The 56606-nt window shown below is 54.9% G+C and carries 56 protein-coding genes and 1 tRNA gene (2 of these 57 cut by a window edge); 33 read left to right on the top strand and 24 right to left on the bottom strand.

Annotated elements, in window-relative coordinates; translation table 11 throughout:
* Positions 1–1682: the 3' portion of an ATP-binding protein gene (locus ACR0NW_RS00570; RefSeq protein WP_480449478.1), read on the top strand. 610 nt of this gene lie to the left of the window's left edge; only the last 1682 of its 2292 coding nucleotides appear in the window; its start codon lies off the left edge, out of view; the stop codon is at positions 1680–1682.
* Between the two features lie 55 nt (positions 1683–1737).
* Here the strand turns inward: ACR0NW_RS00570 and ACR0NW_RS00565 are convergent, their stop codons facing one another.
* Positions 1738–2169: a gamma-glutamyl kinase gene (locus ACR0NW_RS00565; RefSeq protein WP_480449480.1), complete on the bottom strand. Its 432-nt coding sequence runs from the start codon at positions 2167–2169 to the stop codon at positions 1738–1740.
* A 353-nt stretch (positions 2170–2522) separates the two neighbouring features.
* On the opposite strand from ACR0NW_RS00565, the gene recA reads away from it, so the two are divergent.
* From recA to ACR0NW_RS00550, 3 genes are all read left to right on the top strand, one after another.
* Positions 2523–3590 carry a recombinase RecA gene (gene recA, locus ACR0NW_RS00560; RefSeq protein ID WP_480449481.1) on the top strand — a complete coding sequence of 356 codons (1068 nt, stop codon included), beginning with the start codon at positions 2523–2525 and terminating at the stop codon, positions 3588–3590.
* Positions 3591–3767: 177 nt separating this feature from the next.
* Positions 3768–6437, top strand: coding sequence for an alanine--tRNA ligase (alaS, locus tag ACR0NW_RS00555; RefSeq protein ID WP_480449482.1), 2670 nt, complete (start codon positions 3768–3770; stop codon positions 6435–6437).
* 1 nt (position 6438) lies between these two features.
* Positions 6439–6726, top strand: coding sequence for a DUF1330 domain-containing protein (locus ACR0NW_RS00550; RefSeq protein ID WP_170655635.1), 288 nt, complete (start codon positions 6439–6441; stop codon positions 6724–6726).
* 348 nt (positions 6727–7074) lie between these two features.
* On the opposite strand, the gene typA is transcribed toward ACR0NW_RS00550, so the two are convergent.
* From typA to ACR0NW_RS00530, 4 genes are all read right to left on the bottom strand, one after another.
* Complete coding sequence (typA, locus tag ACR0NW_RS00545; RefSeq protein WP_170655633.1) at positions 7075–8892, bottom strand: translational GTPase TypA; 1818 nt, start codon at positions 8890–8892, stop codon at positions 7075–7077.
* Between the two features lie 76 nt (positions 8893–8968).
* Complete coding sequence (locus ACR0NW_RS00540; protein ID WP_170655631.1) at positions 8969–9304, bottom strand: SMR family transporter; 336 nt, start codon at positions 9302–9304, stop codon at positions 8969–8971.
* A gap of 426 nt (positions 9305–9730) precedes the next feature.
* Positions 9731–9976, bottom strand: a complete 246-nt coding sequence (locus tag ACR0NW_RS00535) for a hypothetical protein (protein ID WP_170655629.1) — start codon at positions 9974–9976, stop codon at positions 9731–9733.
* Entirely contained in the window at positions 9976–10629 is a 654-nt protein-coding gene (locus tag ACR0NW_RS00530; RefSeq protein ID WP_170655627.1) for an alpha/beta hydrolase, read from the bottom strand. Before ACR0NW_RS00530 ends, ACR0NW_RS00535 begins: the two co-directional genes overlap by 1 nt.
* Before the next feature lie 178 nt (positions 10630–10807).
* On the opposite strand from ACR0NW_RS00530, the gene iscR reads away from it, so the two are divergent.
* The 10 genes from iscR to ACR0NW_RS00480 all read left to right on the top strand — a co-directional run bounded on the left by iscR (position 10808) and on the right by ACR0NW_RS00480 (position 18797).
* Complete coding sequence (iscR, locus tag ACR0NW_RS00525) at positions 10808–11266, top strand: Fe-S cluster assembly transcriptional regulator IscR (protein WP_170655625.1); 459 nt, start codon at positions 10808–10810, stop codon at positions 11264–11266.
* A 61-nt stretch (positions 11267–11327) separates the two neighbouring features.
* Entirely contained in the window at positions 11328–12407 is a 1080-nt protein-coding gene (locus ACR0NW_RS00520; protein WP_480449483.1) for a cysteine desulfurase family protein, read from the top strand.
* Positions 12408–12425: 18 nt separating this feature from the next.
* Complete coding sequence (sufB, locus tag ACR0NW_RS00515; protein WP_480449484.1) at positions 12426–13946, top strand: Fe-S cluster assembly protein SufB; 1521 nt, start codon at positions 12426–12428, stop codon at positions 13944–13946.
* On the top strand, positions 13946–14152 hold the full coding sequence (locus tag ACR0NW_RS00510) for a hypothetical protein (RefSeq protein ID WP_170655619.1): 207 nt from the start codon (positions 13946–13948) through the stop codon (positions 14150–14152). The genes sufB and ACR0NW_RS00510 overlap by 1 nt, the downstream gene beginning before the upstream one ends.
* Before the next feature lie 156 nt (positions 14153–14308).
* Complete coding sequence (sufC, locus tag ACR0NW_RS00505) at positions 14309–15064, top strand: Fe-S cluster assembly ATPase SufC (RefSeq protein ID WP_480449485.1); 756 nt, start codon at positions 14309–14311, stop codon at positions 15062–15064.
* The gene (gene sufD, locus ACR0NW_RS00500) at positions 15064–16344 is read left to right on the top strand and encodes a Fe-S cluster assembly protein SufD (RefSeq protein ID WP_480449487.1); all 1281 of its coding nucleotides are present in this window, start codon (positions 15064–15066) and stop codon (positions 16342–16344) included. The genes sufC and sufD overlap by 1 nt, the downstream gene beginning before the upstream one ends.
* Entirely contained in the window at positions 16344–16829 is a 486-nt protein-coding gene (locus tag ACR0NW_RS00495) for a YIP1 family protein (protein WP_170655613.1), read from the top strand. Before sufD ends, ACR0NW_RS00495 begins: the two co-directional genes overlap by 1 nt.
* Entirely contained in the window at positions 16826–17419 is a 594-nt protein-coding gene (locus ACR0NW_RS00490) for a Yip1 family protein (RefSeq protein WP_480449489.1), read from the top strand. Before ACR0NW_RS00495 ends, ACR0NW_RS00490 begins: the two co-directional genes overlap by 4 nt.
* Entirely contained in the window at positions 17412–18632 is a 1221-nt protein-coding gene (locus ACR0NW_RS00485) for a cysteine desulfurase (RefSeq protein WP_480449490.1), read from the top strand. Before ACR0NW_RS00490 ends, ACR0NW_RS00485 begins: the two co-directional genes overlap by 8 nt.
* A gap of 88 nt (positions 18633–18720) precedes the next feature.
* Positions 18721–18797 (top strand) — tRNA-Arg (locus ACR0NW_RS00480).
* 264 nt (positions 18798–19061) lie between these two features.
* Here ACR0NW_RS00480 and mepK read toward each other — a convergent pair.
* Positions 19062–19631, bottom strand: coding sequence for a peptidoglycan L,D-endopeptidase MepK (gene mepK, locus ACR0NW_RS00475; RefSeq protein ID WP_170655607.1), 570 nt, complete (start codon positions 19629–19631; stop codon positions 19062–19064).
* Between the two features lie 358 nt (positions 19632–19989).
* Between mepK and ACR0NW_RS00470 the strand changes: the two genes are divergently transcribed.
* From ACR0NW_RS00470 to ACR0NW_RS00455, 4 genes are read left to right on the top strand one after another with little or no spacing between them, the layout of a single operon-like run.
* The gene (locus tag ACR0NW_RS00470; RefSeq protein ID WP_480449491.1) at positions 19990–21600 is read left to right on the top strand and encodes a L,D-transpeptidase family protein; all 1611 of its coding nucleotides are present in this window, start codon (positions 19990–19992) and stop codon (positions 21598–21600) included.
* A 34-nt stretch (positions 21601–21634) separates the two neighbouring features.
* On the top strand, positions 21635–22711 hold the full coding sequence (lpxD, locus tag ACR0NW_RS00465; RefSeq protein WP_480449492.1) for a UDP-3-O-(3-hydroxymyristoyl)glucosamine N-acyltransferase: 1077 nt from the start codon (positions 21635–21637) through the stop codon (positions 22709–22711).
* Positions 22712–22758: 47 nt separating this feature from the next.
* The gene (locus ACR0NW_RS00460; RefSeq protein WP_170655601.1) at positions 22759–23016 is read left to right on the top strand and encodes an acyl carrier protein; all 258 of its coding nucleotides are present in this window, start codon (positions 22759–22761) and stop codon (positions 23014–23016) included.
* Between the two features lie 9 nt (positions 23017–23025).
* On the top strand, positions 23026–24234 hold the full coding sequence (locus ACR0NW_RS00455) for a beta-ketoacyl-[acyl-carrier-protein] synthase family protein (RefSeq protein WP_480449493.1): 1209 nt from the start codon (positions 23026–23028) through the stop codon (positions 24232–24234).
* A gap of 51 nt (positions 24235–24285) precedes the next feature.
* On the opposite strand, the gene ACR0NW_RS00450 is transcribed toward ACR0NW_RS00455, so the two are convergent.
* The gene (locus tag ACR0NW_RS00450; RefSeq protein ID WP_480449494.1) at positions 24286–24894 is read right to left on the bottom strand and encodes an invasion associated locus B family protein; all 609 of its coding nucleotides are present in this window, start codon (positions 24892–24894) and stop codon (positions 24286–24288) included.
* A 446-nt stretch (positions 24895–25340) separates the two neighbouring features.
* Between ACR0NW_RS00450 and ACR0NW_RS00445 the strand changes: the two genes are divergently transcribed.
* On the top strand, positions 25341–26888 hold the full coding sequence (locus ACR0NW_RS00445) for a helicase HerA-like domain-containing protein (protein WP_480449495.1): 1548 nt from the start codon (positions 25341–25343) through the stop codon (positions 26886–26888).
* 47 nt (positions 26889–26935) lie between these two features.
* On the opposite strand, the gene ACR0NW_RS00440 is transcribed toward ACR0NW_RS00445, so the two are convergent.
* From ACR0NW_RS00440 to ACR0NW_RS00405, 8 genes are all read right to left on the bottom strand, one after another.
* The gene (locus ACR0NW_RS00440; RefSeq protein ID WP_480449496.1) at positions 26936–27325 is read right to left on the bottom strand and encodes a hypothetical protein; all 390 of its coding nucleotides are present in this window, start codon (positions 27323–27325) and stop codon (positions 26936–26938) included.
* 54 nt (positions 27326–27379) lie between these two features.
* Complete coding sequence (locus ACR0NW_RS00435; RefSeq protein ID WP_480449497.1) at positions 27380–28684, bottom strand: branched-chain amino acid ABC transporter permease; 1305 nt, start codon at positions 28682–28684, stop codon at positions 27380–27382.
* Positions 28681–29691 (bottom strand): branched-chain amino acid ABC transporter permease, encoded by a 1011-nt coding sequence (locus tag ACR0NW_RS00430; RefSeq protein ID WP_480449499.1) that lies wholly within the window; start codon positions 29689–29691, stop codon positions 28681–28683. Before ACR0NW_RS00430 ends, ACR0NW_RS00435 begins: the two co-directional genes overlap by 4 nt.
* A 118-nt stretch (positions 29692–29809) precedes the next feature.
* Positions 29810–30160, bottom strand: coding sequence for a hypothetical protein (locus tag ACR0NW_RS00425; protein WP_170655589.1), 351 nt, complete (start codon positions 30158–30160; stop codon positions 29810–29812).
* A 265-nt stretch (positions 30161–30425) separates the two neighbouring features.
* Positions 30426–30749, bottom strand: coding sequence for a hypothetical protein (locus tag ACR0NW_RS00420; RefSeq protein ID WP_480449500.1), 324 nt, complete (start codon positions 30747–30749; stop codon positions 30426–30428).
* Between the two features lie 319 nt (positions 30750–31068).
* Positions 31069–31899 (bottom strand): ABC transporter ATP-binding protein, encoded by an 831-nt coding sequence (locus tag ACR0NW_RS00415; protein ID WP_170655585.1) that lies wholly within the window; start codon positions 31897–31899, stop codon positions 31069–31071.
* Positions 31896–32684, bottom strand: a complete 789-nt coding sequence (locus ACR0NW_RS00410; protein WP_170655583.1) for an ABC transporter ATP-binding protein — start codon at positions 32682–32684, stop codon at positions 31896–31898. Before ACR0NW_RS00410 ends, ACR0NW_RS00415 begins: the two co-directional genes overlap by 4 nt.
* Before the next feature lie 135 nt (positions 32685–32819).
* A complete protein-coding gene (locus tag ACR0NW_RS00405) occupies positions 32820–34004 on the bottom strand; it encodes an ABC transporter substrate-binding protein (RefSeq protein ID WP_480449502.1) in 1185 nt (394 codons plus the stop codon).
* 166 nt (positions 34005–34170) lie between these two features.
* On the opposite strand from ACR0NW_RS00405, the gene ACR0NW_RS00400 reads away from it, so the two are divergent.
* The gene (locus ACR0NW_RS00400; protein WP_480449503.1) at positions 34171–35262 is read left to right on the top strand and encodes a PQQ-dependent sugar dehydrogenase; all 1092 of its coding nucleotides are present in this window, start codon (positions 34171–34173) and stop codon (positions 35260–35262) included.
* 32 nt (positions 35263–35294) lie between these two features.
* On the opposite strand, the gene ACR0NW_RS00395 is transcribed toward ACR0NW_RS00400, so the two are convergent.
* Entirely contained in the window at positions 35295–36299 is a 1005-nt protein-coding gene (locus ACR0NW_RS00395) for a GlxA family transcriptional regulator (protein WP_170655577.1), read from the bottom strand.
* A 168-nt stretch (positions 36300–36467) separates the two neighbouring features.
* On the opposite strand from ACR0NW_RS00395, the gene ACR0NW_RS00390 reads away from it, so the two are divergent.
* Positions 36468–37838, top strand: coding sequence for a class II 3-deoxy-7-phosphoheptulonate synthase (locus ACR0NW_RS00390; protein WP_170655575.1), 1371 nt, complete (start codon positions 36468–36470; stop codon positions 37836–37838).
* Between the two features lie 71 nt (positions 37839–37909).
* On the opposite strand, the gene ACR0NW_RS00385 is transcribed toward ACR0NW_RS00390, so the two are convergent.
* Positions 37910–38533: a PAS domain-containing protein gene (locus tag ACR0NW_RS00385; protein WP_480449504.1), complete on the bottom strand. Its 624-nt coding sequence runs from the start codon at positions 38531–38533 to the stop codon at positions 37910–37912.
* A 300-nt stretch (positions 38534–38833) separates the two neighbouring features.
* Between ACR0NW_RS00385 and ACR0NW_RS00380 the strand changes: the two genes are divergently transcribed.
* The 10 genes from ACR0NW_RS00380 to phoB all read left to right on the top strand — a co-directional run bounded on the left by ACR0NW_RS00380 (position 38834) and on the right by phoB (position 48454).
* Positions 38834–39724: a YicC/YloC family endoribonuclease gene (locus tag ACR0NW_RS00380; RefSeq protein WP_480449505.1), complete on the top strand. Its 891-nt coding sequence runs from the start codon at positions 38834–38836 to the stop codon at positions 39722–39724.
* 18 nt (positions 39725–39742) lie between these two features.
* Positions 39743–40384: a guanylate kinase gene (gmk, locus tag ACR0NW_RS00375; RefSeq protein WP_170655569.1), complete on the top strand. Its 642-nt coding sequence runs from the start codon at positions 39743–39745 to the stop codon at positions 40382–40384.
* Positions 40381–40905, top strand: coding sequence for a gamma carbonic anhydrase family protein (locus ACR0NW_RS00370; RefSeq protein ID WP_480449506.1), 525 nt, complete (start codon positions 40381–40383; stop codon positions 40903–40905). The genes gmk and ACR0NW_RS00370 overlap by 4 nt, the downstream gene beginning before the upstream one ends.
* 93 nt (positions 40906–40998) lie before the next feature.
* Entirely contained in the window at positions 40999–42039 is a 1041-nt protein-coding gene (locus tag ACR0NW_RS00365) for a sensor histidine kinase (protein ID WP_480449508.1), read from the top strand.
* Positions 42040–42248: 209 nt separating this feature from the next.
* Positions 42249–43304 (top strand): substrate-binding domain-containing protein, encoded by a 1056-nt coding sequence (locus ACR0NW_RS00360; protein ID WP_170655563.1) that lies wholly within the window; start codon positions 42249–42251, stop codon positions 43302–43304.
* Between the two features lie 80 nt (positions 43305–43384).
* Positions 43385–44857, top strand: a complete 1473-nt coding sequence (gene pstC / locus ACR0NW_RS00355) for a phosphate ABC transporter permease subunit PstC (protein ID WP_480449510.1) — start codon at positions 43385–43387, stop codon at positions 44855–44857.
* The gene (pstA, locus tag ACR0NW_RS00350; RefSeq protein WP_480449512.1) at positions 44854–46221 is read left to right on the top strand and encodes a phosphate ABC transporter permease PstA; all 1368 of its coding nucleotides are present in this window, start codon (positions 44854–44856) and stop codon (positions 46219–46221) included. The genes pstC and pstA overlap by 4 nt, the downstream gene beginning before the upstream one ends.
* Before the next feature lie 14 nt (positions 46222–46235).
* Positions 46236–47033: a phosphate ABC transporter ATP-binding protein PstB gene (gene pstB, locus ACR0NW_RS00345; RefSeq protein ID WP_170655557.1), complete on the top strand. Its 798-nt coding sequence runs from the start codon at positions 46236–46238 to the stop codon at positions 47031–47033.
* 16 nt (positions 47034–47049) lie between these two features.
* Complete coding sequence (phoU, locus tag ACR0NW_RS00340; RefSeq protein ID WP_170655555.1) at positions 47050–47751, top strand: phosphate signaling complex protein PhoU; 702 nt, start codon at positions 47050–47052, stop codon at positions 47749–47751.
* A gap of 13 nt (positions 47752–47764) precedes the next feature.
* Positions 47765–48454: a phosphate regulon transcriptional regulator PhoB gene (phoB, locus tag ACR0NW_RS00335; protein WP_170655553.1), complete on the top strand. Its 690-nt coding sequence runs from the start codon at positions 47765–47767 to the stop codon at positions 48452–48454.
* 2 nt (positions 48455–48456) lie between these two features.
* Here phoB and ACR0NW_RS00330 read toward each other — a convergent pair whose 3' ends face one another.
* The gene (locus tag ACR0NW_RS00330) at positions 48457–49368 is read right to left on the bottom strand and encodes a LysR family transcriptional regulator (protein ID WP_480449515.1); all 912 of its coding nucleotides are present in this window, start codon (positions 49366–49368) and stop codon (positions 48457–48459) included.
* A gap of 96 nt (positions 49369–49464) precedes the next feature.
* Between ACR0NW_RS00330 and ACR0NW_RS00325 the strand changes: the two genes are divergently transcribed.
* Together ACR0NW_RS00325 and ACR0NW_RS00320 are read left to right on the top strand one after the other, a co-directional pair.
* Entirely contained in the window at positions 49465–50694 is a 1230-nt protein-coding gene (locus tag ACR0NW_RS00325) for an acyl-CoA dehydrogenase (RefSeq protein ID WP_480449517.1), read from the top strand.
* Positions 50695–50884: 190 nt separating this feature from the next.
* The gene (locus tag ACR0NW_RS00320; RefSeq protein ID WP_480449519.1) at positions 50885–51655 is read left to right on the top strand and encodes an SDR family oxidoreductase; all 771 of its coding nucleotides are present in this window, start codon (positions 50885–50887) and stop codon (positions 51653–51655) included.
* Here the strand turns inward: ACR0NW_RS00320 and ACR0NW_RS00315 are convergent.
* The 6 genes from ACR0NW_RS00315 to ACR0NW_RS00290 form a co-directional block, all read right to left on the bottom strand.
* A complete protein-coding gene (locus ACR0NW_RS00315) occupies positions 51652–52521 on the bottom strand; it encodes an acyl-CoA thioesterase (RefSeq protein WP_480449521.1) in 870 nt (289 codons plus the stop codon). The two genes, ACR0NW_RS00320 and ACR0NW_RS00315, sit on opposite strands and share 4 nt — an antisense overlap.
* A 49-nt stretch (positions 52522–52570) precedes the next feature.
* Positions 52571–53806, bottom strand: coding sequence for a serine hydrolase domain-containing protein (locus ACR0NW_RS00310; protein ID WP_480449523.1), 1236 nt, complete (start codon positions 53804–53806; stop codon positions 52571–52573).
* Between the two features lie 153 nt (positions 53807–53959).
* Positions 53960–54748 carry an IclR family transcriptional regulator gene (locus tag ACR0NW_RS00305; protein WP_480449524.1) on the bottom strand — a complete coding sequence of 263 codons (789 nt, stop codon included), beginning with the start codon at positions 54746–54748 and terminating at the stop codon, positions 53960–53962.
* 19 nt (positions 54749–54767) lie between these two features.
* On the bottom strand, positions 54768–55796 hold the full coding sequence (locus ACR0NW_RS00300; RefSeq protein WP_480449526.1) for a phosphotransferase: 1029 nt from the start codon (positions 55794–55796) through the stop codon (positions 54768–54770).
* A gap of 9 nt (positions 55797–55805) precedes the next feature.
* A complete protein-coding gene (locus ACR0NW_RS00295) occupies positions 55806–56456 on the bottom strand; it encodes a histidine phosphatase family protein (RefSeq protein WP_480449527.1) in 651 nt (216 codons plus the stop codon).
* Positions 56457–56458: 2 nt separating this feature from the next.
* Positions 56459–56606 carry the final stretch of an NAD(P)H-dependent flavin oxidoreductase gene (locus tag ACR0NW_RS00290; RefSeq protein ID WP_480449528.1) on the bottom strand. It continues 863 nt past the right edge of the window, so the window shows 148 of its 1011 coding nt (coding positions 864–1011); the start codon falls outside the window, past its right edge; the stop codon is at positions 56459–56461.

Genomic DNA, 56606 nt, shown 5'->3' with positions numbered 1-56606 from the left:
CGGCTGCCCGGGATTTGATTGACTGCGGCGTTGGGCCACTGGATCAAGTGTTTACCGAACTTCCGGTCCGACATGGTGAAATCACTCGCATCAGTACCCCGCAAGGGACCGTTCCTGTCGTGGCTTCGGATATTCGCGTATCGGGAGTGTGCCGCGAGATGGTATTGCTTCCGCTGAAACAGTTGAAGGATGATCAGGACAGCGCCACGTTTGCAGAACTCCCGATTCCGGTCATGCGGCTTTCGCCGGATGGTGACATTCTCGAAGCGAACCGGCTTGCCAGGCAGTTGATTGGTGGCACTATTCCAAGCAACGCCAACATCCAACAAATCATGCAGGGTCTTGGACGCCCGCTTCGAAGCTGGCTAAGAGAGACGGCAGAGAAGAATACCGTGCCACATTCCGAATTTCTTCGGCTGACGCGCAAGGATAAAGAACTGTTCCTGCAAGTGACGCTAACGCGGACTATTCGGAACGGGGACGTGAACCTGATTGCGGTTCTCAATGACGCAACCGAGCTCAAATCACTCGAGGCACAGTTTGTTCAAAGCCAGAAGATGCAGGCTGTTGGGCAACTGGCAGGCGGAGTCGCGCATGATTTCAACAATCTTCTGACTGCGATTTCCGGCCATTGCGATCTTCTATTGCTGCGTCACGATCAGAATGATCCGAACTATGCCGATTTGATTCAAATAAACCAGAACGCGAACCGTGCAGCGGCGCTTGTTGGTCAGCTTTTGGCGTTTTCGCGGAAACAGACACTTCAGCCCGAGGTTCTGGATCTGCGAGATACGATTTCTGATCTGGTTCATTTACTCAATCGTCTGGTCGGAGAGAAAATCACCCTGACACTGAGCCACGATCCGGTCCTCAGGCCGGTTCGCGCTGACAAGCGGCAGCTGGAGCAGGTATTGATGAATCTGGTCGTGAATGCGCGTGATGCAATGCCTCAGGGCGGTGAGATACGCATTGAATCCGATGTCGTGCGACTGGAACAGCCGATGCAGCGTGACCGTGCTACGTTGCCGGTGGGTGAGTACGTCACGGTCAAAGTGACGGATGAAGGTATCGGAATCCCGCCGGGGAAGCTGCAGAAGGTTTTTGAGCCATTCTATACCACCAAGCGAACAGGAGAGGGGACCGGCCTGGGATTGTCCACAGCGTACGGGATCGTCAAACAGACCGGTGGCTTTATCTTTGTCGACAGTATCGAGGGCAAGGGGTCAGTATTTACGCTTTTCCTGCCTGCCTGTGTGGAGAAACTGAATTTGCCCGAAGCCCCTCAATCCACTCAACCGAGCCTGGGAATGGTGCAGGGAGAAGGAGTTGTTTTGCTGGTCGAAGATGAAGCTCCGGTAAGAGCCTTTGCATCACGTGCTCTCCGGCTGCGGGGGTACACGGTGCTTGAGGCTGACTCGGGAGAAGAAGCCCTTCGCCTTCTGGAGGACAAGGACCTGTCCGTGGATGTTTTCGTAACTGATGTCGTAATGCCCGGGATGGATGGTCCAAGCTGGGTAAGAAAAGCCATGGATGATCGCCCGAATGTTCGAGTGGTATTTATGTCAGGGTATACCGAAGGAGCTTTTGGCGACACTGGCCCGGATGTTCTGAATTCGGTATTTCTGCCTAAACCGTTTTCCCTCAACCAGTTAACCGAAACTGTTTATCAACAGCTGCAGTAGGGCGGGTGCGCGAAATATCGTAATGCCAAGTTTTTTTGAATTGGACCTGATGCCTTTATTGGGCGGACCGGTGTAACTCGAAATCATCCTGAAACTTTGTACGAAAACGCCCTTCCGTTTCCGAAGACAAAGACAGGGGCATTTTCGGAGAGACGTTTTCCCGCTTCAGGGAGATCTTTGTGTCCAAACGTGATTCCAAAAATGCAAGGATCTTGTCCTGATGCTCGTACTTGAAAACGTGTGTAGCACCTGCACCGTTGCTACGGGTCAGAAAGAACCGGCTTTGGCTCCCCACGTCTGCAAAGGCCGGACGATTGGAGTTCATGTAGGCGCAGACAAATTCCTCAAAGCTTAGATGCTCTGTCGAGGTTGGGCTGCCCGAAAGGGAGGCGCGGCGACGATATCGATACCAGCTTCCCAGCCAATCTATGGGTTCACGGACGACCGCCATGATTTCCATTTCCGCGTCGAACAGTTTTTGAAACATGTTCTGAAAAAACCTGTCGTATCGGCGAACGGGTGCGTGTTTTAGCTCCGGAGGTCCTGATACTACAATATCGGCCCGGTTTCTCAGCGCCATTTGATAGGCAGTACTTCCCGTCTTGGGTACCGACAGAAGGGCTAGTCGTTCCTTATAAAAAACAAGCATTTATGCAAATCTCTCAGGGGAATTCCATAAATCCAGATTGCCGTAAACTTCTCCTTAATACAATTGGCAAACAGTTGAATCTGAAAGTTTGAGTTGAAATGTTCTCTTTTTGATCCCATAAGGAACAAGGGGTGAACAAAGCAGCGATTGCCGCCCGGACGAGGGTGTGACAAAAGGAAAGCAACAGGACAATGGCGGATCTTCTGACGATGAGCGACAAGAAAAACGCAGACAAGCAAAAGGCGCTCGACAGCGCGTTGGCCCAAATTGAGCGGCAGTTTGGCAAGGGCTCAATCATGAAGCTGGGCGGTGATAACGTTCTGGCCGAGATTGAGGCCAGTTCGACGGGTTCGCTTGGACTGGATATTGCACTTGGGATCGGCGGTTTGCCGATGGGGCGCATCGTGGAAATCTATGGTCCGGAAAGCTCGGGCAAAACCACCTTGACCCTGCATTGCATCGCAGAACAGCAAAAGCGTGGGGGCGTTTGCGCATTTGTGGACGCAGAACATGCGCTTGATCCGCAATATGCCCGAAAGCTGGGCGTTGATCTTGATGAGCTTTTGATTTCACAGCCTGACACCGGAGAGCAGGCACTTGAAATCACGGACACGCTGGTGCGTTCCGGTGCCGTGAATATGGTTGTGGTCGACTCGGTTGCGGCCCTGACGCCTAAATCCGAGTTGGAAGGCGACATGGGCGACAGCAATGTCGGTGTGCAAGCCCGCCTGATGAGCCAGGCGATGCGGAAGCTGACCGGTTCGATCAGCCGGTCGAATTGCATGGTAATCTTCATCAACCAGATTCGTATGAAAATCGGCGTGATGTTCGGCAGTCCGGAAACAACGACCGGCGGCAATGCGCTGAAGTTCTACAGCTCGGTTCGCTTGGATATTCGTCGTATCGGTGCGATCAAGGACCGGGACGAGGTTGTGGGCAACCAGACCCGTGTAAAGGTGGTCAAGAACAAGGTGGCCCCGCCGTTCAAGCAGGTCGAATTCGACATCATGTATGGCGAAGGCATCTCGAAGATGGGAGAACTGCTGGATCTGGGCGTCAAGGCCGGTGTGGTCGAGAAATCGGGTTCCTGGTTCAGCTATGGCGACGAGAGGATCGGGCAGGGGCGCGAGAATGCCAAGCAGTACCTGCGTGACAACAACCGTATCGCACTGGATATCGAAGATAAGATACGTGCCGCACACGGGTTGGATTTCGACATGCCACCGGGCGCGGAAGAGGATGATATCCTCGAAGCCTGAAGGATGCTTATGGCAACAGAAGAAATTCACCGGCCCCTTAATGGGGTCGAGAATACTCGGAACAGGGCGGTCCATCGGGCCGCCTTGTTTCGTTCTGCTGCTGCAATCCTGTGGACTATCTGCAGGGACAGGGATAAACCTTCGCGGAACAAATTGATTGCGCGCTGAGAGAACCTTATGCCCACGCTGAACGACATCCGATCAACCTTTCTGAACTATTTTGCGAAACAGGGTCACGAAGTGGTCGCGTCGAGCCCGCTGGTTCCGCGCAACGATCCCACCCTGATGTTTGTCAACTCGGGCATGGTGCAGTTCAAGAACCTGTTTACCGGGGTCGAAACCCGCGACTACAACCGCGCAACGACATCCCAAAAATGCGTGCGTGCGGGTGGCAAGCACAACGACCTAGACAATGTGGGCTACACCGCCCGACACCATACGTTCTTTGAAATGCTGGGGAATTTCTCGTTTGGCGATTACTTCAAACCCGAAGCGATCCCGTTTGCCTGGGAACTGATCACCAAAGAATTCGGGATTGATAAAAACCGGTTGCTGACAACTGTTTATCACACCGATGACGAGGCGTTCGAAATCTGGAAAAAGGTCGGTGTTCCGGAAGACCGGATTATCCGCATCGCTACGAATGACAATTTCTGGCAAATGGGGCCGACGGGCCCCTGCGGACCCTGCACTGAAATTTTCTATGACCACGGTGATCATATCTGGGGCGGCCCTCCGGGATCGGCGGAAGAAGACGGCGATCGTTTCATCGAAATCTGGAACATCGTTTTCATGCAAAACGAGCAGTTCGAAGACGGTTCGATGGTCGAACTCGACATGCAATCCATCGACACGGGAATGGGGCTCGAGCGGATTGGTGCGTTGTTGCAGGGCAGTCACGACAACTACGACACGGACCTGTTCAAGACATTGATTGAGGCATCTGCGGACGCAACGAATGTCGATCCCTACGGAGATCAGAACGTGCATCACCGCGTGATCGCCGACCATCTGCGATCAACATCCTTTTTGATCGCTGACGGTGTCATGCCTTCGAATGACGGTCGTGGATACGTTCTGCGGCGGATCATGCGCCGGGCCATGCGGCATGCGCACCTTTTGGGTGCAAAAGATCCGGTCATGCACCGGCTTGTACCGACCTTGGTTCAGCTCATGGGGGCGCAATACGCAGAACTTGGACAGGCACAGGCGTTGATTGAAGAGACCTTGTTGCTTGAGGAAACGCGGTTCAAACAAACTCTGGACCGCGGTCTTAAGTTGCTGGACGATGAAGTAACGAACCTTACAGAAGGTGAGCCTTTGCCAGGTGAGGCCGCGTTCAAACTATATGACACTTATGGGTTTCCTCTGGACCTGACGCAGGATGCATTGCGTGAAAAAGGGCTCAGCGTAGATACCGACGGCTTTGATGCCGCAATGGCAGAACAGAAAGCCAAGGCGCGGGCCGCTTGGGCCGGTTCAGGAGAGGCCGCTGATCTGGCGGTTTGGTTCGACGTACTGGACACGGTCGGCGCCACCGATTTTCTTGGCTACGACACCGAAACGGCCGAAGGTCAGGTCGGTGCACTGGTCGTCGATGGCGCAATGGTCGATGTAATTGAACAGGGCGGAACGGGTTGGGTCATCGTTAATCAGACTCCGTTTTATGGCGAGGCCGGTGGTCAGGTCGGTGACACTGGTGAAATGCGTCGGTTGGATAACCGTGATGATGTTGCCAAAATCGAGGACACCAGAAAGTTCGCCGACGGAAAGGTCTATGCGCACAGAGTAACGGTTGCGCATGGGACAATTGCAAAAGGCGACGCTGTAGAGCTTGGGGTTGACCACGGACGTCGGACTGCCATTCGCGCAAACCACTCAGCAACTCATCTGCTGCACGAAGCGCTTCGAGAAACGTTGGGAGATCACGTCGCTCAGCGTGGATCATTGAACGACTCCGACCGTCTGCGTTTCGATTTCAGCCACGCTAAGGCGCTGACCGCTGAGGAACTGACGCGCGTCGCCTCGGACGTGAACCAGTTTATCAGGCAAAATTCCACGGTTGAAACTCGGATCATGACACCGGACGACGCGCGCGCCATGGGGGCGCAGGCGCTGTTTGGTGAAAAATATGGGGACGAGGTGCGGGTCGTTTCGATGGGTCATGCGGAAACGGGCAAAGGCCAGGACGGCATGACGTACTCGATCGAACTTTGCGGCGGTACTCATGTGAAACAGACCGGAGATATCGGTACCTTCGTTTTGCTGAGCGATAGCGCATCCTCGGCCGGTGTCAGACGGATCGAGGCTTTGACCGGTGCTGCCGCATTCGAACACCTTTCGCAGGAAGCTTCGCGGATGGCTGAGGTGACCGGGATGTTGAAGGCTCAGCCAACCGACGTTGTGGATCGTATCAAGTCTTTGATGGATGAGCGTCGTGCGCTTCAAAATGAGGTGGCTCAATTGCGGCGTGACCTTGCCATGGGCGGAGGAAATGGATCTTCGGCGGTGGAAGCGCGCGAGGTGAACGGCGTTCCATTCCTGGCACAATCCCTGAGCGGCGTGTCCGGCAAGGATCTGCCTGCATTGATCGATGAACATAAGGAACGTCTTGGTTCCGGTGCGGTTTTGTTGATTGCGGACACCGGGGGCAAAGCTGCAGTCGCGGCCGGTGTTACCAAGGATCTGACTGAAAAAGTGTCAGCGGTGGACCTGGTACGCGCCGCCGTTGCCGAACTGGGCGGGAAGGGCGGTGGAGGTCGCCCGGACATGGCCCAAGGTGGGGGCAAAGATGCTGCAAATGCCGATGCTGCGGTCAAAGCGGCAGAGCAGGTTTTGGGAGGATAAAATGGGTGCACTCTGGATCGCACATGTAACGGTCACTGATGCCGACGCTTACGGAAAATACGCCGAACTGGCTGGTCCGGCGATTGCCAAGCATGGCGGCGAATTCATCGCGCGCGGCGGACGTTTCGTTCAGTTGGAAGGAAAAGAGCGGCCACGAAATGTTGTGGCACGTTTTCCATCGGTAGAAGCGGCGGTCGAATGCTACAATTCCACCGAATATCAAGAGGCGTTGAGCCACGCCCGCAATGCCTCTGAGCGCGAGTTAATGGTTGTAGAAACGACCGAGTGACGACAAGGAATCCGAATGCGGCGCGTAAACCGCGCCGCTGGGGATTCCTTGGTGTCAACAAGCTTGCCCGGTCGCAATACCCAACTCCCTCACAGGCGGCAAAGGTTGCGATCAGGAAATCTGTGCGAATGCCGGGCAGCCATATCTTGGAAATCTGATCGTCGCTGAATGCAGCATGTCATACTGTCTTGGACGACACGGAGCGTACATTGAGCCTCTGCGTCACTGGACAGCGGGTCGTCTTTTAGACGACCCTAATGAGAACATCAGTCCATACTGGATGCAAAACTGACAAAGAGTCATTCCCTGTTATCAGTTTGCACCCAGTTCTTAATGCGGAATAAGTGTCTAGGATACTTTTGACATCCGCTTTCTCTCATGCGGATCAAGGTATCTTTTGCGAAGCCGGATCGAGTTCGGTGTCACCTCAACCAGTTCATCGTCGTCCACATAAGCGATCGCTTCTTCCAGCGAAAACTGAACATGCGGGGTAAGCCGAACCGCGTCATCCGATCCCGAAGCGCGAACGTTAGTCAGTTTCTTGCCCTTCAGCGGGTTTACTTCAAGATCGTTATCCCGGGAATGCTCGCCGATGATCATTCCCTGATAGACGTCTGCCTGCGGACCAAGGAACATGCGACCACGCTCTTCAAGGTTCCACAGGGCGTATGCAACAGCCTGACCATTTTCCATCGAAATCAGCACACCTGCACGACGTCCGGGGATGGCGCCTTTGTGGGGGGCCCAATCATGGAAAACACGGTTCAGAACACCCGTACCGCGCGTATCGGTCAGGAATTCACCGTGGTACCCGATCAACCCGCGCGACGGAACATGCGCGATGATCCGGGTTTTTCCCGCGCCAGCAGGGCGCATCTCGGCCAGTTCCCCCTTGCGGGCACCTGTGATTTTTTCGATCACCGCGCCCGAATATTCATCGTCAACGTCGATGGTCACTTCTTCGACCGGTTCAAGGCGTTGGCCATCTTCCTCGCGGAACAGCACCTGCGGACGCGAAATGCTGAGCTCGAAACCCTCGCGCCGCATATTCTCGATCAGGACGCCCATCTGGAGCTCGCCGCGACCGGCGACTTCGAATGCTTCACCGCTTGGTGTGTCCGTGATCCGGATGGCGACATTCGACTCGGCTTCTTTCATCAGACGGTCGCGGATCACACGGGACTGAACCTTTTTGCCGTCACGGCCCGCCAGAGGTGAATCGTTGATACCGAATGTCACGGTGATGGTCGGCGGGTCAATCGGTTGAGCGTGAAGAGCTTCATCAACCTGCGGATCAACGAGAGAATCGGCGACTGTTGCCTTACTCATACCGGCGATGGTGACGATGTCACCGGCTTCGGCCACGTCGATTGGTTGTTGGCTGAGACCGCGGAACGCCAGAATCTTGGTGGCCCGGAAATTCTCGATGACTGTGCCATCGCGTGACAGGGCCTTGAGATTGGCACCAGCCTTCAGGGTGCCGCTTTCCACTCGGCCAGTCAGAATGCGACCGATGAAAGGATCACTGCCCAGGGTGGTTGCGAGCATCCGGAAGGGTTCATCCTTGCGTTCAATCTGTTTTGGGGCAGGGACGTGATCGACGATCAGATCAAACAAAGCGGTCAAATCCTGACGAGGACCGTCCAGCTCCATGTCAGCCCAGCCGGATCGACCTGACGCATACATTGCCGGGAAATCAAGCTGATCGTCATCGGCACCCAGATTGGCAAACAGATCAAAGCACTCGTCCAGCGCGCGATCCGGTTCGGCATCCGGTTTGTCCACTTTGTTCAGAACCACAATCGGGCGCAGACCCAAAGCAAGCGCCTTGGATGTGACGAACTTGGTCTGCGGCATCGGGCCTTCGGCAGCATCGACCAGAAGAACCACACCGTCGACCATGTTCAGAATGCGCTCAACCTCACCGCCGAAATCAGCGTGGCCGGGTGTGTCGACGATATTGATCCGCGTGCCTTTCCATTCGACCGACGTGGCCTTGGCCAGAATGGTGATGCCGCGTTCGCGCTCCAGATCGTTGCTGTCCATGGCACGCTCGGCCACGGCCTGGTTTTCCCGGAACGCACCGGATTGTTTGAGCAGCTCATCCACCAGGGTCGTTTTGCCGTGGTCCACGTGAGCAATGATTGCGATGTTGCGCAGGTCCATGAGAGGTCAGCCTTTGAACGGGAAGTTGACGCGCGCATAACGCGGCGCGACAAAAGATACCAGCCCTAACGCGAGATCAGTGGGCAGCAGTCTCGGAAAAAAGGTGAATGACCAATATACCGATCAAAATCAAACTAAGGCCAAAAATTGCGGGCCAGTCCAGCCGCTGGCCAAAAACGACAAATCCGATGATTGCGATCAGAAAGATTCCCAGACCCGACCAGATCGCATAGACGATGCCAACAGGCATGACCTTGAGCGTGAGTGCCATCAGGTAAAACGCTAAGCCGTATCCAACCACGACCAGAACCGATGGCCAGAACCGGGTGAACTGCTGACTTGCCTGGAGGGCGCTCGTACCGATTGTTTCGGCGACAACTGCAAATAGGAGGATCAGATAAGCCTTTGGCACAGGTGCAAGTCCTAACGTGGGAGAATTCGCGGAAACCTTGAGCACGAATTCTCGTCTGCGGGCAAGTCAAAACCTACTTGATCAGGTGCGTTCGACGCTACACCGGGCAGGCTCTTTGGCTGGCCGAAGGTCAGGGAAACCCGACTATGATAATAACCCGAAGGCGTGATAATGTACGCATGTACTTGATGTTATTTTTAGTGAGTTCTCTTTCATGACGCGTTTTGCGATAACTATTATTGTAGCTTCGGTACTTATCGTGGCGCTTGGGTGGCTTGCAGACGGGGGGTCCGTCGACATAGATGCAGCACAAGGTGTTGAGCGGTTTGAAGTTAATTTGGTTTGAGCGCCAACCGATAATGAAAAAGGGGTCTTCGGACCCCTTTTTCTTTGCAACTTACAGAACCGGCGCCGAGGCAAACAGGTTTATTGCTTTTCGATGGATTTTGTCTTGGCGCGATGATCGGATAGTTTTTTGATCAGAAATTGACGGGCTGTGCGTTCGGCCAGCCGCACACGTATTTCCGTCAGGAACGCTTCTTCCAGAGATTGAGAGGCCGCCGCAAGAACATCCCCGATCTCTACGAAAAGCCGATCATTCCCTGTCTCGTCCATGACCTTCATCGTGTCCTCGGCCAGTTTCCCGGCCAAGGTGTTGATGGTGTCAGACATCAGCGCGTGTTCTCCGTCAGTCGACGTTTTACGTAGTCGGTAACGTCGGTGACCAAAGTGTCCATGTGTGGCTCCTGAAAGAAGTGATCGGCGCCCTCGACTTCGGTGTGAGTGATCGTGATTCCCTTTTGCTCATGCAATTTGCTGACCAAAGAGGTCGTATCGGCCGGCGGAGCAACCCGATCAGCCGAACCGTTGATGACCAAACCGGACGAAGGGCAGGGGGCGAGGAATGAAAAATCGTACATATTCGCCGGAGGGGACACGCTGATAAAGCCGGTGATTTCCGGGCGACGCATCAACAACTGCATTCCGATCCAGGCACCGAACGAAAATCCGGCAACCCAACAGTGTTTGGAGTTATTGTTCATCGACTGCAGATAATCCAGCGCCGACGCTGCATCGCTCAGTTCGCCAACACCCTGATCGTACTCGCCCTGGCTGCGTCCAACACCGCGGAAATTAAACCGCAAGACCGTGAAGCCCATGTTGTAAAAGGCGTAGTGCAGGTTATAGACGACCTTGTTGTTCATTGTTCCGCCAAATTGCGGATGAGGATGCAGCACGATGGCGATCGGTGCGTCTTTTTCCTTTTGCGGGTGGTAACGGCCTTCCAGGCGGCCTTCGGGTCCGGGAAAAATCACCTCGGGCATGTGTGCTTTTGTCCTGTCTTATTTCGCTGGGTACCGGGATATTCTTGACGCTATCCGTCAGGCACCTTAGAACGGTTCTAATTATGTATGCATTGCGCAAGAGCGCTGTCAGTCGGAGATACGCACTGGTGGCGACGTCGTCAATGTTTTCGCGCAGTCAGGTTTGGGGGAATCGAAAATGAAGCTTTCGACCAAAGGTCGTTACGCGATGGTGGCTTTGGCCGATATTGCACTTCAGCCCAACGACGCGTTGGTTACACTTGGGGAAATTTCCGAAAGGCAGGATGTTTCCCTTCCTTACCTTGAACAGCTTTTCGTCAAGCTGCGGCGGGCTGAATTGGTTACGTCTGTTCGGGGTCCTGGCGGTGGATATCGCCTTGCGCGCCCCGCGTCCGAAATCCGCGTGGTCGAAATTCTGGCCGCTGTCGATGAAACTGTTGACGCAATGCACAAGGGTGCTGGCGCGTCAGGTGCTTCCTCGGGCAGTCGCGCGCAGTCACTGACTAACCGTCTTTGGGAGAGCCTTAGCGCCCATGTCTATGTATTTCTGCACCAGACGCGACTGTCGGATGTAATCAAAAATGACCTGGCGCCATGTCCTGCCGTACCCAGTTTGTTTTCCGTAGTGGATGATTAAATTCCGCTAACGTGACTTTGGTCAATGCAACGAAATCAGACCCGCAAGAAAAGATGCATCCATGAAACGCGTTTATCTTGACTACAACGCCACCGCCCCTTTGCGGCCCGAGGCTCGGGACGCAATGGTCGCGGCGATGGACGTTGTCGGAAACCCTTCTTCAGTTCATGCGGAAGGGCGGGCCGCCAAGTCATTGGTCGAGAAAGCGCGGGCACAAGTGGCCGAGGCTGTCGGGTGCAAACCCCAAGAGGTCATCTTTACATCCGGCGCGACCGAGGCGGCCCGCGTACTGATGAACAGGCCCGATACCAGTGATGTACTTGTAGACAGTACGGCACATGACGCGCTTTGGTCGCATCTCGATCTTTCGAACGTAGCTGAGCGCCCGGTCGGTCCGGGTCACACTCTGGCAATGGGACTGGCGAACTCAGAAACAGGAATTGTGAGTTTGCCGCCTGAAAGGGTGGATGGTCAGTGGCCATACGGTCAAAGATTGGCTGATTGGCTGTTGCTGGACATAACTCAGGCCATTGGTCGAATTCCGTTCTCGTTCGCGTGGAGCGGTGCCGATATGGCAATCCTGTCTGCTCACAAAATTGGCGGCCCCAAGGGCGTGGGGGCATTGATCCTCCGGCAGGGGTTGGATATCGAGCCGCTGGCGACTGGGGGCGGTCAGGAAATGGGGCGCCGCTCGGGAACGGAAAACATCGTTGGAATTGCCGGGTTTGGGGCGGCGATTGAGGCGGCTGTGCGTGAACTGTCGGATGGTTCGTGGAATAGGGTCGAAAAACTTAGAAACATTCTAGAATCATGTCTTGTGGAATCCGCAAAAGAAACTATTTTTGTCGGGAACAAAGAACGTCGGCTTCCAAATACGTCATGCATGATCACGCCTGGTTGGAAGGGTGAAACCCAGGTGATGGCAATGGATTTGGCGGGCTTCGCCATTTCAGCCGGATCTGCCTGTTCCAGCGGCAAGGTGAAATCCAGCAGGGTCCTGGCGGCGATGGGGTTTGACGAATCCGAAGCGGCGAGTGCCATCCGTGTCTCGCTTGGGCCGGAAACGACGGAAGATGAAATCATGCGCTTCGCCGATGCCTGGCTGAAGCAGCGGGAAAAATACCGCGCCCGGACGGCGTGAGATTACGAGGAGAAGGCCATGGCGGCTTTGGACCAGACACAGGTCAAAGAAGGTGTCGATCAGGAAACCGTTGATGCGGTGCGCGAGGTCGGAACCTACAAGTATGGCTGGGAAACCGACATTGAGATGGAATATGCGCCCAAGGGCGTAAATCCGGACATCGTGCGGCTGATCTCGGAAAAGAATGACGAGCCCGAATGGATGACCGAATGGCGTCTGGCGGCGTTCGACCGCTGGTCCCAGATCGAAGAGCCGAACTGGGCTATGGTCAGCTACCCCAAGATCGATTTTCAGGACCAGTATTATTATGCCCGTCCTAAATCGATGGAGGAAAAGCCGAAATCGCTGGATGAGGTTGATCCAAAGCTGCTTGCTACATACGAAAAGCTTGGCATCCCCTTGAAAGAGCAAATGATTCTGGCTGGTGTCGAAGGCGCTGAAGACGCTCCTGCCGAGGGCCGCAAGGTTGCCGTAGACGCGGTGTTCGACTCGGTCTCGGTCGGAACGACTTTCCAGGCCGAACTGAAAAAGGCCGGCGTGATCTTCTGTTCGATTTCCGAGGCCATCCGTGAGCATCCGGAGCTGGTGAAGAAATATCTCGGTTCGGTCGTGCCGGTTTCCGACAACTTCTACGCCACGCTGAATAGCGCCGTGTTCTCGGACGGATCCTTTGTGTATGTGCCGCCGGGCGTGCGCTGTCCGATGGAGCTGAGCACGTATTTCCGCATCAACGCAGAAAACACTGGTCAGTTCGAGCGCACTTTGATCATTGCCGACAAAGGCTCGTATGTGTCGTACCTCGAAGGCTGCACCGCACCGCAGCGCGATACGGCTCAACTACATGCTGCGGTGGTCGAGATCATTATCGAGGAAGATGCCGAGGTCAAATATTCGACCGTTCAGAACTGGTACCCGGGTGATGAAAGCGGCAGGGGCGGAATTTATAACTTCGTCACCAAACGCGCGGATTGCCGTGGCGATCGGTCCAAAGTGATGTGGACACAGGTTGAAACGGGGTCAGCAGTCACATGGAAGTACCCTTCCTGCATCTTGCGCGGTGACGACAGCCAGGGCGAATTCTATTCGATCGCGATCACCAACAATTACCAACAGGCCGATACCGGAACCAAGATGGTGCATTTGGGTAAAAACACCAAATCGCGCATCGTTTCCAAGGGTATCAGTGCTGGTAAGGCACAGAATACCTATCGCGGTTTGGTCGCAATGCACCCAAAGGCAAAAAACTCGCGCAACTATACCCAATGTGACTCGTTGCTGATTGGCGACAAGTGTGGCGCTCATACTGTTCCGTATATTGAAGTTCGCAATAACTCGTCACGCTGTGAGCATGAGGCGACGACCTCTAAGGTGGATGAAGATCAGCTTTTCTATTGCCGCCAACGCGGCATGGACGAGGAAGAAGCCGTTGCACTGGTGGTGAACGGGTTCTGCAAGGATGTATTGCAGGCTCTGCCCATGGAGTTTGCCATGGAGGCGCAGCAACTGGTTGCCATCTCGCTTGAAGGATCGGTTGGCTGATGACACGCAATTCCCGGAACCGGGTTCGACGGGATGACGTTTTGACCGCCCTCGGATATGCGTTGCCGGTTTTGGGCGGCCTGTTGGGCGTGGTGTACGTAAACATCAACCCCAAGGAATTCCTGAATCCCGTGTGGGCCGTGGGCGGCGGCGCAATCCTCGGCTGGGGTTGTTCTCTGATAATCCGAAAGCTTCTGAGGGAATGAATGAAATGCCCTGTGGCTTTGGGTGATGAACGTCAATCCGGGCCACAATTCTTTGGGCAAGAGCATGCTGATGGTTTGGGCCAGTTACCTACGGTCAGCCTGAGATATGAACATGGCGGAGCTTTGCACTCCGAGCGAAATACGAAGGACGAAAAAATGCTGGAAATCAAAAACCTGCACGTCAAACTTGAAGAAGAAGAAAAAGAAATCCTCAAGGGTGTTGATCTGACGGTCGAGGCTGGCAAAGTTCATGCGATCATGGGGCCGAACGGGTCGGGAAAGTCGACGCTGAGCTACGTGTTGTCCGGCCGCGACGGTTACGAAGTGACTGCGGGATCAGCTGAGCTGGAAGGCCAGGATCTGCTGGAAATGGAGCCGGAAGAACGCGCAGCCGCTGGTCTTTTCCTAGCCTTCCAGTACCCGGTGGAAATTCCCGGTGTCGGCAACATGACTTTTCTGCGCACTGCTGTGAATGCCCAGCGGAAAGCGCGCGGACAAGAAGAACTGTCAGCAACGGATTTCCTGAAAGTTGTGCGTGCGAAGGCCAAAACTTTGAAAATCGACGCTGACATGTTGAAGCGCCCTGTCAACGTCGGGTTCTCTGGCGGTGAAAAGAAGCGCAACGAAATCCTGCAGATGGCGATGCTGGAGCCCAGCATGTGCATTCTGGATGAAACGGATTCCGGTCTGGATGTGGACGCGATGAAACTCGTTGCCGAAGGCGTGAATGCCCTGCGGGACGAAGGCCGGGGCTTTCTGGTCATCACGCACTATCAGCGCTTGCTGGACCACATCAAGCCGGACGTGGTGCACATCATGGCAGACGGGCGCATCGTGAAAACGGGCGGACCCGATCTGGCGCTTGAAGTTGAAAACAACGGTTATGCCGACATTCTTGCCGAGGTAAACTGATGGCTTTGCCCGAAGTAAAACAATCAGCAACCGAGGCGCGCCTGTCGACGCTGCAACTGCCGGATGCAGGCTGTACAAAGGACGCGCGTCAGGCCGCATTGGCCCGGGTTCGCGAAATGGGATTGCCCGGCCGCCGCGATGAATACTGGAAGTACACTCGGCCGGACACGCTGATTTCGCCGGAAGCACCTAGCGCAGCGGTGTTTCATTCAGATGAACCGGTAATGTTCGATGCAATCGATCGCCTTAAGATCGTGTTTGTCGATGGTGTATTCAGCGCCGAGGAGTCAGACGATCTTGCCCTGGAGGGCATCAAGATCGATCGCCTGGAGGATATTTGCTGCAAAGATATCCATTGGGCCAAAGAGTTATATGGTGTTCTTGAAGCACGTGGACAGCACCCGGTACAGCGCCCACTGGCCGCACTGAACACGGCGTTTGCAACCGATGGTGTAGCAATCCACGTCACCGGTAAGCCGTCCAAGCCGATTAGCCTTTTTTATCGGCACGCGTCGGAATCTTCGGACGCCATCCTGCATCACGTAATTCGCGTTGAAAGCGGTGCCGAGGTTACCATTCTGGAAAACGGCCCGGCGGCTTCGCGTTTCAACAAGTGCATGGAAATCGATGTCGCGGATGGCGGTACATTGCACCACGTTCGCGCACAGGGCAGAGATCACCAGCGCCGCGCCGCGACGCACATGTTTACAAGATTGGGCAAGGAGTCCGTCTATAAGTCCTTCACGCTGACAGTGAACGGTGTGCTGACCCGAAATGAGCAGGTGGTTGAACTGACCGGCGACGATGCTGTGGCACATGTCGCGGGCGCCTGTGTCGGTGATGGTGACTTTCACCACGACGATACTGTGTTCGTCACCCATGATGCGGTAAATTGCGAAAGCCGTCAGGTTTTCAAGAAAGTGCTGCGTAACGGCGCGACCGGCGTGTTTCAGGGTAAGATTCTGGTCAAGGAAGGTGCCCAGAAAACAGACGGGTATCAGATCAGCCAATCCCTTTTGTTGGACGATGACAGTCAGTTTCTGGCCAAGCCCGAACTCGAGATCTATGCAGATGACGTTGCCTGTTCCCACGGGTCAACATCTGGTGCAATTGATGAAACGGCCTTGTTTTACCTGCGCTCGCGCGGTGTGCCATACAAGGACGCCACCAATATGCTGACACTGGCCTTTTTGGCAGAGGCGGTAGACGAGATCGAGAATGAAGACCTGATAGCTGATATCGTCGGGCGTCTCGAAGGTTGGCTGGCACGGCGTAGCTGATGCCGGTTACCACCGATATCGTGGCCACTTACAGGGGGCCGGGCCGCGTCATGCGGCGCCTTTTGGATATGGGTCAACGCGAAGATCGCGCGTTGGCCATCGTTATGGCCGCGTGCGTTCTGGTGTTCGTTGGCCAAACGCCGCGTCTGGCCAGAGAGGCACATCTGACCGGGCAGGAGTTGAACTCTCTGCTTGCAGGCGCGCTTTTCGCCTGGGTGTTGAGTGCGCCGCTGCTGCTCTATATCCTCGCGGGTATTAGTCATTTGGTGGCCCGGCTTTTTGGCGGCAGCGGCGATTGGTTTGGTGCGCGCATGGCCTTGTTCTGGTCGTTCCTTGCATCAAGCCCGTTGCTTATGTTGTTCGGCCTGGTGGCTGGGTTCATCGGCCCTGGTGCCGCTCAGAATCTAGTTGGTGGCCTGTGGTTGGTGGTATTTGTCTGGTTCTGGATTTCCGGGCTTATTCAGGCAGAAGGTCGCGCCAGATGAATTCAACCAACTTGAAAAATCTGGCCATCCTGACGCTTACCGATCCGGCTGAGGCCGCGCGCCAGTTGATGGCGATGAATCTGGGACGAGAGGTGCTTTGGGTTGCGTTCGCGCTGGCCATAGTTCTCAACACACTGCTGCAAACCGCGTCCAACGTAGTTTTCCCGGTCATAGACAGCGAGTTTCAGGGCATTGCCAATTCGCTTGTGCTTTATGTCGCGATCGTCGGAGGCGGGCTGTTTCTGAGTATTCTTGCATTTTATCATGTTGGTCGAAGAATGGGCGGGACCGGGTCATTCAATGACATCATGGTTCTGATGGTCTGGCTTCAGTTTCTCAGGGTTGCCGTACAGGCAGCCGGGCTTATCTTTCTGATAACCATACCGGTTTTGTCTGCGCTGCTTGCCTTTGCTGCTTTTGTGGTTGGTCTTTACATTACCGTCCATTTCCTTGATCAGGCACACCGATTGGGTTCTTTGCCCAGGGCGGTTGGTGTTCTTTTCCTTTCGGTCTTGGCGATCGCCGCTCTTCTCATCCTCGTGCTGTCCCTTGTCGGGGCCCCAATGTTGGGATTTTCCGCCCATGTATGATATCCAGAAAATCCGCTCTGATTTTCCAATTCTGTCGCGTCAGGTGAATGGTAAACCATTGACCTACCTTGATAATGGCGCGTCCGCGCAGAAACCACAGGCGGTGATCGACGCCGTGACGCGGGCCTATGCCGAGGAATACTCGAACGTACACAGGGGTTTGCACTATCTGTCGAATCTGGCCACGGAAAAGTACGAGGCCGTGCGCGGTACCATTGCCCGGTTTCTTGGGGCTGGCAGCGAAGATGAAATCGTTTTGAATTCCGGCACCACCGAAGGGATCAATCTCGTCGCTTATGGTTGGGCGATGCCCAGACTTGAGGCTGGTGACGAGATCGTTCTGAGCGTGATGGAGCATCACGCCAATATCGTTCCCTGGCATTTCCTGCGGGAAAGACAGGGCGTTGTCCTGAAATGGGTTGATGTGGATGCGGATGGCGGTCTTGATCCTCAGGCCGTCATCGACGCGATTGGTCCGAAAACAAGACTTGTGGCGGTTACCCAATGTTCGAACGTTCTTGGAACGGTCGTTGATGTAAAGGCCATCACTCAGGGTGCACACGCAAAAGGCGTTCCGGTGCTTGTTGACGGCAGTCAGGGCGCAGTCCACATGCCTGTCAACGTGCAGGACATCGGCTGTGATTTCTATGCAATTACCGGCCACAAGCTATATGGTCCTTCCGGTTCCGGGGCGATTTACATCAAATCGGAACGCATGTCCGAGATGCGCCCCTTCATCGGCGGTGGTGACATGATCAAGGAGGTTTCCAAAGATCAGGTGATCTATAACGATCCGCCAATGAAGTTCGAAGCGGGAACCCCGGGTATCGTGCAAACGATCGGGCTTGGGGTGGCATTGGACTATATGATGGACTTGGGGATGGATAACATCGCCGCACACGAAGGTGGTCTGCGCGACTATGCGCTTCAACGGCTGAACGGTCTTAATTGGTTGCAGGTTCAGGGAACGCGCCCAGATAAGGCGGCTATCTTCAGTTTTACGCTGGACGGGGCGGGGCACGCACATGATGTCTCAACCATCCTCGACAAAAAGGGAGTTGCGGTTCGGGCCGGGCATCACTGCGCCGGGCCGCTGATGGACCATCTCGGTGTGACCGCAACCTGCCGGGCGAGCTTTGGCCTCTACAACACAAAGGAAGAGGTCGATACACTGATCGAGGCCCTTGAGTTGGCTCACGATCTCTTTGCGTGAAACGTATGGCTGGCGGCTTTAAATGCCGCCTTTGGGACTTCGATTTGCTGTTGCACCCGGATCGGATCAAGGTTAGCTAACGGCACAGGCACCTGTAGCTCAGCTGGATAGAGCGCTGCCCTCCGAAGGCAGAGGCCAGAGGTTCGAATCCTCTCAGGTGCGCCACTTCATATTACAGCAAAGTTCGTCGTCCAGATTGGTCATATGCGGCTTCTCCAAGCCGAACATGGCGATCAGTTTGGAATGCTGAAGCGGCTTCAGGTCTCAAGGATTTTCGCAAGTTTTACAGATCTCTATCGCGCCCGGCAGTTGCGCGCTCGAAATGGCAAACAGAAAAATCCCACATCGGCTCACCAATGCAGGCTCGAGACTGTTTTGGGCGCATTAGAGCAACCGGAGATTCGATTGTTGTTCGCAAAAAAGGGTGGCTTAGCCACCCCAGGTCCGAACATCTCCGCAGTCCATATGGACAAAGTTTGAGCGGTGGTACCGCCCAACTCCGCCGGCACGGCAGGAAATGGCGGCCTTCGCCATCTGCGAGACTGAGCGGGATGCCAACCGCAAATCCGCCGCCTGACCCTGCATATGAAGCGAATTGCGCGCAACGCCACGAGAGCGAGAGCGGAGCATGGCGTTAGTTTTAGGGCTGCGATAGCCGGACAACAACATATAGGGTTCGTTTACGTCCAGCAGATTATGTGAGGCCGCCATAATGTCGATGGTGCGCAAATCCATTGATTTGGACTGGTCCGTGCGCCAATCACGCATGAAGTGATTGATTTCCTTGACTGCGTCCTTGATATATTTGCCGTCCACCCAATATATCATGTCAATCCGCTCGCCTGTGCGACCGGAATACATACGAATGCGGCGAACGTCACCGCCGCCGCGCAAAAACCCTGCTGCCTGGGAATAGGTAGGCGCCGCTGTTACGGCCGTAGCTGCAAATGCCCCAAGAAGGGCACGTCGGGTTATGCCCGAAGTACTGCTCTTTATCATTAGCGTTTAGTCCCGTACTGTTCCTGCCTGCGCTCGATGTTACGCGCGCCTTCTTACTTTTTTACTTCCATCCCCAGATGCGGGATTTATGGCACAGTCGGAATCACGAGCCAAGAAGTCTTTCGCATGTATGTTTTCAAGGGGGAATTTTCGGCAGTTTTTTGCGCAACTGAAAATGTGTGCCGAAATTTCGCTGCAATTGGGCTAAGCAGCCTAGCGCTCCGATGCAAACACGCATCAGGCAATGGAAGATGCATCAGGATAGAGTATTTGTGAATGGACATTTGCACCTGAAAACACCCAAACTTGGCTGGCTGAAGGAAATCGGTGCAAGTTATTGAATAGTAAGGTCTAAAATATGAAAGTTGTCATTCGGCCCATCGCAGCAATCGCTATCGCGGCCTTTTTGGCGGGCTCCGGTGCCCATGCGCAGGGGGTATCGGATGGTGTCAGTATCTCGGCATTCCAGATCGCGGTGGCTGAAACTACCGCATCGGATTCCGGGTTGGCTGATTTCTATCGCACAAACAACTATCAACCGGTCTGGACGGGCACCGGCTTGGACCATCAGAAACGTCGTCAGATTCTGATCGAATCTCTGTCACACGCCGACAATCACGGTTTGCCTCTTGCACGATATGATGTCCAAGGTCTGCTGAACAAAATGCAGACGGCGCGGAGCAATCGTGACCTTGGACTGGTCGAAGCTGAATTGAGCCGTGTGTTCGTAAAATATGCCCGGGACGTCCAATCTGGGGTTTTGTTGCCTTCCAGTATCGATGACGGCCTTGTGCGCGAGGTGACGCGCCGTTCTGCAGCTCAGCATTTGAACGATCTGGTGACTATGGATGCGGCGACATATTTCCGGTCTTTGCCTCCACAATCCCGACAATACCGCTCTCTGATGAAAGAGAAGATTGCGCTGCAACACCTGATTCAGGCAGGTGGCTGGGGGGAAAACGTTCCGGTTGCCAAACTGGAGCAGGGCGATGCGGGCGCAGCAGTCATCAAGCTGCGTAACCGGCTGGTCGCGATGGGCTATCTGAAACCGACCGCCAGTCCGCGATACGATAGCAACGTTTTCAAGGCAGTTCAGGAGTTTCAGGCCGCGCACGGCCTGGAAACGGACGGCGTAGCTGGCAATGGTACTATTGCTGAACTTAACCGCCCGGTATCTGATCGTCTGAAATCCGTTATCGTCGCCCTTGAGCGCGAGCGTTGGCTGCCCCGTGAACGGGGCGGGCGTCATATCCTTGTGAACCAGACCGATTTTTCAGCAAAGATCGTTGACGATGGTCAGGTTACTTTTGAAACGCGCGCAGTGATCGGGAAAAACACCAGTGATCGCCGCAGCCCGGAATTCTCGGATCAGATGGAACACATGGTGATCAACCCCAGTTGGTATGTCCCACGTTCGATCATAACCAAGGAATACTTGCCGAAACTTCGCAGCAATCCCAATGCGGTAGGCCATATTCAGATCACGGATCGGAGTGGGCGCGCCATCAACCGGGGGGCAGTTGATTTCAATCAGTTCTCTGCCCGCAACTTCCCGTTCTCGATGCGCCAGCCTCCGGGCAAAAGCAATGCGCTGGGGCTGGTGAAGTTCATGTTCCCGAACAAGTACAACATTTACTTGCACGACACGCCGCAAAAAAGTTTGTTCGCACGTGAAGTCAGGGCGTTTTCGCACGGGTGTATTCGGTTGGCTCAACCGTTCGAATTCGCCTATGCGTTGCTGGCCTTACAGGAAGAAAGTCCGAAAAAGTTCTTCCATCGTGTGTTGAACACCGGAAATGAAACCAAGGTGAAACTGGAAAAACCTGTACCTGTGCATCTGATCTACCGAACAGCCTATATTGGTCCAAAGGGTGAGGTTCAGTACCGCCGTGACGTGTATGACCGGGACAAGAAGATCTGGAATGCGTTGAACAATGCGGGGGTGGCCCTACCGGCGGTTCAGGGTTAAGCACGGGGCAAATCCTTTGACAGGGAACCCCGACATGAAGTTCACAGTCCAACAGATTGCCGAAACGCTTGGTGCGGACACGCAGGGCAATACTGACCTGACCATTTTGCGCGCGGCTGAACCGGCCGATGCGGGGCCAACAGATTTGGCAATGGCGATGTCGCCGAAATATGCCGAGGCTCTGGGGCAGGGCGCAGCCCGCGCCGCCCTGTTGTGGGAAGGCGCACCTTGGGAAGAACTTGGGTTGGAAGCTGCAATTTTCGTCCAGCGGCCACGTATGGCGATGGCCGGTGTTACGGCGATGTTGGACCGGGGGCAGGGGATTGAGCCCGGTGTTCACCCATCGGCAGTTGTAGACCCTACGGCCGAGATTGGTGCAGATGTTTCCATCGGGCCTTTGACGGTGATCGGCGCGCGAGCAAGAATCGGTGATGGCTCGGTCATTGGGGCGCATTGTGTGATAGGCATGGATGCTCAACTGGGCAGAGATGCGTTACTGCGTGAAATGGTCAGTGTCGGCGCGCGTGCTGTTATTGGTGACCGCTTCATCGCTCAGCCGGGCGCCCGGATCGGTGGGGACGGTTTCAGCTTTGTCACTCCTGAGGTTTCGGGTGTTGAGAACGTCCGCAAAACAATGGGTGATCAGGGCGAGGCGAAAGCCCAAAGCTGGCTTCGGATTCACTCTCTTGGCGCTGTCGAGATCGGAGATGACGTCGAAGTAGGCTCCAACTGCACCGTTGATAACGGCACAATTCGAAACACCCGAATTGGTGATGGCTCAAAGCTGGATAACCTTGTTCACGTTGGTCACAATACGCGTGTCGGCAAGGACTGTCTGCTGTGCGGCCAAACCGGAGTGTCCGGCTCCGTTGAGATCGGCAACAACGTGGTTCTCGGCGGTCAGACTGGTGTGGTCGACAACATCTTTATCGGCGATGGCGTGATTTCCGGCGGCGGCACCAAGATTCTGTCCAACGTGCCAGCAGGCCGTGTCATAATGGGATATCCGGGCATCAAAATGGAAAGCCATACGGATATTTATAAGGCGCAGCGTCGTCTGCCGCGCTTGGCCCGTGACATAGAGGCGCTGAAAAAGGCTGTTTTCAAATAGTCCCCAAGCGATTAAATCAACCGTGAAGCGACAATCAGGGGATTGAAATGAGCATCAGCGACCGTGTCATCGCAATCATTGCAGAGCAGGCCGTGCTGGAGCCATCGGACGTCACGCCCGAAAGCACCCTGCAGGATCTTGGAATTGACAGCCTGGGGTTGGTCGAAAGCATCTTTGCGATCGAGGAAGAGTTCGACATTTCCATTCCGTTCAACGCAAACGAACCGACGGCCAGCGATTTTGACATCACCAACGTGGCGGCAATCATCGCGGGTATCGAAAAACTAGTGGCTGAAAAGGTCTGACGAGCGATCATGAAACGCGTCGTCATTACCGGAGCTGGCACAATCAACTCTCTGGGCCACTCTGTCCCCGATACACTCGAAGCGATGCGCGAAGGACGTTGTGGCATCGGTGAACTGGATTTTCGTGATGTCGAGCGTCTGGCCATCAAGATCGGCGGACAGGTACGCGGGTTCGAGGCTGAAGGCCGTTTCAACCGGCAACAGATGACCCTTTATGACAGGTTTACCCAGTTCACGCTGACCGCGACCAAGGAAGCGATCGAACAATCCGGCATCGAATTTCATGGCGAACTCGCTGCGCGCTCTGGTGTCGTTCTTGGGACGGCAGGCGGCGGCGTCTCTACCTGGGATGATAATTACCGCTCGGTTTACGAAGACGGCAAAAATCGGGTGCATCCATTTGTTGTGCCGAAGCTGATGAACAACGCTGCCGCCAGTCACGTTTCGATGGAGCACAATATCAAAGGCCCCAGCTTTACCGTCTCGACCGCTTGCGCCTCGTCCAACCACGCGATGGCTCTTGCGTTTCAGATGGTGCGCAGCGGGGCGGCGCCTGCGATGATTACCGGCGGCTCGGAATCCATGTTGTGCTTTGGCGGCGTGAAAGCGTGGGAGGGCCTGCGTGTCATGTCCAAAGACGCGTGCCGTCCTTTCAGTGCGAACCGGAACGGCATGGTTCAGGGTGAAGGTGCAGGCGTCTTCGTGTTTGAAGATTACGAAAACGCCCGTGCACGTGGGGCAGACATCCTGTGCGAAGTTGTCGGCTATGCCATGTCATCTGATGCGGCAGACATCGTCATGCCCAGCAAGCAGGGAGCGGCCCGGGCCATGTCCGGTGCGTTGGCAGATGCCGGGATAAATGCAAGCGAAGTCGGCTACATCAACGCACATGGCACCGGTACGGCCGCCAATGATAAAACTGAGTGCGCAGCGGTTGCGGACGTGTTTGGGCCACATGCGGATGAGTTGATGATTTCGTCAACAAAGTCGATGCATGGGCATTTGATCGGTGGAACCGGCGCAGTGGAATTGTTGGCCTGCATCATGGCGCTGCGGGACGGAATTGTCGCTCCAACAATTGGGTACGAAGAGCCCGATCCGGAATGTGCCTTGGATGTGGTGCCGAACGAGGCGCGTGAAGCCAAGGTTGACGTGGCTCTTAGCAACGCCTTTGCATTTGGCGGGCTAAACGCTGTCCTGGCGCTGAAACGAATTTAACTGACAAAAAAGCCGCCAAGCTCTTAGCTGGCGGCTTTTCGGAATATCGTGTCAGTTGCTTCGTGGAATAAGTGTTTCGAAGCCGGACGTGAAACCCTTTAGCGACATTTTCATTTGCAGAACCTGATTGGGGGCCTGAGCAGGCACAACCGAAACGATGGCTTCGGAACCGCCCTTCATTGCATCTACGTCAGATTGTGTCAGGCCAAGCTGAGAAAAGCATCCAACCGTGTTGCAGAAGCGGTAGTTGTAGCGCTTTGAGGGCGCACCATCGATAGAAAGCTCAAGCTGTGCCGGCAAAAAGGTTTCCAGCGGCACGATGACGGTGGCACCGGCTACTGCGACCCCACCATCCTGAAGGCGAGATACTGTCACCTCGGCCATCGGGTTGCCGTCCTGACCCGTCAAAAGCTGTACCAAGGCGCAAGGGTCGGCCTCGGTCTCCGTCTTGACGCACGCCAAGTCCCAATCGCCGAATTCTTCCTTAACATATTGCTCACCAATGCGTGGTCCGCTTTCACCCAGATCCAATCCGGTGCCGGTCGCCTGCGATGTCTCTGCCTGACTTTCACCGGCAGTAGTCGTGGTGTCCTGAGCAAAAACAGCACCGGCCAGAATCGCGGTTGCCGCTACGCTCAGCGGAATCAGTTTCTTGATCATGAATGCCTCATTTCATCCGATAGAACTTTTTGCCCCGTCTACCATCGTTGCCGTGCGGTGTCAGGTGCGAAGATCGCGGGGTGAATGAATTTGATCGGATTTCTGCTCAAATCGGTGATTTCCGGTTGAACAACGAAAAAGGGAGCCGGAGGAACGGCTCCCTTTCATGAATATTTCTCCCCGTCGGACTGGCCGACTTAGTTATGTCCGAGACGTTACGAAAGGGGAGGACATCGGTCAACAGCTATCCGGGAATTTTAATGCTGAAATATCGCTATTTCCCGGTGCATGTCTAAAAAAGGCCGTGCCCGAAGGCACAGCCAGTCGACAGGGAGGAAGTCTGCCCCCAAATCCGGCAACGCCAGTAGGGGACAAAGGGACTATCGCAGGTAAAGGTTAAGTTTGTATGCTGGCAGTGGACCGTGAAATATTGAGGCATAACCATAATGGGTGAAAAGATTTTTTTGGGTGGGGCCGGAGCAGAATATGACCAGCCGCAGGAATTGTCCCTAAAATACGCCAACCGTCATGGTTTGATCGCAGGTGCAACCGGGACAGGGAAAACCGTAACACTGCAAATTCTGGCTGAAGGATTTTCCAAGGCTGGTGTGCCGGTTTTCCTAGCTGATGTGAAAGGCGATTTATCGGGGCTGGCCAAATCCGGGCGTGTTGATCACAAGCTTCACCAAGCCTTTCTTGATCGCGCCGAAACTATTGGACTTTCCGATTTCTCGTATCACAGCTGTCCCGTGACCTTTTGGGATCTGTTCGGGAAACAAGGCCACCCGGTGCGCACGACCGTGACCGAGATGGGGCCATTGCTTCTGTCTCGTTTGCTGGAACTCAGCGAAGCGCAGGAAGGTATTTTGAACATCGCGTTTCGCGTCGCGGATGAAGAGGGCATGCCGCTGCTTGACCTCAAGGACATTCAGGCGCTTTTGGTCTGGGTCGGTGAAAACCGCAGCCAGCTGTCACTCCGCTACGGGAACATATCAACCGCATCGATCGGCGCGATTCAGCGGCGCTTGCTGGTGCTGGAAAATCAGGGCGCGACGCAGTTGTTCGGCGAGCCAGCGCTGGATTTGTCGGATCTGATGCGCAATGACGAACATGGGCACGGAATGATCAACATTCTGGCGTCGGACAAGCTGATGGGGGCGCCTCGTCTTTATGCAACGTTTCTGTTGTGGCTGTTAAGCGAGTTGTTCGAAGAACTGCCCGAGGTAGGCGACCCTGAAAAACCAAGGCTGGTGTTCTTTTTTGACGAAGCGCATCTTCTGTTTGAAGACGCCCCAAAGGTACTTGTCGACAAGGTGGAGCAAGTTGCCCGGCTGATCCGCTCAAAGGGTGTGGGGGTTTACTTTATTACACAAAGCCCGGCCGATATTCCCGAAGATATCCTGGGCCAGCTGGGCAACAGAATTCAGCACGCTCTGCGGGCATTTACAGCACGGGACAGGAAAAACCTGCGCATGGCGGCCGAAACGTATCGCGACAACCCGGCGTTCGAAACCGAAGAAGCAATACGTGAGGTCGGTGTCGGAGAAGCCGTGACCTCGATGCTCGAAAAAAAGGGGGTGCCGGGGATTGTGCAGCGCACGTTGATCAGGCCTCCCAGTACGCAATTGGGTCCGATAACCGCCGACGAAAGGAAGCAGGCGCTGGCAAACTCGGCAATGTCGGGCAAGTACGATCAACGTGTCGAAAGGAAGTCGGCATATGAAATCCTGACCGCCCGTGCCGAACAGGCCGCACGCGAGGCAGAACGCGCCGAATCTGACGATGTCGTAGAGCAGCAATCCGCCATGGAACGGGAGTTTTCTTCCGCCCGACGGTTTAGCGGCAGCCGCGTTGGACGGTCAACTGCCCGGTACACACGTAAAAAGGATACGTTCGCATCTGCGATGTCAGAGGCCGTCATCAAGGAGCTTAAAGGCACAACGGGGCGACGCATCGTGCGCGGCATTTTAGGCGGTTTGTTCCGAAATCGGTAAGGCGGAACCAGCTGCAATACGCTGGTCCCAACCAGTCTTCGCAAAGACTACTGAAGCAGGCGTTGGCCTTCCTGTTTGCAATACGCATCCGCTTCGGCAACAGACATTTTGGTCGCAGGGAAATCAATCGCGCGATCCCAGATTACCGTGTTCCGGGTGTACAACTGACAAGTCACCGCACCTTTGGGCGTCTGGACAGTTACCGGTTCAGATTCAAGTTTTTCTGGTGAAGGAACACATGCGGATAGTCCAGCCAGAATTGCCAGGAGAAGAGTGGTTTTGGTTGATCCAAGTTTCATTTTGGTTCGCAGTTCGTCTCTGAGGTTAAGATGGTGATCGTTACAGACCGTATGAGAAGCGAGTGAGTGAGTGCGGACAATCTGCACCGAAAGAGTTTCTCGGCGATGAACCTCTTTAATTAATTTTGGGCTTTCCATCAAGAAACTGCGCCGAAATCCCGGCGCAGTTTCAACAATTTGAATGGTTTGTTCTTATCGTTCGGGAATCAGACCTCTGGGGCTGAACCTGAGTACAAGCAACAGAATGAGCCCCATCGTCAGCAAACGCATATGCGCCGCGCTGTCCAACAGGTGTTCTTTCAGCGGACTTCCATCCGTCATACCTGCGGTAATGATCTGCATCAGCCAAATACCGATTGGTTCAACCTGAACCCAAAGGAACCAGATCAGCATAGCACCCAGAACCGCACCAAAGTTGTTGCCTGATCCACCTACAATCACCATGACCCATACAAGGAAAGTAAAGCGGAGCGGCTGGTATGTGCCCGGCGTCAACTGTCCGTCCAGTGTTGTCATCATTGCTCCGGCAATGCCGCAGATCGCCGAGCCCAGAACAAATATCTGAAGGTGGCGGCGCGTAACATCCTTGCCCATGGCTTCGGCTGCGACCTCGTTGTCGCGAATGGCGCGCATCATACGGCCCCACGGGCTTTTGAGTGCCATTTGCGCCATCCAAAGCAAGACGAGCAAAACAATCATGAACAGGACTGAGTAGCCGAATTTGACGTAAAGCGTCGACGCGGTGACAGGATCAAGCCCCAGGCTGGCTGCGCGTTCGACAAAATCCGCTGAGTTCTGCAGATCAATCTCATACGGCAAAGGACGGGGCAGGCCGATGACGTTCTTTACACCGCGGGCCAGCCAGTCTTCGTTCTTGAGAACCGCAATGATGATCTCGGCAATACCAAGGGTGGCGATTGCCAGATAGTCAGACCGAAGCCCGAGCGCGGTTTTACCGATCAGCCATGCGGCGCCCGCGGCCAGAAGACCACCAGCGGGCCACGCCAACAAAACAGGCAGTCCAAGCCCACCGATGTTGCCGGCAGCTGCGGGATTGATCGCCTCAACACCAGCAACGCTAGGGTCGAACACCTGACGGTATACGACAAAACCGACGACCAGAATCCCCAGTATCGAAATATTGCGAAGCCGCCCCTTGGGCATCTTTTTTGCCGTCAGAACAGCGGCGACCACAGTTGCGGCCCCAAGCAGCAACGCGACGACGATACCGACACCGCCAGATGACCACGCTCCCGGCGTCGGAGAGGCCGCGATCAGCACAACGGCCAACCCGCCCAACGCAACAAAACCCATGACGCCGACGTTGAACAGACCTGCAAAGCCCCATTGCAGGTTCACGCCGATTGCCATTATGGCCGAGATCAATCCCATATTCAGGATCAACACAGCCGAGTTCCAGCTTTGCATGAACCCGGTCAGCAGAATGAGTACGCCGACCAGTACGAACAGCAGGGTATTCTTGACTGTCTCGTTCATACCGCTTTTCCTTTAAAAAGCCCGGTGGGCTTGAACAAAAGTACAATCAGCAGGATCACGAAGCTGACCGCGAATTTGTAATCCGTTGACATGAGCTGCACGAGGCCGGACGGCGCAAGGCTTTCCGGCGCAACATATGTGATGACCTTTTTCCAGGCGTATGTGATCGTGACTTCGGAGAAGGCAATTATGAACCCGCCCGCAATCGCGCCCAGCGGATTCCCCAGCCCGCCGACGATAGCTGACGCAAAGATCGGCAGGAGCAGCTGGAAATAGACAAACGGCTTGAAGCTTTTATCGAGACCATAGAGGACACCCGCCGTCGTCGCCAGTGCCGCCACAATGATCCAGGTGATCATCACGACACGCTCAGGATTGATGCCGGACAGCAGGGCCAGATCCTCGTTGTCGGAATAGGCCCGCATCGACTTTCCGGTCCGCGTCTTGTTCAGGAACCAGAACAGCAGAACCACGGCGATAACGGCCACGACCACTGTTAGGCCTTGTGTAGTTTTGATGGCCAGCCCTTCGCGAAGGCCAGTCATCTCTTTGAAATCCCGGGCGGAAATCAGAAATCTTTCACCGTCGGCAAACCGTTGATCGTTGGGTCCGATGACGAACCGGACCAATCCGTTCATGATGAACATGACACCCATCGAAACGATGACTAGGATTACCGGTTTGGCTTTCTGTTCTCGATAAAATCGATAGACCAGCCTGTCCGTGACAAGAACAAGGATGATGCAACCAAGAATTGCCATTGGCAGGGCCAGCAAAGCTGTGGGCAAAGGTCCAAAGCTGACGCCCATACTCTGCAGCCACCATGTCAGCAGTACGGCGATCATCGCGCCGAATGCCATCGTGTCGCCGTGGGCAAAATTGGAAAAGCGCAGGATGCCGTAGATCAGCGTCACCCCAAGTGCCCCAAGTGCCAGCTGGCTGCCATAGGCAACAGCCGGCACGAGGACAAAATTCGCAAGCGCAACCAGCGCGTTCAATAGATCCATCAGTTCTTCTCACAGTCCGGGTGCGGCCTTATGGCACGGTGTGCGTACCGGACACAACATTTTGTGCCGGTTTTTTCATCATTACCGGACGGGTATTGAGGAACTGATCAATTGGCATTCAACTTACCGGATCACTGCAGGCACCGCGATCGTTTGTGGCGTTCGGCCCTTTGATCGTCAGATCATAGCTCAGGTCGTCAAAATCCACTACGAAAGTTATGACATCCTTTCCCATAATATGAAGGAAAGTCAGAGAGTTAATGCCGGAAAGTATTGTAGCCTCACCCTTGACGGATTCGGTTATGATGAATCCCTTGTCCGTCCCACCGGAGCGCGCCAGAGTAACCGAGGCACCATTCTGATCCGATACACAATTGACGACAAAATCTGCTCCATCCAGTGGACCGCCAGCGGCAAAACCAAGCGAAGGAATAAGCAGGGCAAAAAGTTGAGTTATCACGTTCTTCATCGTTCACTGTTCCGTTTATTGGCGAGTGCAAAGCCGAGAATTTCGACCTTGCAAGCGCCTGTCTATGGTCAGGTTAAGTGAAACCGAGGTGGGCCTTGAAAGCCCGACCGCGATTTCACTTTTCAACCTATGCCGGAACGGTTTTCAAAAAAGCGATTATGTCACACAATCACAGGCAGTTGAGAAGGCGTGTTAAATGTTAGACCCACCATCCATCACTTTGAATTTAAATAGATAGATGACACTCTAAAGGTTAGTGAGTTCGTCACACTTCCTTGCATTTACCGTTGTCATTTTTGGGTTGGGGTCGCTGAACGGACAGGTCGTAATTCAGATCGGGAAGTTTAACGACAAAAGTCATGACGTTGCTTTCATCCACATACATGAACGTCAGATTACCAAGCCCCGGAAAAACCTGGGCCGAGCCAGCGATATCGTTCACCGCGATGGATCCGGTACTGTCATCGCCACTTTTCGTCAGGTGAAATTCCGTTCCGTCGATATCCGAGACGCACACAAAACTGCGTTCCGCCGCAACAGACGCGTTGGCAGAAAGGCAGAGAATGGCGGCAATTGTCAGTTTTTTCATTTTTGTTGGTCCGGAGTGTTGGGCAAGCCGGTCCCACGGGAGTCGGCTCGGTTTTGGGGAGAGCTCAGCCGACACTTTTTTCGTGCCAGCCCCGTAAGAGTTACCTTACGGCTCGCACCCGATAGGGGGGTATTGTGGCGCAATTTCAGCCAGTCATTGTCGAATTTCTGATACGGAAAAACGGATAGAAAAAAACATGCACGAAAAATGCGAATTAATATCAACGTCTTGGTCGCCCACACGTGTCGATATTAATTTGTGGCAACGAGGGTCGCCACAATTGTGACAATTTTCAGATGCTGCGCGTGGATTCTACCTGTCAGCCGCCAAGGAAGCTCTTTCGAACTTCCGGGTCGGCGAGCAGTTCCTTGCCGGTTCCCGTATAGGCATTGCGACCCTGCACCAGAACATATCCCTTGTCAGCGATCTCAAGAGCTTGCCGCGCGTTCTGCTCAACCATGAGAATCGGAAGGCCTGTTCGGCTGACCTCGATGATCCGGTCGAACAGTTCGTCCATCACGATAGGTGACACACCTGCGGTTGGTTCATCCAGCATCAACACTTTGGGCTGTGTCATCAGTGCCCGGCCTACGGCCACCTGCTGACGCTGTCCGCCCGACAACTCACCCGCTGCCTGATTTCGTTTTTCCTTGAGGATCGGAAACAGATGAAAGACTTGCTCCATCGTGTCCGAGAAATCGTCGCGCCGTATGAACGCGCCCATTTCCAGATTTTCCTGAACTGTCATCGAGGTGAATATGTTCTGGGTCTGAGGCACGAAGCCCATCCCGCGAACCACACGGTCCTGTGGGCTCAGGTTGGTAATGTCTTCTCCATCCAGCCGAACAGAGCCGGACCGAACGTCAAGCATACCAAATACAGCCTTCATGGCCGTGGATTTACCGGCACCATTGGGGCCGACGATCACTGCGATTTCACCTTTGTCGACGGCAATCGTGCATTCGTGCAGAATATCCGGCCCCTTGCCGTAACCGCCTGTCATGGTGTCGCCAATCAGGAACGGTCCGCCACCGACATAGTGCGTTTCACCGCTTTCACGATGGGCTGGCGTCATGGTTCCCTGTCCAGCGGTATTGGTGATTGTTGCATCCTTGTTGCCGTGGTCGTCCTGATAAGGATTGCCGCTCATGCCCCGGCCTCCAGCTTGTCTTTGTTTTTCAGACCGGTTCCCAGGTAAGCTTCGATCACGTGCTCGTTGGCCTTGATTTCGTCCAACGTACCCTCGGCCAGAACCTTGCCTTCGGCCATGCAGATCACCGGATCACAGATCTTGCCGATGAAATCCATGTCATGTTCGATAACCACAAAGGTGTAGCCGCGTTCCTTGTTGAGACGAAGAATCGTGTCGGCGATGGTCATAAGCAGGGTGCGGTTCACGCCGGCACCAACTTCGTCAAGAAACACGATCTTGGCGTCGACCATCATGGTGCGGCCAAGTTCCAGCAGTTTTTTTTGACCACCGGAAACCTGTCCGGCCTTGTGATCGGCAAGATGCTCGATGGTCAGAAATTCCAGCACCTCATCAGCCTTGGCACGAAGGGCGCGTTCTTCGTCAGCGATCCGCTTTCTGCCAAACCATGTATTCCACAGCGATTCCCCGGATTGGGCTCCTGGAACCATCATGAGGTTTTCCCGGCAGGACATCGACGAAAACTCATGGGCGATCTGGAACGTACGCAGAAGCCCCTTGTGAAACAATTCGTGCGGGGGCAGTCCGGTGATGTCCTCACCATCCATCGTGACCTTGCCGCTGGTTGGCGGAAGAACCCCTGCGATCACGTTGAAAAGAGTTGTCTTTCCGGCCCCGTTCGGCCCGATCAAACCCGTGATCGAACCTTTCGCGATTTCCAGCGTAGCTCCATCCACCGCGTGAAAGCCACCAAAGTGCTTATGCACGTCTTCAACGACGATCATGTTATCCCCTGGCTGCATCATTTAGGGCAGCTCTGTTTTCGTGTTGCCAGACCTCTGAACCGAGGTGCGGTCTTTTGTCATTGAAACAGCCCGGACACAAGGTCCGGGCTGCCTGATATCATTTGAGTAGGTCGATCAACGGAACTGAACGGTTGTGATCTTGCCGTCTTCGATCTTGTACTCGCGATAGTTACCGGCTGATTCACCGGGGCCGATCAGTTCGACAGCAGTTGCGCCAACATAGTCGACTTCGCCACCATCCTTGAGGATCTGCAGTGCTTTGGCCAGTTCACCCGGATAGATCTTTTCACCCGGCGCGTTGGCCACATCCATGACCTTGCCAGCATAATCAGCCGGAGCTTTCGAACCTGCGGCCTGCATGGCCAGCAAGATCAGCGCAGCTGAATCATAGGATTCGCCGACAAAGGACGATGTTCCGTCAAAGCCGTTCGCTTCACCCATCGCCACCATGGTTTCTGCACCAGGGCTGTCGGTGCCCGGCAGCTGACCGGTCGAGCCGTCGATTTCAGAACCGAAATCGCTTTCCAGCTTGGCGCCGTACATACCATCAGGGAAATGGAAGCTGTCGAATGCGCCGGAATCCAGCGCCGCGCGCATAACGCCCGAGCCACCCTGATCGACATAACCAGCGATCACCAGCTTTTCGCCGCCCGCCGCAGCCAGCGCACCGACTTCAGCCGAATAGTCGGCTTTGCCGTCTTCGTGAGCGGCCGAGATCGTGACGGTTCCGCCTGCCGCTTCGAAGGCTTGCTGGAAGCTGTCGGCAATACCTTTGCCGTAATCGTTGTTGGTGTAGGTCAGAGCGACTTCTTTGACGCCCTGATCCATCAGCACCTCGGTCATGATCTGACCCTGGCGGGCATCAGACGGCGCAGTGCGGAAAAACAGGCCGTTGTCTTCGGCGGTCGACAAAGCGGGTGAGGTCGCCGAAGGCGAAATCATCACCATGCCGTTCGGCAATGCAACGTTCGAAAGCACGGCGCCGGTCACACCCGAGCAGTCCGCACCAACGATACCGTCAACCTTGTCCGATGTAATCAGACGTTCGGCTGCCGCGGTGGCCGCACCGGAATCGATGCAAGTCGAGTCTGCCCGGATCGCAGTGACTGACGCGCCATCCAGCAGCAGACCGCTGTCGGCGACTTCTTTCATCGCCAGTTCCGCAGCCGCGGCCATCGGCGGGGTCAGAGATTCGATTGGGCCGGTGAAGCCAAAGATGATACCAAGTTTGACGTCTTCCGCGGATGCGGCGCCAGCCATCAATGCAATGGCCGCAGAGGCCGTAAGCAGCTTTTTCATATGGTTACTCCCGTATTGGAACGTATTCGTTCTGCCTCAGACCCTAGGCAAGCTGTCCGGAAAAGGAAAGTCCTAACGAAAAAGTGGTTTGTGCAAAGGAATTCATTTGATTTGATGGGCCTGATTTTGGTCCGCTGGGGCGTTTGATGCGACAAGGCGCGATGCGATGCTTAAGTATTTTGTGATTCTGCTAACGATCTTCTTCCCGGCGATTTCTGTTGCCGAACTGATCAATACATCAGTCGGACAGGTTCGGGTTACAAAGCTATTGGGTGGTCTGGATACGCCTTGGGCCATCGGAATTCTGCCCGATGGCAGTTTTCTGGTGACCGAACGAGACGGCGATCTGCTGCGTGTGGCTGCGGGAAAAGCTGATCGCGTGACCGGTGTTCCAAAGGTGTATGCTTCGGGGCAGGGCGGTCTGCTGGACGTAATGATTCCACGCGATTTTTCCCGAACACGTGAGGTTTTTCTTACCTATTCCAAACGTCAGCAGGGCGGGGCCGGCACAGCGGTCGCCGTCGGTCGGCTAAGTGAAAATGGCAAACGGCTGACGAATGTTCGGACTATTTTTGAAGCTGCGCCTGGAAGTTCTGGAGGGCGACATTTTGGGTCGCGCATTGTCGAAGCCAGCGACGGCACGCTGTTTGTGACCATTGGCGAACGTGGAGACCGCCCATCAGCGCAGGACCGTGCTAATCACAACGGTTCTGTAATTCGAATCAATCGAGATGGTTCCGTGCCCGCCGGAAATCCCTTTGTCGGACAGGCTGGTATCCGGCCCGAAATCTGGTCCTTTGGCCACCGAAACCCGCAGGGGGCGGGATTGGATCTGCAAGGCCGCCTCTGGGTGTCGGAACATGGCGCGAAAGGTGGGGATGAGGTCAATCTAATCCGGAAAGGCGCGAATTTCGGATGGCCGGTGATTTCTTATGGAAAACACTATTCGGGCGCGAAGATCGGGGAAGGGACCGCAAAACCCGGTATGGAGCAGCCTGAATTCTACTGGGATCCCTCAATCGCGCCGTCCGGACTGCTGGTGTATTCCGGAAAGCTTTGGCCAAAATGGAAGGGGAGCATGTTTGTAGGCTCTTTGAAATTTGACTACATCGCCCGGCTTTCCGGCTCGCCGCTCCGCGAAGTCGAGCAGATCAAAGCCCCCGAAACCGAACGCGTACGTGACATCGTCGAGGCGCCCGACGGTTCGATCTGGTTCATTTCTGTGGGGCAGGGCGCGGTCTACAAACTGTCGAAGTAGGCGCACCCCATATTCAGGACTGTCGGGCTACATCAAACCGACAGTCGGGCGCTGTGTGTTCCACGCTCGCGATACGGCGTTGTATTGTAGTGCGCCCGGTAGCACTTGGAAAAATGTGAAGGGCTGGCAAAACCACAGGCCAGCGCCACGTTGATGACGCTCATATCCGTCTGCATCAGCAGGTTCCGCGCTTTTTGTAGGCGCAGCTCCATATAGTACCGTTTCGGCGACCGGTTCAGATAACGGCGGAAAAGTCGTTCAAGCTGTCGTGTGGACATTCCGACATCCTTGGCCAGAATCGAGGGCGAGATCGGTTCTTCGATGTTCTTTTCCATCATTTGGATGACCTGGCTGAGCTTCGGATGACGTACCCCGATCCGCGTCGGAGTCGACAGACGCTGAGTATCCTGATCCGTGCGGATCGAGGAATAGATCATCTGGTCGGCAACCGCATTGGCAAGTTCTTCGCCGTAATCATCCGCGATCAGTTTCAGCATCAGGTCGATTGACGATGTACCACCAGCCGTCGACATCCGGTTGCCATCGATCAGGAACACCGATTTGGTGAGTTCAACATTCTCGAACTCTTCGGCAAAGCTGTCCGCATTTTCCCAGTGAATCGTTGCGCGTTTACCTTCCAGAAGGCCCGCCTTGGCCAATGTGTGCGCACCGGTACACAGACCACCGATGCGAATGCCCTTGCGTGCCTCTCGGCGCAGCCAGTTCAGCATCTTCTTCGTGGACGCTTTCAGAACGTCGACGCCACCGCACACCAACACAACATCGTCGCGTTGAAGTTCGGCTAGATCGTCATCCAGATTGAAAGATGTTCCTGCCGAGCAGCTCGCGGTTTCTCCACCCTCGCCAACGAGTTGCCAAGTATACAGTTCTTTTTCTGCCATGCGGTTGGCAATACGAAGACTGTCCAGAGCTGATGCAAAGGACAACATCGAAAATTTGTCCAGCAGGACAAAGATAAAGCGGCGTGGTTTGGCCGATGTGATTTCCACTTCGACAACTTGGCGTTGCTCTTGCATGGCTGATTGTCCTTATTACGGCGCTTCCGGCACGGAAACGACGGCAGAGTTGGCAAATACCATGCTCAAAGCTTGTTTCCGCCGTCAAGAGGCGCAATTGGGATATGGTCACTCTTCAATGCTTTTTGTATAGAGACCACCTGAAATACTTCAGCGGAGATCCAAGCTATGACCGAATGGCAAAAATCGAACTGGCGCAACAAGCCGCGGGTTCAGATGCCTGACTATACCGATGCGGCCGCACTGGCCAAAGTCGAGGCGCAGCTTTCCCAGTATCCGCCGCTGGTCTTTGCAGGCGAGGCGCGGCGCCTCAAGCAACATCTCGGTGCCGCCGGTCGCGGCGAGGCCTTCCTGCTTCAGGGCGGAGATTGCGCGGAAAGTTTCGAACAGTTCAGCGCAGATGCGATCCGTGACACGTTCAAAGTAATGCTGCAAATGGCGATGGTGCTGACCTACGGTGCCAAGGTGCCGGTGGTAAAGGTGGGCCGTATGGCCGGACAATTTGCCAAGCCGCGCAGCGCACCGACTGAGGTTGTAGACGGCGTGGAGCTGCCCAGCTATCGCGGCGACATAATCAACGAACTTGCGTTCACACCCGAAGCGCGCATTCCGAACCCTGGAAAGATGTTGCAGGCCTACACACAGGCGGCCGCTACGCTGAACCTGCTGCGTGCGTTTTCCACCGGTGGCTTCGCGGATATGAGCAGGGTGCACTCCTGGACGTTGGGCTTCACCGATGAGCAAGATGTTCAGAAATATTCGGAAATTGCCGATCGCATCCAGGACACCATCGACTTCATGGGTGCGGCGGGAATCACCGCTGATACCACTCACGAGTTTTCGACGGTCGAGTTCTACACAAGCCATGAAAGTCTGCTTCTGGAATACGAAGAGGCGCTGACACGGCTGGATTCAACCTCGGGTAAGTGGTTGGCGGGCTCGGGTCACATGATCTGGATTGGGGATCGCACACGTCAGCCCGATGGCGCGCATGTCGAATTCTGCCGGGGCGTTCAAAACCCAATCGGATTGAAATGCGGCCCGACAACGACCGCTGAGGACCTCAAGGTTCTGATGTCCAAACTGAACCCGGAAAACGAAGAGGGGCGCTTGACCCTGATTGCGCGGTTCGGTGCAGGTAAGGCAGGTGAACATCTGCCGCGTCTGATCAAGGCCGTCAAAGAAGAGGGCGCCAATGTAACCTGGGTCTGCGACCCGATGCACGGCAACACGATCAAATCGGCCACGGGCTATAAAACCAGACCGTTCGAGTCGGTTCTGCGGGAGGTCCGCGACTTTTTCGGCGTTCACCAGGCCGAAGGAACAGTTCCGGGCGGTGTTCATTTTGAAATGACCGGCTTGGACGTTACCGAATGCACCGGTGGTGTTCGTGCCGTGACCGAGGAAGACCTGTCCGACCGTTACCACACGGCCTGTGACCCGCGTCTGAACGCCACCCAATCGCTGGAACTTGCTTTCCTCGTGGCCGAAGAACTTACAAATCTGCGCCGGGACAGAAACAAGCGCGCAGCCGGCTGAACACCGATCCATTTATAAACACCGACAACGGCGGGCAATTAGTCCCGCCGTTTTCATTTCGCGCCCGTCGCCTAATCGGGTTCGTTCGATACAACCAGACGCAAATGTTGTGTCGGGTGGTCAAATTCTTTCTGATCTTCCGCAAATTCCATTGCGGGTTCCTTATCAGCGGTGCTGGGGCCCTGAATGCCTGCGACTTCCCGCACCCGATTGGCGCAGATTTCAAATTGTCGGGGTGTTGTCCCGACGGGATCGTCACTGACCAACACACCAAGAATGCGGCTAACCTCCCCAAGATCACTTCTGAGGGGCAGCAGGATCATCCGACCTTCCAGCCGGGAGCATCCAATCCCGCCAGAAGCGGAAAGTTCGACCTCGGCAATGGCGGGTTCGCTGAAAACCCGTTCGATCGTCTGTGACACCTCTTTGCGGGCGGACGCTTCGAACAAGGCAGACAGGGTCATCCCTCTCACTTCCATACCCGCCAGTGCGCTCAGATGGTGTCCTGCCAGACGAAACCGGGCAATGCCGGGGGCGATTCGTTCAAGAATGAATGTGTATTCGAGTATGTTCTCAAGACCACGGGGATCGACCCGGGACCTTTTGGGAACGCCATCCCCATCCAGCAGAGCTGTCCAATAGCCTTCCGCCTGACGTATGGGGGACAGGCTGCGCCCACTGCGGAAACGGTCCATTGCAACGACTTCCCCAACCCTCGATCCGGGGCTTTTCCCAAAAACAGACTTCATCCTCGTTACCTTCACGTCAAAGGCCCGCCGTTTTTTGCAGGCCGCTATGCTGGAACGCAGTTTCGCAACACGTTCACTGTGACGGTCAGATTTGCACAGGTTTATTCAATTTTGGATCAATTCTTTAACGAATGGTTAACTTGCTGAGATCAAGGGCAGGTAACAGCAAGCACTTGCCCTCTGTCGTTGGATGGCATTAGGTGCGTCAACCGCGCTGGACGCATCAGCCGACAGGAAAGGGCAGACATGATCAGATCCATGACCGGGTTCGCCTCAGACAAGGGTGAGTTTGGCCTGCACAGCTGGAGTTGGGAGTTGCGCAGCGTGAACGGCAAGGGGCTGGATATGCGCCTGCGCGTGCCCGATTGGCTAACCGGGTTGGAAACCGCTTTGCGGGCGGAACTGTCCAAGGCATTGAGTCGTGGAAACGTGACGCTTTCACTCCGCGTCTCACGTCAGGAGGACACTGCAGACCTCAAACTGAACCCGACTGCCCTGTCTGCGGCACTGGATGCATTGGCCAAAACCGAAGAAATGGCCGCCGCGCGGGGAATCGCACTGGCGCCGTCAAAAGCATCTGATCTGTTGGCCTTGCGGGGCATGATGGATGCAAGTGTTGAGGCTGACGACTCAGCCCCCCTTGTCGAATGCCTGAAGCACGGCTTTGCGCCGCTGCTTGAGGCGTTTCTGGAGATGAGGGAAACCGAAGGCGCGGCGATGGCCAAAGTCATCACAGGTCAGCTGGATCAGGTTGAAAAACTGACGGGGCAAGCCGCGGATCTGGCCGAACGGCGCAAGGGTAAGATGCATGAAACATTGCACGCAAATCTTGCACGTGTCATGGAAAATACCGACGGCGCCGACCCGGATCGCATCGCTCAGGAAATGGCCCTGATTGCGGTCAAGATGGACGTTACCGAAGAAGTCGACCGGTTGACTGCCCATATCGGCGCGGCCCGGGACCTGATGAAAGGTGACGGGCCTGTTGGCCGCAAACTGGACTTTCTGATGCAGGAGTTCAACCGCGAGGTAAATACGCTGTGTTCGAAATCGCAGAGTCCGGAACTGACATCAGTTGGGCTTGAACTGAAGGCGGTCATCGATCAGATGCGCGAACAAGTGCAAAACGTGGAATAAATACGGGAACAATTCGACATGGCTGATCGTCGAGGTCTACTGATCATTTTGTCTTCGCCCTCCGGCGCTGGCAAATCCACGCTTGCCAGGCGGCTCATGCGGTGGGACGACGGGCTGAAGTTTTCGGTATCCGCCACCACGCGCGCGCCACGGCCGGGTGAGGAGCACGGGCGCGAGTACTATTTTCTGACAGAGGACGAATTCAGGCAGCAGGTCACACAGGGCCAGATGCTTGAACATGCGCATGTTTTTGGCAATTTCTACGGCTCTCCGGCAGGGCCGGTGCGCGAAACCATCGTCAATGGCCAGGACGTTCTATTTGACGTGGATTGGCAGGGTGAAGTTCAGATTCGAAATTCCGACCTTGGCAAGCACGCTCTGTCGATATTCATCCTGCCACCATCAATCCGCGAATTGCGCCGCAGACTGGAAAACCGGGGGCAGGACAGCGAGGATGTGATTGCCAAGCGAATGCTCAAAAGCTGGGATGAGATCAGCCACTGGGGTTACTATGACTATGTTCTGATCAACGATGATCTGGATGAGACTGAAGAAAAGCTAAAAACCATCGTCAGCGCAGAACGTATGCGACGTATTCAGCAACCCAATCTGCAATCACACGTGCGTACGTTGCAGTCCGAATTTGAGGAATTGCCATGACCCTTTTTGCTTTGGGAGAATTCGCGCCACAGGTCCACAACGACACCTGGGTTGCGCCCGATGCCAATCTGATCGGCAAGGTCGTGATGGAAGAAGGGTCTTCAGTCTGGTTCGGCTGCACGATCCGCGCCGATCACGAGGAAATTCGGATAGGTGCAGGCAGCAACGTTCAGGAGAACTGCGTCATGCATATCGACGCAGGATACCCCCTGACCATAGGCAGGAATTGCACAATCGGCCACAAGGTCATGCTGCACGGTTGCACAATCGGTGAGAACACGTTGATTGGCATGGGGGCCATTGTTCTGAACGGCGCCAAGATCGGAAAAAACTGCCTGATTGGTGCTGGCGCGCTGATTACGGAAAACAAGGAAATCCCGGACAATTCTCTGGTAATGGGGTCTCCGGGCAAAGTTGTGCGACAACTTGATGAAGCGGCCGCGCAAAAGATCACCTGGAGTGCGCTGCATTATCAAGAGAACATGCGTAAGTTTCGCGATACGCTTAAACCAGTTTCTTAAGCGATTTTGTGGCTTTGTTTTGCGGCGCTGCAACAAGAGTTTTGCAAAACAAGGCTACCCATCCGATAAATCCGGTTCCTTTCGAGGCACATCATGTCTGACGATCTGCTAAGTGAATTTCTTTCGGCGGTTCCGGCGGCCGCAGTGCTGGTGGATCAGTCCGAACGGATCATTGCGGCAAATGCAGACGCATTTTCATTGTTGGGCCCTCAGATCACGGGCCGCCACTTTGCAACGATCTTGCGGCAACCGCAGGTGATCGAGGCAATTGAACAAAGCTTGAAGTCAAAGAGCCCGTCCAAAACCAATCACTTGTCCAACGACGGTGCTCAGGACACGACATTCGAGGTTCAGTGCCGTTACATCAACGGTATCGGTGCTGTCGGGGGCGGGGCCGTCCTGACCAGTTTTGTGGACGTGACACATCTGGAGCAGGCCAGTCAGATGCGGCGGGATTTCGTCGCGAATGTCAGTCACGAACTCCGCACACCTCTGACCGCGCTGATGGGGTTCATCGAGACATTGCAGGGACCCGCCCGCGAGGACACCGAAGCGCGGGATCGGTTTTTGCAGATCATGACGGACGAGGCCAACAGAATGAACCGGCTGGTCGGTGATCTTCTATCTCTGAACCGGGTCGAAAGCGAAGAACGAGTGCGCCCAACGGAACAGGTCGATCTGATTGGGCAACTCGAATCAACCTTGGATACACTTCGACCATTGGCTGACAGCGCTGGCGTCGAACTAACGCTTCAAGCGCCTGATGATCCCGTGTCCGTTACGGGTGACAGGGATCAGTTGCGGCAGGTTTTTACGAACCTGATTGAAAACGGGATCAAGTATGGTGGCAGCAAAGTCGACATCGACCTGACTTTGGAGGAACGGGACACAGCCGTGCGCGGGCCGTCCGTCAGGGTAAAAGTCTCGGATAATGGCCCCGGCATCGATGCAGTGCATCTGCCAAGGTTGACAGAGCGGTTTTACCGTGCGGACAGCCACCGATCACGCCAACTTGGCGGCACGGGATTGGGCCTTGCGATCGTGAAACATATCGTCAATCGCCACAGGGGACGTCTGAGGGTCCACAGCGAACTGGGGCAGGGCTCGACGTTTACGGTTATTCTGCCCCACTGATCAGTGTGCTGCTGCTCGCCGATGTAGATGGCCAGCAATTCAGCAATGCTCCTTGCGCATAACAGCTTTGCGTCAGGTCATCCGAATTTCAGGCTCCTTGTCATAATACTGTTACACAGCTGTCACAAAAGGCTTACGTGCCGCTCGTAGGGGTTCGCGCAGGATCATCATGGGGGTGATCGTTGAAATTCATTGCCAAGGAGACTGAAATGTCCTTTGTAAAACTGTCGGCTTCGGCGCTTGCGATCGCGGCCGTATCGGCCACCACTGCTGCAGCCCGTGATCAGGTTCAGGTTGCCGGTTCTTCGACCGTACTGCCATACGCGTCGATCGTAGCTGAAGCCTTCGGTGAGAACTTTGACTTCCCCACACCGGTTGTTGAATCGGGTGGCTCCTCTGCAGGCCTCAAGCGTTTCTGTGAAGGTGTTGGCGAAAACACCATTGACGTGGCCAACGCGTCGCGCCAAATTCGCGAGAAGGAAATCAAAGCCTGCGCCGACAATGGTGTGACTGACATCATCGAAGTTCAGATTGGCTATGACGGCATTGTCTTCGCCAGCGACATCAACGGCAACTCGTTCGAATTCACGCCAGAGGACTGGTACAAGGCCCTGTCCGCTCAGGTCGTCGTTGACGGCGCGCTGGTCGACAACCCCTACAAGACCTGGGATCAGGTCAACGCGAACTTCCCAGCGCAGCCGATTGCCGCCTTCATCCCGGGCACCAAGCACGGTACCCGTGAAGTTTTCGAGGACAAAGTGATCCTGGCGGGTTGTGAACACCTTGGTGACTTTGACGTCTATCTTGCCGCTGCCGAGGGCGATAGCGACAAGGCCAAGAAAAAAGCAGCTGAGAAAGCTTGTATCGCTCTGCGCACCGACGGCGTTTCTGTCGACATCGATGGTGACTACACAGAAACCCTGGCGCGCATCGACAGCAACAAGGACGGTATCGGCGTCTTTGGTCTGGCGTTCTATGAAAACAACACCGACAAGCTGCAGGTTGCGACGATGTCGGATGTGACGCCGTCGACCGAAACCATCGCTACAGGCGAATATCCGGTTTCCCGCCCGCTGTTCTTCTACGTGAAGAAAGCTCATATCGGCGTGATCCCTGGCCTGAAGGAATATGCCGAGTTCTTCGTTGCGGATGAGATTGCCGGCCCTGACGGCCCGCTGGCACAGTACGGACTGGTTTCCGATCCGGAACTGGCCAAGGTACAGGACGCAGTGGCAAACGAAACCGTCCTGGGCGGCGGTTCCTGATCCAGACCTCACACGAACCGGGGCGTTACGAATGCCCCGGTTCACTTTGACTCCAAACTTCTCCTCCCCACGGAGTTCTTATGCCTCTATCATGGCTGTTGATCGTCCTGATCATAATTTCAGCGGTTGGCTTTTTGGCGGGCCGCACGCGTGCTTTGTCCAGTGCACAGGGTGACGCACGAGAGTTGCACTCTCTGCCGTCCTATTACGGGTACAACGTGGCACTCAGCGCGCTGGTTCCTGCACTCGCCTTGTTGATCATATGGTTGTTGGTTCAGCCACTTATCGTCAACAACACCGCATCTGGCATGATCCCCGACCAGGCCATCCCGGAAGGTTCCACCCGTGGGCTTATTATGAGTGAGGTTCGCCGTGTTGCCGACGGGTTGGACGGTGCAATAGCTTCAGGTGCCATAACCGAGGAATTCGCGCAAAACGCGCGCGCGGACATCACGGACGTAACTACCCGCCTGAAAGAGGCCGGCCAGGTTATCACTCAAAACGTAACGACGCCTGTTTTGCGCGCTGCACAAGAATACCGCGTTATGAACGCATACGGAAAGACCGCGATGCAAATTGCGGTCATAGCGGTTGCCTTGCTGGGCTGGGCATATTCCTATATGCGAACTCACAAGGAATTTCGGGCGCGCAACGTGGTTGAGCGGGGCATTCTCGCATTGCTTTTGTTGGCCGCTTCAATCGCGATCCTGACAACCATCGGTATCGTTTTGTCGATGTTGTTCGAAACGATGAACTTCTTTCAGCTGCATTCCTGGAAAGATTTCTTTTTCGGCAGCACCTGGGCTCCCAACTTTCGCGGAGGCAGTGAATTATCCATTCTGCCGCTGCTTTGGGGAACACTGTACATTTCTCTGATCGCGTTGTTCGTGGCCGTCCCAATCGGCTTGTTCGCTGCGATTTACCTTTCGGAGTACGCCTCTGTCGCGACGCGTTCACTGGCAAAACCCCTGCTTGAAATTCTGGCGGGTATTCCGACCATTGTTTATGGTCTGTTTGCCCTGCTGACCGTCGGCCCGGCGCTGGTTGCGTTGTTTGGGGACGGTGGTGCAATTGGCGTTGGCTGGATGGCGAGTTCGAATGCGGTGCTGACAGCGGGACTGGTCATGGGGATCATGCTTATCCCCTTTGTATCATCGCTGTCCGATGACATCATCAACGCGGTGCCTCAATCGATGCGCGACGGCTCGCTCGGGCTGGGAGCCACCCATTCCGAGACAGTACGACAGGTTGTTCTGCCCGCCGCGCTGCCGGGGATCGTAGGTGCCATCCTGTTGGCGGCGAGCCGTGCCATCGGTGAAACGATGATCGTTGTGATGGCTGCCGGTGCAATCGCGAAATTTTCGCTGAACCCGTTTGAGGCGATGACAACGATCACCACAAGGATTGTCAGCCAGCTAACGGGTGACACGGATTTTGCCAGCGCCGAGACACTGGTGGCCTTTGCGCTGGGTTTGACCCTGTTTGTTATTACACTGGGGCTGAATATCTTTGCCCTCTACATCGTACGCAAATACCGGGAACAGTACGAATGACCGATATCTCTCAAACACCACCAAACGCTCCGGTGCCCGGTGCAAGCGGCAAAGGTGGGTCGCTGTTCGAAAAAGATGCGCGCACGAAACGGCGCAATGCCGCTGAAAGCCGGTTCAAAATGTACGGAATCGCTGCAATCGGCGTCGGCTTGCTGATGTTGGCTGTACTGGTTACCAACATCGTCACCGCAGGAGTAGGCGCGTTCCAGCAGACCTATCTGGAACTCGATGTCGATCTGTTGGCAAGCAAGCTGGACAAGAACGGCAAGCGCAACATCGAAGAAATCAAGAAGGTATCGACCTTTGGGTATGCCCCTCTAGTCTCAACCGCGTTGGAAAAAAAGGTCGCTGAACTGGGTATCCAGACCGATCTGCCGCCCAAGAAAATGGGTGGCATCCTGTCCAAATCTGCGCTGGCCAAGTTGAGAAACTATGTAATCGCGAACCCTGACGAAATTGGAAACACGGTCAGTTTCAAGTTCCTCGCGAACAGCCGTGTCGATGGGTACGTCAAAGGGCGCGTGACCCGCGAATCCATCGCAAACGACAAAAGTATCTCGGTCGATCAGCTAGATTTCGTCGATCAGTTGATCAGTGCTGGCATCCTGTACAAGGCATTCAATCCTGACTTTATTTTCGGTGCGGATGCTTCGGATCAGCGCCCGGAAGCCGCCGGAATTGGTGTGTCGATGCTGGGGTCACTGTTCATGATGCTGGTCGTTCTGGCACTGGCATTGCCGATTGGTGTGGCCGCTTCGATCTATCTTGAGGAATTTGCTCCGCAAAACCGACTGACGGACATCATCGAAGTTAACATCTCGAACCTTGCAGCCGTGCCGTCGATTGTCTTCGGTATTCTGGGTCTGGCTGTGTTCATCAACTACATGCATTTGCCGACCTCGGCACCGCTGGTTGGCGGGCTTGTGCTGACGCTGATGACGCTGCCGACAATCATCATCTCGACGCGCGCCTCGCTCAAGGCGGTACCGCCCTCGATCCGGGACGCAGCGCTTGGGGTAGGGGCCTCGAAAATGCAGGCGGTGTTCCACCATGTTCTGCCACTGGCCGCACCCGGTATTCTGACAGGTACCATTATTGGCCTGGCGCAGGCTCTTGGAGAAACTGCACCGCTGTTGCTGATCGGGATGGTCGGCTTTATCGCGTCGAACCCGCCCGACAGTCTGGTCGCTGGGTTTTTGTCGCCGAACTCGGCCATGCCCGCACAGATTTATGAGTGGTCAAAACGCGCCGATCCGGCCTTTTATGAACGCGCCTGGGGAGGCATCATCATCCTGCTGATCTTCCTCGTGACCATGAACACTGTGGCCGTGATCCTGCGCCGCCGCTTTGAACGCCGCTGGTAAGTGAGGCAAAAGAAATGAACGATATGTCTCGACTGGAGAGAACCGTGGAATCCCGTGATATCAAGATCGCCGCCAAAGACGTTCAGGTCTATTACGGCGACACACACGCCATCAAAGACGTGAATGTCGAAATTGAAGACAAGACCGTAACCGCCTTTATCGGTCCGTCAGGTTGCGGTAAATCGACTTTCCTTCGGTGCCTGAACCGGATGAATGACACAATCGACATTTGCCGGGTCAAGGGCGATATCCTGCTGGACGGCGAAGACATCTATGACAAGCGTGTCGATCCGGTGCAGCTGCGCGCCAAGGTTGGCATGGTGTTTCAAAAACCAAACCCGTTTCCCAAATCGATCTATGACAATGTGGCCTACGGACCGCGCATTCACGGACTAGCTAAGAACAAGGCTGAGCTGGATGAGATCGTTGAGAAATCCCTGCGCCGTGGGGCCATCTGGGACGAAGTCAAAGATCGCTTGGATGCGCCCGGAACCGGTCTGTCCGGGGGGCAGCAACAGCGCCTGTGCATCGCACGCGCCGTCGCAACCGCGCCCGAGGTTCTGTTGATGGACGAGCCTTGCTCGGCCCTCGATCCGATCGCGACTGCACAGGTCGAGGAACTGATCGACGATCTGCGCAAGCGGTACTCGGTGGTGATCGTGACCCACTCGATGCAGCAGGCCGCGCGGGTCAGTCAGAAAACGGCATTCTTTCATTTGGGCAATCTCGTGGAGTTCGGTGAGACCGGTCAGATCTTTACCAACCCCGAAGATCCCCGCACCGAAAGTTACATCACCGGCCGTATCGGCTGAGGACAGGTATTTACAAATGACCGAACAACATATCGCATCTGCATTCGATCGCGATCTCGAAGCGATCCAAGCTCATATCATGAAAATGGGCGGCATGGTCGAAGCAGCGATCATGGGCGCCGCCAGGTCGCTGGAAACCCGTGACGAGGAATTGGCCCAAACCGTTCGACAGGGCGACAAGGCCATCGACGCGCTGGAAGAACTGATCAACGAAGAAACCGCGCGTCTGATCGCTTTGCGTGCACCTACAGCCGGGGATTTGCGGCTGGTGCTTTCGGTGCTCAAGGTTTCGGCCAATCTGGAACGGATCGGTGACTACGCCAAGAACATCGCCAAGCGCACAACGGTTCTGGTCAATGCGCATGAAGTTAATGGCAGCGCCTCGGCCCTGCGGCGTATGGCGCGTGAAGTCGAAGTCATGCTGCGTGATGCATTGGATGCCTATATTCAGCGGGACGCTGAGTTGGCTTCTGACGTGATCGGTCGAGATGAGGATGTGGACCAGATGTATAACGGTCTGTTCCGCGAGTTTTTGACCTTTATGGCCGAAGACCCGCGCAACATTTCCTCATGCATGCATCTGCATTTCATCGCCAAGAATATCGAACGTATGGGCGATCATGTAACGGCAATTGCCGAGCAGGTCGTATATCTTGTCACCGGCGAGCGCCCGACAGAGTCTCGGCCCAAGGCCGACACAACGTCGCAAACCATCTAGGAGGCTGCGTTCCATGTCCGCAGATCAGCCGACAGTTCTGGTTGTCGAGGATGAATTGGCCCAGCGAGAGGTGCTTGCCTACAACCTCGAAGCCGAGGGTTTTCAGGTATCCAAGGCAGAAAGCGGCGACGAGGCGCTGCTGCTGGTGGATGAGGACAGTCCTGATATCATCGTCCTTGACTGGATGATGCCCAACCTCAGCGGGATCGAGGTATGTCGGCGGCTAAAGTCCCGCCCGGATACGCGTTCGATCCCGATCATCATGCTTTCGGCGCGCAGCGAAGAAGTGGACAAGGTTCGTGGTCTTGAGACCGGCGCAGACGATTATGTGGTGAAGCCATATTCCATTGTCGAATTGATGGCGCGGGTCCGGACACAATTGCGCCGCGTCCGCCCGGCGACTGTTGGACTTCGCCTTGAATTCGACGACATCGTTCTGGATTCAGAAACACACAAGGTCAGCCGAGGTGAAAAACCCTTGAAGCTTGGCCCGACCGAGTTTCGTTTGCTGAGCACCTTCATGGAAAAACCGGGACGTGTCTGGAGCAGGGAGCAGCTGTTGGACCGTGTTTGGGGTCGCGATATCTATGTCGATACGCGGACCGTGGACGTACATATCGGACGCCTGCGCAAGGCCCTGACACAGCACGGTGGCGCAGATCCGGTTCGAACAGTACGCGGTGCTGGGTACGCGCTAGGTTAATCCTACCGCGGTAATGTGTCTTCGGATTGCGCATGCGACGCCAGCCAATGACGAAACTCCCGCAAGGAAGGATCGTCGCCTTTGGTTTTGGGCCAGACCAGGTAGTAGGCACCTACCGTCTCGACCGCATCAGGAAAGGCGGCGATCAGCTTGCCGGTGGCCAGTTCCTGTTCCACCAGGTAATTTGGCAACAGAGCAGCGCCCAACCCATGAAGCGCAGCCTGACTGATCGTCGAAAATTGGTCATGAATAGTGCCGGGCAGGGGAGAGGGATGTGTAACCCCCATCTGCCGAAACCAATCCTGCCAGGCACTGGGGCGCGTCTGAATATGCAAAAGAGGAATCTTTAGCAGATCCTTCGGTGACTTGGGTGTCCCATTAGGCAAAAGAGACGGCGCGCAGACTGGCAGAACATGTTCGATCTTTAGGAGCAGGCGATCAGTTCCGGGCCAGTCGGGTTCGCCAAAATGCAACGCTGCATCAAATGGTTCTGACGCAAAGCTGAAGGGCCTGAGCCGCGTTGACATGTTGATTGTGATGTCGGGGTGCAGTCGCGCGAATTCGGGCAGGCGGGGCATCAGCCAGCGCATACCAAATGTCGGAAGTATTGCAAGGTTCAGCGTTCCGCCAATGGGCGCTACGTGCAACCTGAAAGAAGCCTGAGTTATCTGATTCAGGGCCTGTCGGATTTCACTGACGTAATCCTGTGCTACCGGCGTCAGTGACAGTCTTTTTCTGTCGCGGCTAATCAGCTCGACATCAAGCTGAGATTCCAGCGTCTGCAATTGTCGGCTGATCGCGCTTTGTGTCAGTGAAAGTTCGTCTGCGACTGCTGAAGCAGAGCCAAGACGGTCCAGCGCTTCCAATGCGCGTAACGAGGAAAGTGACGGCAAAAGCCTGCGTGATGTTTTCATGTATGCGTTTTACTCATGAAACTGTGAAAAAGTCTCGCTGTATCTTGAGGCAATGGCAGAGTAGGGTGCGCCAAACAGATGAAGTGGAGTTGTGCCATGAATGCCCCGGATCCAAAACCAACCCTCCGCGCCAAGGATGCACCTGATCTCGGAAAATTCACTTGGGACGACCCGTTCCGGTTATCGGAACAGCTGACCGAAGATGAACGGATGGTTGCAGACAGCGCCTATGCCTATGCTCAGGAAAAGCTGCAGCCACGCGTTACCGAAGCGTTCCAGAACGAAGAAACCGATCCGGAGATTTTCCGCGAGATGGGTGAAATGGGATTGCTGGGAACAACGATCCCCGAAGAATATGGCGGCATTGGCGCGGGCTATGTCACCTACGGTCTGGTCGCTCGGGAAGTTGAGCGTGTGGATTCCGGTTATCGGTCCATGATGTCTGTCCAAAGCTCATTGGTTATGTACCCGATCTACGCCTACGGCAGCGAGGAACAGCGGCAGAAATATCTGCCAAAACTTGCCAGCGGCGAATGGATCGGTTGTTTCGGGCTAACCGAGGCTGACGCCGGTTCGGACCCCGCAGGAATGAAAACACGGGCTGAGAAAACTGAAGGCGGCTACCGACTTACTGGCAGCAAGATGTGGATTTCGAATTCACCTATCGCCGACGTTTTCGTGGTTTGGGCAAAGTCTGATGCCCATGACGGAAAAATCCGCGGGTTTGTCCTTGAGAAGGGCGCCAAGGGTCTGAGTGCGCCCAAGATCCAAAACAAGCTGAGCCTGCGCGCGTCGATCACCGGCGAGATCGTTCTGGATAACGTCGAGGTCGGCGAAGACGCTCTACTACCTCATGTTCAAGGTTTGAAGGGTCCATTCGGATGTTTGAACCGGGCGCGGTACGGGATCAGCTGGGGAGTTATGGGGGCCGCCGAATGCTGTTGGCATGCAGCCCGGCAATACGGTCTGGACCGCAAGCAGTTCAATCGACCGCTGGCGCAAACTCAACTGTTTCAACGAAAACTCGCTGATATGCAGACTGAGATTGCGTTGGGATTGCAATCCAGCCTTCGCGTCGGGCGTCTTCTGGATGAAGCCAACGCAGCGCCTGAAATGGTTTCTATCGTCAAACGCAATAACTGTGGCAAAGCGCTGGATATCGCGCGGATGTCACGGGACATGCATGGCGGAAACGGTATTTCGTTGGAATTCAATGTCATACGGCACATGGTGAATCTTGAGACCGTTAATACCTACGAAGGAACACACGATGTTCACGCACTGATCCTGGGCCGCGCACAAACAGGGCTTCAGGCATTTTTCTAACAGCGGTGATTATGGCTGAGATGTTGGATGTGTGTGTCTGCATAGGTAGCTAGCATCATTCGCATAATCGGTATTATGGTAATATTGGGGTGACGCGACGTACCACGCGTCCACCCTTGGCCGTTTGTTATCCCATCACTACGATCCTCGGTTGAAACGTAAGTTTGATGCCGGAAATTTGGATTGGGACATGGAACTAAAAGACAGGATTGTGGTCATTACCGGCGCCGCCGGTGGTATCGGCAAAGGACTGGCCGAGCGGTTTGCCAAAGAGAAACCCAAGTGCGTCGTATGCGCTGATATCGATCTGGACGCTGCGCGGGTCGTAGCGGAAGAAATCGGTGGCGTTGCTTTCAAGTGCGATGTTTCCAGTGAAACCAACATCGAGGCGCTGATTACAACTGTCGAAAAAGATATTGGGCCAATTGATTTGTTCTGCTCGAACGCGGGCATTCTGACGCTGGGTGGCCTCGACGTTCCGGACGAAGATTGGAACCGAATTTGGGACATCAATCTCATGTCCCATGTTTGGGCTGCGCGTCATGTAGTGCCACGCATGATTGCCCGTGGCGGTGGTTATCTGTTGAACACAGCTTCGGCGGCCGGGCTGCTAAATCAACCGGGTGCAGCGCCTTATGGGGTTACCAAGCACGCAGCGGTTGGTCTGGCCGAATGGCTGGCTTTGACATACGGCGATAAGGGAATTGGGGTTTCGGTGTTGTGCCCTCAGGCCGTTCGATCTGAAATGACCCGTGGGCACGAAGATTCCGTAGCAGCAATAGATGGAATGCTGGAACCTGAGCACGTAGCTGAAGCCTGTGTTGAGGCAATTCGAGACGAACGCTTCTTAATTTTGCCGCACCCGCAGGTATTGGACTATATGCGCCTTAAGTCGTCAGATTATGACAGGTGGATCGGCGGAATGCGCAAGCTAAACAGGCAGTTTAGCGGTGATAGTTAACCTTTTCTCAGAGGCCGGCGCATAAGTCCTTCCTGAGCGACTGACGCAACTAATACGCCATCTTCAGTGTAGATGGAGCCTCGGTTGAAGCTACGCCCCTGCCCTGTCCAAGGGGCGTCCATCGAATACAGGTGCCAGTTTTCGAATTGAATCGGCGCATGAAACCACATGGCGTGATCCAGGCTGGCGCCGTTCACTTCGCGTTTGAACCAGCTCAACCCGTGAGGTCGCATACCGGAACTCAGCAGTGCCATATCAGACGCGTAGGCCAGCAGAATATGCTGCGTTTGTGGGTCGGCGCCTGCGGCGGCGCCCATACGGAACCAAAGGTGATTCCGGTCGTCGGCCTTAACCGGATCAAAAAGATCCAGCGGGTCGACTTCCCGTACTTCGATCGGCCTCTCACGCATGAACTCCTTTCGGTAATTCTCTGGTACCCGATCAAGGTACTTCTGCCGCAATTCGTCTCGGGACGGATGGTGCTCGGCTTTTTTGACACTGGGCATGGGATGTTGATAATCCCAACCTTCATCCTGTACGTGGAACGATGCGGACATGTTCAGAATTTGCTTGCCGTGCTGGATCGCAACCACGCGCCGAGTGGTAAATGAACCTCCATCTCGCGCTCTATCTACCTGATAAACAACGGGTATACTTGGATCACCAGGGCGGATGAAATAGGCGTGCAGCGAATGACAAAGCCGATCCTCGACGGTGCGATAGGCAGCAGCCAAAGCTTGCGCAACCACCTGCCCTCCGTATATTCGTGTTGGCGTTTCGCCCCCGGACCCGGTGCCGCGAAACAGATCGACCTCGAGCCTTTCCAGGTTCAGCAGGTCAAGAAGAATGCGTTCCGCTTCCGTCATTGTGTGTCCTTAGTTTCAGCCCTGCATTCAGGTATCAGCCCGCTCAAGGTCAATCAATGAGTGCGGCGTGAACAAGCGCTTTTAACTCGGAGCGCGAAGGATATGAACTGGACGGGGAAAGCTGTGTAAAAAAGATCACTGTCAGATCGAGTACCGGATCAATCCAGAAAAAGGTCGAGGCCATTCCACCCCAACTGAAATCGCCAACAGATCCTGCTACACGTGCTTTGACCGGATCCAGCATAACAGCGCCACCAAGGCCAAATCCCATACCTTCCATTGGTTGTTCAGCGAAACTTTGCGGTCCCATTGATGCAATGTCGCCTGGTAAATGATTGCGCATCATCAACTTTATGGTCTCAGCTTCCAAAAGCCTGCCATTCACGCCCATACCGCCACTGCGAAGCATATCTGCAAACCGACAATAATCGTCAATCGTACTGACCAAGCCGCCACCACCGGAATACAGGACCGCATTTTCAAAAGGAGAATTCCCGGCCTGATCCACTAAACGCAAAGTCTCATCGCCTGATTTGGCTGCATTAAGGGCCATCGCATCGCCCTCGAGCGGTGTATAAAGGGACGCAAATCTGTCCCCTGCCCCTTTTGGCGCAGAAAACCCTGTTTCTGTCATTCCGAGAGGTTCGAAAATTTCATCCTGAAAAAAGCGCTCAAGTGTTTTGCCAGAAACAATTTCAACAACACGCCCTATGACGTCGATACCAACAGAATACTCCCAACGCGAACCCGGCTGAAAAGCAAGTGGCAGAGCCGCCAGGGCATCAACCATCACCGACAATTCACCCTGATTGGGTTTGAACGTCAGGCCCTGTTCGTCCATCGCCTTTGGCAGGATACCCGGGTTGAAGGAATAGCTGAGCCCGCTCGTATGCGTCAGCAACTGGCGCAATGTGGGCACCGATGACGGCTCGACCTGATCGGTTCCCACAGCTTCGGGGATCAGGGCGTACATTTCATTGAAAGATGGAATAATCTCGGCGAGCGGAGCATCAAGCCGGAGAAGCCCACGTTCCAGCAGCAGCATCAATGCGACCGTAGTCACCGGCTTGGTCATTGAATAGATTCTCACCAGCGTGTCACGCTGGAACGGGAGGCTGTTTTCCACGCTGCGCAATCCCGTCTCGTTGAAATAAACTTCGCTACCCGAGCGGCTTATCAGGACAGAGCTGCCGGCATATTTACGCTCGTCAACATATTGCTGCATCCAGGAAGAGATACGATTCAACCTGGATTGATCGAATCCATGATGTGTAGACGTATCCATTCCTGCAGGCTCTCCTTACGTTGCATGAACTGAGTGTCCTTCGGAGTGGGCAGAGAAGGAAGTACGTAGGAATACGCATCCTGACCTGCCCTACTTCACAGCACGCTGCCTTTAAAATGAATCTGAGCTTTCTTTGGAAAGGATTGCGGCTTGTTACGGCTTCATTCCAAGAAACCTTGCTGCCTGCACCAGTTTCTCGGCGTAATCCTCCTCCAACTGGCGGGGTGAGACGTGAAAACTGGGCCCACCAACATTAAGCCCGAATATTCGACCATCCTCCAGAGAATGAACCGGAGCGGAAATCGCGTTAACGTCTTCGCGCCACAGTCCAAAACCGGTGCAGTACCCCTTGGCGCTGCATTCTTCCTCGGCGGACCGAATTATTGCCCAAAGTTCGTCCTGCGAACGGCCGAGATCATCGAATGCCGCTGAAACGGCCGCTTCCTGCTCCGCTTCCGGCATACCGGCAAGGATCGAACGGCCCATGGATGAGTAAAACAAAGGCAACCGTGACCCCACATGCATGGTCAAAGCGACGTTCTCGCGCGATCTGTTTACTGCAACGTAGATGACGTCGGAACGATGTGCCTCACCCAGAGCGGCGGTTATGTAGGAATTGGGTCCGTCGCGCAGATCTCTTAGGGCAACAGCAGACCTGTCGCATACATCGATTGAGGCCAAAGCAGAAAATCCAAGGCGTAGGACCCCTATCCCCAGGCGGTATGACCCTCCTTGTTGTTCCTGCACCAGATACCCCAACTGGCACAACGTGTGCGTCAGGCGCGAAACCGTGGGCTTGGGCAATCCGGTTCGGTCTGAAAAATCGAGATTTGTTAGAGTTGTCTCTCCGGATCGAAAGCACCGCAGAATATCCAGGCCACGCGCAAGCGCTGTGACAAAATTTCGATCTTTTTCGTCTTGTGGTGTCAAACCTCGTTCCATCTTGTTCGCGCTGCTGGAGTTACCGTTTCAATGCATCAAGTCCGTTTTGGGCAAACACAGGCACATATTGACCTAACATCTTCGCCCTTTCCGGATTGGACGCGTTGCCGTCCAGCGCACGCTTGTAAACGCCTTGAATGATTGCCGCCATACGAAAGAAATTGAAGGCGAGGTAAAAGCCAAAGTTCTCGATTTCTGGTAACCCACGGCGCTTGCGATAACTTGCAATGAACTCTTGGTCGGACGGCAAGCCCAATGATTGCCTGTCAATGCCAGCCAGGCCGCGCCCGTCTTTTCCGGGGGGCATCTGCCACTGCATGATAACCGCAGCCAGATCCGCATAAGGGTGGCCGATTGTCGACAACTCCCAGTCCAGAATTCCCAAGCAGCGTGTGCCGTTTTTTTCGAACATCATGTTATCTATTCGATAGTCACCGTGAACCAGCGTTCTCTGCCCGTCGTCGGCGGGCATGTTGACCTCCAACGCGTGGATCAGTTCATCCATCTGTTGGATTTTTGCAGTCTCAGACGCGCGATATTGCTTGGTCCAGCGGCCTATCTGTCTTTCAAAGTAGTTTCCCGGTGGCCCATATTCCGACAACCCCACCGCATCGATATCGACGTTGTGCAATTCGGCCAGAATCCGGTTCATTTCGTCGATTACCGCGGCGCGGGTTTCATTCGTTTCCCCCTTCATCGACGGTTCGTCAAAGTTGCGGCCGTCCAGATGCTCCATAACGTAGAAGGCTGACCCAATAACTTCGTCGTCTTCACATAATGTGTACACGCGCGGTACAGGCACCCGGCTATTGGCCAGTGCCTTCTGAACACGAAACTCACGATCCACAGCATGCGCGGATTTGAGGAGAACTCCCGGCGGTTTACGCCGCAGAACGTACTTTTTTGAGGGGGTTTCCAGCAGGAAAGTCGGGTTCGACTGTCCGACCGCAAACTTGGTCGCGCTAACTGGACCTTCGTAATCCTCAAGATTCTCTCGAAGATACCTGTCCACTGCTTTCAGATCGAGGTGGTTTGAAACATCGCTCATTGGCAGCCCTCAACTATAGGTCAACATTCCGGCCACATCCTGCGGTGCAAAATGCGGAGTTACATTGAATTCATGCAAAAAGAACGCCTTGGGCGTGAATATGAACCTTGTCATCGAGGTGTTTTTGACCTGCAGATTCAAGGCAATCATCTGATCCGGCGGTGCCCCAAGAGTTGCCGCGACCAGTTGGCCGATAGCCCCGCCAGAGCTTACGACGAGCACGCGGTTTGCGTTGGTATCCGTTGAAAAAGATCGCGCTTCTTCAATCCGGCGCTTGAAGGAAACCCAGCTTTCCTTGGCATTCTCCAGCCCCCCTGCCTGCCACTCGGCCAGGGTTTCGCGCAGGGTACGAAAATGGGTCTTTCGGTCATACTGCACCGGGTCTGGAATTTCCCCGCCAAACTTCACACGAAGGAGGTCATGAAAATCGTATTCATTCCAACCGAAATGTTCGTGTGTTTCGACATCAAACCCCATCGAGGCCACAGTTTCCTTTTGACGAAACAGGGTCCCCGTGACGACTCTGTCAGGTACCCAGCCCGAAGACCTCAAGGCATCCCCTGCAAGTGCAGATTGTTTGTGGCCCAATTCGCTCAGACGATCATAGTCATCTGCGCCGAATGATGCCTGTGCATGCCGGATTACCAGAAGCTCCGCCATGGTTAGCCTGTGAACTCGGATGCCAGTTTCGCCCCGGCATTTCTGTACTCGCGATCGATACGATTGATCAGGTCTGCAGTGCTGACAACTTCGGTTACATCACCGATACCCTGCCCCGACCCCCAAATCTCTTTCCATGCCTTGGGTTTG

The sequence above is a fragment of the Ruegeria sp. CF5 genome (assembly GCF_056537325.1).
The sequence above is the reverse complement of the archived record's forward strand: the minus strand, read 5'-3'. Positions and strand labels throughout refer to the sequence as shown.

Coding starts and splice junctions, on each gene's coding strand:
- ACR0NW_RS00565 (WP_480449480.1), bottom strand. CDS start 2,169: ATGTTTCAAAAACTGTTCGACGCGGAAATGGAAATCATGGCGGTCGTC.
- recA (WP_480449481.1), top strand. CDS start 2,523: ATGGCGGATCTTCTGACGATGAGCGACAAGAAAAACGCAGACAAGCAA.
- alaS (WP_480449482.1), top strand. CDS start 3,768: ATGCCCACGCTGAACGACATCCGATCAACCTTTCTGAACTATTTTGCG.
- ACR0NW_RS00550 (WP_170655635.1), top strand. CDS start 6,439: ATGGGTGCACTCTGGATCGCACATGTAACGGTCACTGATGCCGACGCT.
- typA (WP_170655633.1), bottom strand. CDS start 8,892: ATGGACCTGCGCAACATCGCAATCATTGCTCACGTGGACCACGGCAAA.
- ACR0NW_RS00535 (WP_170655629.1), bottom strand. CDS start 9,976: ATGTCTGACACCATCAACACCTTGGCCGGGAAACTGGCCGAGGACACG.
- ACR0NW_RS00530 (WP_170655627.1), bottom strand. CDS start 10,629: ATGCCCGAGGTGATTTTTCCCGGACCCGAAGGCCGCCTGGAAGGCCGT.
- iscR (WP_170655625.1), top strand. CDS start 10,808: ATGAAGCTTTCGACCAAAGGTCGTTACGCGATGGTGGCTTTGGCCGAT.
- ACR0NW_RS00520 (WP_480449483.1), top strand. CDS start 11,328: ATGAAACGCGTTTATCTTGACTACAACGCCACCGCCCCTTTGCGGCCC.
- sufB (WP_480449484.1), top strand. CDS start 12,426: ATGGCGGCTTTGGACCAGACACAGGTCAAAGAAGGTGTCGATCAGGAA.
- ACR0NW_RS00510 (WP_170655619.1), top strand. CDS start 13,946: ATGACACGCAATTCCCGGAACCGGGTTCGACGGGATGACGTTTTGACC.
- sufC (WP_480449485.1), top strand. CDS start 14,309: ATGCTGGAAATCAAAAACCTGCACGTCAAACTTGAAGAAGAAGAAAAA.
- sufD (WP_480449487.1), top strand. CDS start 15,064: ATGGCTTTGCCCGAAGTAAAACAATCAGCAACCGAGGCGCGCCTGTCG.
- ACR0NW_RS00495 (WP_170655613.1), top strand. CDS start 16,344: ATGCCGGTTACCACCGATATCGTGGCCACTTACAGGGGGCCGGGCCGC.
- ACR0NW_RS00490 (WP_480449489.1), top strand. CDS start 16,826: ATGAATTCAACCAACTTGAAAAATCTGGCCATCCTGACGCTTACCGAT.
- ACR0NW_RS00485 (WP_480449490.1), top strand. CDS start 17,412: ATGTATGATATCCAGAAAATCCGCTCTGATTTTCCAATTCTGTCGCGT.
- mepK (WP_170655607.1), bottom strand. CDS start 19,631: ATGATAAAGAGCAGTACTTCGGGCATAACCCGACGTGCCCTTCTTGGG.
- ACR0NW_RS00470 (WP_480449491.1), top strand. CDS start 19,990: ATGAAAGTTGTCATTCGGCCCATCGCAGCAATCGCTATCGCGGCCTTT.
- lpxD (WP_480449492.1), top strand. CDS start 21,635: ATGAAGTTCACAGTCCAACAGATTGCCGAAACGCTTGGTGCGGACACG.
- ACR0NW_RS00460 (WP_170655601.1), top strand. CDS start 22,759: ATGAGCATCAGCGACCGTGTCATCGCAATCATTGCAGAGCAGGCCGTG.
- ACR0NW_RS00455 (WP_480449493.1), top strand. CDS start 23,026: ATGAAACGCGTCGTCATTACCGGAGCTGGCACAATCAACTCTCTGGGC.
- ACR0NW_RS00450 (WP_480449494.1), bottom strand. CDS start 24,894: ATGATCAAGAAACTGATTCCGCTGAGCGTAGCGGCAACCGCGATTCTG.
- ACR0NW_RS00445 (WP_480449495.1), top strand. CDS start 25,341: ATGGGTGAAAAGATTTTTTTGGGTGGGGCCGGAGCAGAATATGACCAG.
- ACR0NW_RS00440 (WP_480449496.1), bottom strand. CDS start 27,325: ATGGAAAGCCCAAAATTAATTAAAGAGGTTCATCGCCGAGAAACTCTT.
- ACR0NW_RS00435 (WP_480449497.1), bottom strand. CDS start 28,684: ATGAACGAGACAGTCAAGAATACCCTGCTGTTCGTACTGGTCGGCGTA.
- ACR0NW_RS00430 (WP_480449499.1), bottom strand. CDS start 29,691: ATGGATCTATTGAACGCGCTGGTTGCGCTTGCGAATTTTGTCCTCGTG.
- ACR0NW_RS00425 (WP_170655589.1), bottom strand. CDS start 30,160: ATGAAGAACGTGATAACTCAACTTTTTGCCCTGCTTATTCCTTCGCTT.
- ACR0NW_RS00420 (WP_480449500.1), bottom strand. CDS start 30,749: ATGAAAAAACTGACAATTGCCGCCATTCTCTGCCTTTCTGCCAACGCG.
- ACR0NW_RS00415 (WP_170655585.1), bottom strand. CDS start 31,899: ATGAGCGGCAATCCTTATCAGGACGACCACGGCAACAAGGATGCAACA.
- ACR0NW_RS00410 (WP_170655583.1), bottom strand. CDS start 32,684: ATGATCGTCGTTGAAGACGTGCATAAGCACTTTGGTGGCTTTCACGCG.
- ACR0NW_RS00405 (WP_480449502.1), bottom strand. CDS start 34,004: ATGAAAAAGCTGCTTACGGCCTCTGCGGCCATTGCATTGATGGCTGGC.
- ACR0NW_RS00400 (WP_480449503.1), top strand. CDS start 34,171: ATGCTTAAGTATTTTGTGATTCTGCTAACGATCTTCTTCCCGGCGATT.
- ACR0NW_RS00395 (WP_170655577.1), bottom strand. CDS start 36,299: ATGCAAGAGCAACGCCAAGTTGTCGAAGTGGAAATCACATCGGCCAAA.
- ACR0NW_RS00390 (WP_170655575.1), top strand. CDS start 36,468: ATGACCGAATGGCAAAAATCGAACTGGCGCAACAAGCCGCGGGTTCAG.
- ACR0NW_RS00385 (WP_480449504.1), bottom strand. CDS start 38,533: ATGGACCGTTTCCGCAGTGGGCGCAGCCTGTCCCCCATACGTCAGGCG.
- ACR0NW_RS00380 (WP_480449505.1), top strand. CDS start 38,834: ATGATCAGATCCATGACCGGGTTCGCCTCAGACAAGGGTGAGTTTGGC.
- gmk (WP_170655569.1), top strand. CDS start 39,743: ATGGCTGATCGTCGAGGTCTACTGATCATTTTGTCTTCGCCCTCCGGC.
- ACR0NW_RS00370 (WP_480449506.1), top strand. CDS start 40,381: ATGACCCTTTTTGCTTTGGGAGAATTCGCGCCACAGGTCCACAACGAC.
- ACR0NW_RS00365 (WP_480449508.1), top strand. CDS start 40,999: ATGTCTGACGATCTGCTAAGTGAATTTCTTTCGGCGGTTCCGGCGGCC.
- ACR0NW_RS00360 (WP_170655563.1), top strand. CDS start 42,249: ATGTCCTTTGTAAAACTGTCGGCTTCGGCGCTTGCGATCGCGGCCGTA.
- pstC (WP_480449510.1), top strand. CDS start 43,385: ATGCCTCTATCATGGCTGTTGATCGTCCTGATCATAATTTCAGCGGTT.
- pstA (WP_480449512.1), top strand. CDS start 44,854: ATGACCGATATCTCTCAAACACCACCAAACGCTCCGGTGCCCGGTGCA.
- pstB (WP_170655557.1), top strand. CDS start 46,236: ATGAACGATATGTCTCGACTGGAGAGAACCGTGGAATCCCGTGATATC.
- phoU (WP_170655555.1), top strand. CDS start 47,050: ATGACCGAACAACATATCGCATCTGCATTCGATCGCGATCTCGAAGCG.
- phoB (WP_170655553.1), top strand. CDS start 47,765: ATGTCCGCAGATCAGCCGACAGTTCTGGTTGTCGAGGATGAATTGGCC.
- ACR0NW_RS00330 (WP_480449515.1), bottom strand. CDS start 49,368: ATGAAAACATCACGCAGGCTTTTGCCGTCACTTTCCTCGTTACGCGCA.
- ACR0NW_RS00325 (WP_480449517.1), top strand. CDS start 49,465: ATGAATGCCCCGGATCCAAAACCAACCCTCCGCGCCAAGGATGCACCT.
- ACR0NW_RS00320 (WP_480449519.1), top strand. CDS start 50,885: ATGGAACTAAAAGACAGGATTGTGGTCATTACCGGCGCCGCCGGTGGT.
- ACR0NW_RS00315 (WP_480449521.1), bottom strand. CDS start 52,521: ATGACGGAAGCGGAACGCATTCTTCTTGACCTGCTGAACCTGGAAAGG.
- ACR0NW_RS00310 (WP_480449523.1), bottom strand. CDS start 53,806: ATGGATACGTCTACACATCATGGATTCGATCAATCCAGGTTGAATCGT.
- ACR0NW_RS00305 (WP_480449524.1), bottom strand. CDS start 54,748: ATGGAACGAGGTTTGACACCACAAGACGAAAAAGATCGAAATTTTGTC.
- ACR0NW_RS00300 (WP_480449526.1), bottom strand. CDS start 55,796: ATGAGCGATGTTTCAAACCACCTCGATCTGAAAGCAGTGGACAGGTAT.
- ACR0NW_RS00295 (WP_480449527.1), bottom strand. CDS start 56,456: ATGGCGGAGCTTCTGGTAATCCGGCATGCACAGGCATCATTCGGCGCA.